General features: G+C 71.8%; 51 protein-coding genes (2 of these 51 cut by a window edge). 29 read left to right on the forward strand and 22 right to left on the reverse strand.

Annotation, left to right across the window (positions count from 1 at the left end; translation table 11 throughout):
• From D0Y53_RS02695 to D0Y53_RS02750, 11 genes are all read left to right on the forward strand, one after another.
• Positions 1-240: the end of a pilus assembly protein PilP gene (locus D0Y53_RS02695; protein ID WP_117201657.1), read on the forward strand. It extends 315 nt beyond the left edge of the window; only the last 240 of its 555 coding nucleotides appear in the window; its start codon lies off the left edge, out of view; its stop codon occupies positions 238-240.
• A gap of 15 nt (positions 241-255) precedes the next feature.
• Positions 256-2,283 carry a type IV pilus secretin PilQ gene (locus tag D0Y53_RS02700; RefSeq protein ID WP_117201658.1) on the forward strand — a complete coding sequence of 676 codons (2,028 nt, stop codon included), beginning with the start codon at positions 256-258 and terminating at the stop codon, positions 2,281-2,283.
• A 159-nt stretch (positions 2,284-2,442) separates the two neighbouring features.
• Positions 2,443-3,435 (forward strand): AAA family ATPase, encoded by a 993-nt coding sequence (locus tag D0Y53_RS02705; RefSeq protein ID WP_117201659.1) that lies wholly within the window; start codon positions 2,443-2,445, stop codon positions 3,433-3,435.
• A 194-nt stretch (positions 3,436-3,629) separates the two neighbouring features.
• Positions 3,630-4,577 (forward strand): DUF58 domain-containing protein, encoded by a 948-nt coding sequence (locus D0Y53_RS02710; RefSeq protein WP_386724574.1) that lies wholly within the window; start codon positions 3,630-3,632, stop codon positions 4,575-4,577.
• Positions 4,578-4,582: 5 nt separating this feature from the next.
• Positions 4,583-5,044: a DUF4381 family protein gene (locus tag D0Y53_RS02715; RefSeq protein ID WP_117201661.1), complete on the forward strand. Its 462-nt coding sequence runs from the start codon at positions 4,583-4,585 to the stop codon at positions 5,042-5,044.
• Complete coding sequence (locus D0Y53_RS02720; RefSeq protein WP_117201797.1) at positions 5,041-6,063, forward strand: vWA domain-containing protein; 1,023 nt, start codon at positions 5,041-5,043, stop codon at positions 6,061-6,063. Before D0Y53_RS02715 ends, D0Y53_RS02720 begins: the two co-directional genes overlap by 4 nt.
• Positions 6,060-7,847, forward strand: a complete 1,788-nt coding sequence (locus D0Y53_RS02725) for a vWA domain-containing protein (protein WP_117201662.1) — start codon at positions 6,060-6,062, stop codon at positions 7,845-7,847. Before D0Y53_RS02720 ends, D0Y53_RS02725 begins: the two co-directional genes overlap by 4 nt.
• Positions 7,847-9,538, forward strand: a complete 1,692-nt coding sequence (locus tag D0Y53_RS02730; RefSeq protein ID WP_117201663.1) for a BatD family protein — start codon at positions 7,847-7,849, stop codon at positions 9,536-9,538. Before D0Y53_RS02725 ends, D0Y53_RS02730 begins: the two co-directional genes overlap by 1 nt.
• Before the next feature lie 160 nt (positions 9,539-9,698).
• Positions 9,699-11,018 carry a dicarboxylate/amino acid:cation symporter gene (locus tag D0Y53_RS02735; RefSeq protein WP_233511613.1) on the forward strand — a complete coding sequence of 440 codons (1,320 nt, stop codon included), beginning with the start codon at positions 9,699-9,701 and terminating at the stop codon, positions 11,016-11,018.
• 724 nt (positions 11,019-11,742) lie between these two features.
• On the forward strand, positions 11,743-13,749 hold the full coding sequence (gene tkt, locus D0Y53_RS02745; RefSeq protein ID WP_117201665.1) for a transketolase: 2,007 nt from the start codon (positions 11,743-11,745) through the stop codon (positions 13,747-13,749).
• Positions 13,750-13,759: 10 nt separating this feature from the next.
• Positions 13,760-14,335, forward strand: coding sequence for a DNA-3-methyladenine glycosylase (locus D0Y53_RS02750; protein WP_117201666.1), 576 nt, complete (start codon positions 13,760-13,762; stop codon positions 14,333-14,335).
• Positions 14,336-14,374: 39 nt separating this feature from the next.
• Here D0Y53_RS02750 and D0Y53_RS02755 read toward each other — a convergent pair whose 3' ends face one another.
• The 4 genes from D0Y53_RS02755 to D0Y53_RS02770 form a co-directional block, all read right to left on the reverse strand.
• On the reverse strand, positions 14,375-15,124 hold the full coding sequence (locus D0Y53_RS02755; RefSeq protein ID WP_199491988.1) for a sulfite exporter TauE/SafE family protein: 750 nt from the start codon (positions 15,122-15,124) through the stop codon (positions 14,375-14,377).
• A 76-nt stretch (positions 15,125-15,200) separates the two neighbouring features.
• The gene (locus D0Y53_RS02760) at positions 15,201-16,076 is read right to left on the reverse strand and encodes an MBL fold metallo-hydrolase (RefSeq protein ID WP_117201667.1); all 876 of its coding nucleotides are present in this window, start codon (positions 16,074-16,076) and stop codon (positions 15,201-15,203) included.
• Positions 16,073-16,438 carry an ArsR/SmtB family transcription factor gene (locus D0Y53_RS02765; RefSeq protein ID WP_117201668.1) on the reverse strand — a complete coding sequence of 122 codons (366 nt, stop codon included), beginning with the start codon at positions 16,436-16,438 and terminating at the stop codon, positions 16,073-16,075. The genes D0Y53_RS02760 and D0Y53_RS02765 overlap by 4 nt, the downstream gene beginning before the upstream one ends.
• 6 nt (positions 16,439-16,444) lie before the next feature.
• Positions 16,445-16,831, reverse strand: a complete 387-nt coding sequence (locus D0Y53_RS02770; RefSeq protein WP_117201800.1) for a rhodanese-like domain-containing protein — start codon at positions 16,829-16,831, stop codon at positions 16,445-16,447.
• A gap of 118 nt (positions 16,832-16,949) precedes the next feature.
• Between D0Y53_RS02770 and D0Y53_RS02775 the strand changes: the two genes are divergently transcribed.
• Genes D0Y53_RS02775 through D0Y53_RS02815 form a run of 9 tightly spaced genes read left to right on the forward strand, consistent with a single transcriptional unit; the run spans position 16,950 to position 25,808 of the window.
• Positions 16,950-18,233 carry an NAD(P)/FAD-dependent oxidoreductase gene (locus D0Y53_RS02775; RefSeq protein ID WP_117201669.1) on the forward strand — a complete coding sequence of 428 codons (1,284 nt, stop codon included), beginning with the start codon at positions 16,950-16,952 and terminating at the stop codon, positions 18,231-18,233.
• Positions 18,234-18,270: 37 nt separating this feature from the next.
• Positions 18,271-18,498 carry a YgaP family membrane protein gene (locus tag D0Y53_RS02780; protein WP_233511614.1) on the forward strand — a complete coding sequence of 76 codons (228 nt, stop codon included), beginning with the start codon at positions 18,271-18,273 and terminating at the stop codon, positions 18,496-18,498.
• A gap of 31 nt (positions 18,499-18,529) precedes the next feature.
• Entirely contained in the window at positions 18,530-19,603 is a 1,074-nt protein-coding gene (locus tag D0Y53_RS02785) for an efflux RND transporter periplasmic adaptor subunit (RefSeq protein WP_158550556.1), read from the forward strand.
• On the forward strand, positions 19,596-22,838 hold the full coding sequence (locus D0Y53_RS02790) for an efflux RND transporter permease subunit (RefSeq protein WP_117201672.1): 3,243 nt from the start codon (positions 19,596-19,598) through the stop codon (positions 22,836-22,838). The genes D0Y53_RS02785 and D0Y53_RS02790 overlap by 8 nt, the downstream gene beginning before the upstream one ends.
• Positions 22,835-23,347 carry an OsmC family protein gene (locus D0Y53_RS02795; RefSeq protein ID WP_117201673.1) on the forward strand — a complete coding sequence of 171 codons (513 nt, stop codon included), beginning with the start codon at positions 22,835-22,837 and terminating at the stop codon, positions 23,345-23,347. The genes D0Y53_RS02790 and D0Y53_RS02795 overlap by 4 nt, the downstream gene beginning before the upstream one ends.
• Positions 23,344-23,778, forward strand: coding sequence for a thioredoxin TrxC (trxC, locus tag D0Y53_RS02800; protein WP_117201674.1), 435 nt, complete (start codon positions 23,344-23,346; stop codon positions 23,776-23,778). Before D0Y53_RS02795 ends, trxC begins: the two co-directional genes overlap by 4 nt.
• A gap of 16 nt (positions 23,779-23,794) precedes the next feature.
• On the forward strand, positions 23,795-24,154 hold the full coding sequence (locus tag D0Y53_RS02805; protein ID WP_117201675.1) for a carboxymuconolactone decarboxylase family protein: 360 nt from the start codon (positions 23,795-23,797) through the stop codon (positions 24,152-24,154).
• The gene (locus D0Y53_RS02810; RefSeq protein WP_117201676.1) at positions 24,151-24,669 is read left to right on the forward strand and encodes a protein tyrosine phosphatase family protein; all 519 of its coding nucleotides are present in this window, start codon (positions 24,151-24,153) and stop codon (positions 24,667-24,669) included. Before D0Y53_RS02805 ends, D0Y53_RS02810 begins: the two co-directional genes overlap by 4 nt.
• Positions 24,670-24,677: 8 nt before the next feature.
• The gene (locus D0Y53_RS02815; protein ID WP_117201677.1) at positions 24,678-25,808 is read left to right on the forward strand and encodes an NAD(P)/FAD-dependent oxidoreductase; all 1,131 of its coding nucleotides are present in this window, start codon (positions 24,678-24,680) and stop codon (positions 25,806-25,808) included.
• A gap of 10 nt (positions 25,809-25,818) precedes the next feature.
• Here D0Y53_RS02815 and D0Y53_RS02820 read toward each other — a convergent pair whose 3' ends face one another.
• The 6 genes from D0Y53_RS02820 to D0Y53_RS02840 all read right to left on the reverse strand — a co-directional run bounded on the left by D0Y53_RS02820 (position 25,819) and on the right by D0Y53_RS02840 (position 30,072).
• Positions 25,819-26,070 (reverse strand): cyd operon YbgE family protein, encoded by a 252-nt coding sequence (locus tag D0Y53_RS02820; RefSeq protein ID WP_117201678.1) that lies wholly within the window; start codon positions 26,068-26,070, stop codon positions 25,819-25,821.
• A gap of 3 nt (positions 26,071-26,073) precedes the next feature.
• Positions 26,074-26,199 carry a cytochrome bd-I oxidase subunit CydX gene (gene cydX, locus D0Y53_RS02825; RefSeq protein ID WP_117201679.1) on the reverse strand — a complete coding sequence of 42 codons (126 nt, stop codon included), beginning with the start codon at positions 26,197-26,199 and terminating at the stop codon, positions 26,074-26,076.
• Positions 26,199-27,332 (reverse strand): cytochrome d ubiquinol oxidase subunit II, encoded by a 1,134-nt coding sequence (gene cydB, locus D0Y53_RS02830; RefSeq protein WP_117201680.1) that lies wholly within the window; start codon positions 27,330-27,332, stop codon positions 26,199-26,201. Before cydB ends, cydX begins: the two co-directional genes overlap by 1 nt.
• Complete coding sequence (locus D0Y53_RS02835; protein WP_117201681.1) at positions 27,325-28,923, reverse strand: cytochrome ubiquinol oxidase subunit I; 1,599 nt, start codon at positions 28,921-28,923, stop codon at positions 27,325-27,327. The genes cydB and D0Y53_RS02835 overlap by 8 nt, the downstream gene beginning before the upstream one ends.
• A 5-nt stretch (positions 28,924-28,928) precedes the next feature.
• Entirely contained in the window at positions 28,929-29,129 is a 201-nt protein-coding gene (cydP, locus tag D0Y53_RS12500; RefSeq protein ID WP_147318983.1) for a cytochrome oxidase putative small subunit CydP, read from the reverse strand.
• A 100-nt stretch (positions 29,130-29,229) separates the two neighbouring features.
• The gene (locus tag D0Y53_RS02840) at positions 29,230-30,072 is read right to left on the reverse strand and encodes a S1/P1 nuclease (RefSeq protein ID WP_117201682.1); all 843 of its coding nucleotides are present in this window, start codon (positions 30,070-30,072) and stop codon (positions 29,230-29,232) included.
• Between the two features lie 93 nt (positions 30,073-30,165).
• On the opposite strand from D0Y53_RS02840, the gene gap reads away from it, so the two are divergent.
• Positions 30,166-31,170 carry a type I glyceraldehyde-3-phosphate dehydrogenase gene (gene gap / locus D0Y53_RS02845; RefSeq protein WP_117201683.1) on the forward strand — a complete coding sequence of 335 codons (1,005 nt, stop codon included), beginning with the start codon at positions 30,166-30,168 and terminating at the stop codon, positions 31,168-31,170.
• A 194-nt stretch (positions 31,171-31,364) separates the two neighbouring features.
• On the opposite strand, the gene fdxA is transcribed toward gap, so the two are convergent.
• Positions 31,365-31,688, reverse strand: a complete 324-nt coding sequence (fdxA, locus tag D0Y53_RS02850) for a ferredoxin FdxA (protein ID WP_117201684.1) — start codon at positions 31,686-31,688, stop codon at positions 31,365-31,367.
• Between the two features lie 122 nt (positions 31,689-31,810).
• Between fdxA and D0Y53_RS02855 the strand changes: the two genes are divergently transcribed.
• Entirely contained in the window at positions 31,811-32,212 is a 402-nt protein-coding gene (locus tag D0Y53_RS02855) for a group III truncated hemoglobin (RefSeq protein WP_117201685.1), read from the forward strand.
• Between the two features lie 13 nt (positions 32,213-32,225).
• Here the strand turns inward: D0Y53_RS02855 and D0Y53_RS02860 are convergent, their stop codons facing one another.
• A complete protein-coding gene (locus D0Y53_RS02860; protein WP_117201801.1) occupies positions 32,226-32,666 on the reverse strand; it encodes a hypothetical protein in 441 nt (146 codons plus the stop codon).
• Positions 32,667-32,855: 189 nt separating this feature from the next.
• Between D0Y53_RS02860 and D0Y53_RS02865 the strand changes: the two genes are divergently transcribed.
• From D0Y53_RS02865 to D0Y53_RS02875, 3 genes are all read left to right on the forward strand, one after another.
• The gene (locus tag D0Y53_RS02865) at positions 32,856-34,043 is read left to right on the forward strand and encodes a phosphoglycerate kinase (RefSeq protein ID WP_117201686.1); all 1,188 of its coding nucleotides are present in this window, start codon (positions 32,856-32,858) and stop codon (positions 34,041-34,043) included.
• Between the two features lie 46 nt (positions 34,044-34,089).
• Positions 34,090-35,556: a pyruvate kinase gene (gene pyk, locus D0Y53_RS02870; RefSeq protein ID WP_117201687.1), complete on the forward strand. Its 1,467-nt coding sequence runs from the start codon at positions 34,090-34,092 to the stop codon at positions 35,554-35,556.
• A gap of 166 nt (positions 35,557-35,722) precedes the next feature.
• The gene (locus D0Y53_RS02875; protein WP_117201688.1) at positions 35,723-36,733 is read left to right on the forward strand and encodes a class I fructose-bisphosphate aldolase; all 1,011 of its coding nucleotides are present in this window, start codon (positions 35,723-35,725) and stop codon (positions 36,731-36,733) included.
• A gap of 85 nt (positions 36,734-36,818) precedes the next feature.
• Here the strand turns inward: D0Y53_RS02875 and cysK are convergent, their stop codons facing one another.
• Positions 36,819-37,775, reverse strand: coding sequence for a cysteine synthase A (gene cysK, locus D0Y53_RS02880; protein ID WP_117201689.1), 957 nt, complete (start codon positions 37,773-37,775; stop codon positions 36,819-36,821).
• Positions 37,776-38,012: 237 nt separating this feature from the next.
• Here cysK and D0Y53_RS02885 point away from each other — a divergent pair, with 237 nt between their 5' ends.
• The 3 genes from D0Y53_RS02885 (at position 38,013) to D0Y53_RS02895 (ending at position 42,862) form a co-directional block, all read left to right on the forward strand.
• A complete protein-coding gene (locus D0Y53_RS02885; RefSeq protein ID WP_117201690.1) occupies positions 38,013-38,546 on the forward strand; it encodes a hypothetical protein in 534 nt (177 codons plus the stop codon).
• Positions 38,547-38,671: 125 nt separating this feature from the next.
• Complete coding sequence (locus D0Y53_RS02890) at positions 38,672-39,733, forward strand: efflux RND transporter periplasmic adaptor subunit (RefSeq protein ID WP_117201691.1); 1,062 nt, start codon at positions 38,672-38,674, stop codon at positions 39,731-39,733.
• A gap of 3 nt (positions 39,734-39,736) precedes the next feature.
• Positions 39,737-42,862 carry an efflux RND transporter permease subunit gene (locus tag D0Y53_RS02895; protein ID WP_117201692.1) on the forward strand — a complete coding sequence of 1,042 codons (3,126 nt, stop codon included), beginning with the start codon at positions 39,737-39,739 and terminating at the stop codon, positions 42,860-42,862.
• A 172-nt stretch (positions 42,863-43,034) separates the two neighbouring features.
• Here the strand turns inward: D0Y53_RS02895 and D0Y53_RS02900 are convergent, their stop codons facing one another.
• From D0Y53_RS02900 to D0Y53_RS02930, 7 genes are all read right to left on the reverse strand, one after another.
• The gene (locus D0Y53_RS02900; protein WP_158550557.1) at positions 43,035-43,712 is read right to left on the reverse strand and encodes a sensor histidine kinase; all 678 of its coding nucleotides are present in this window, start codon (positions 43,710-43,712) and stop codon (positions 43,035-43,037) included.
• Between the two features lie 119 nt (positions 43,713-43,831).
• Positions 43,832-44,995, reverse strand: coding sequence for a methyl-accepting chemotaxis protein (locus D0Y53_RS02905; RefSeq protein ID WP_117201694.1), 1,164 nt, complete (start codon positions 44,993-44,995; stop codon positions 43,832-43,834).
• Between the two features lie 53 nt (positions 44,996-45,048).
• A complete protein-coding gene (locus D0Y53_RS02910; protein ID WP_117201695.1) occupies positions 45,049-46,098 on the reverse strand; it encodes a protein-glutamate methylesterase/protein-glutamine glutaminase in 1,050 nt (349 codons plus the stop codon).
• 20 nt (positions 46,099-46,118) lie between these two features.
• Complete coding sequence (gene cheD, locus D0Y53_RS02915) at positions 46,119-46,718, reverse strand: chemoreceptor glutamine deamidase CheD (RefSeq protein ID WP_117201696.1); 600 nt, start codon at positions 46,716-46,718, stop codon at positions 46,119-46,121.
• Complete coding sequence (locus tag D0Y53_RS02920; protein ID WP_117201697.1) at positions 46,715-47,581, reverse strand: CheR family methyltransferase; 867 nt, start codon at positions 47,579-47,581, stop codon at positions 46,715-46,717. The genes cheD and D0Y53_RS02920 overlap by 4 nt, the downstream gene beginning before the upstream one ends.
• The gene (locus D0Y53_RS02925; protein ID WP_117201698.1) at positions 47,574-49,772 is read right to left on the reverse strand and encodes a putative bifunctional diguanylate cyclase/phosphodiesterase; all 2,199 of its coding nucleotides are present in this window, start codon (positions 49,770-49,772) and stop codon (positions 47,574-47,576) included. Before D0Y53_RS02925 ends, D0Y53_RS02920 begins: the two co-directional genes overlap by 8 nt.
• Positions 49,773-49,831: 59 nt before the next feature.
• Positions 49,832-52,504, reverse strand: a complete 2,673-nt coding sequence (locus D0Y53_RS02930; protein WP_325048060.1) for a methyl-accepting chemotaxis protein — start codon at positions 52,502-52,504, stop codon at positions 49,832-49,834.
• Between the two features lie 178 nt (positions 52,505-52,682).
• Here D0Y53_RS02930 and D0Y53_RS12810 point away from each other — a divergent pair, with 178 nt between their 5' ends.
• Positions 52,683-52,991, forward strand: a complete 309-nt coding sequence (locus D0Y53_RS12810) for an energy transducer TonB (RefSeq protein ID WP_158550558.1) — start codon at positions 52,683-52,685, stop codon at positions 52,989-52,991.
• A 226-nt stretch (positions 52,992-53,217) separates the two neighbouring features.
• On the opposite strand, the gene D0Y53_RS02940 is transcribed toward D0Y53_RS12810, so the two are convergent.
• On the reverse strand, positions 53,218-53,724 hold the full coding sequence (locus tag D0Y53_RS02940; protein ID WP_117201700.1) for a chemotaxis protein CheW: 507 nt from the start codon (positions 53,722-53,724) through the stop codon (positions 53,218-53,220).
• Between the two features lie 70 nt (positions 53,725-53,794).
• Positions 53,795-55,667: the 3' portion of a chemotaxis protein CheA gene (locus D0Y53_RS02945; RefSeq protein WP_117201701.1), read on the reverse strand. It continues 80 nt past the right edge of the window; 1,873 of the gene's 1,953 nt are visible here — the last part of the coding sequence; the start codon falls outside the window, past its right edge; its stop codon occupies positions 53,795-53,797.

The following is a 55,667-nucleotide window of genomic DNA, read 5'->3' on the forward strand; positions in this document are numbered from 1 at the left end:
CAGTTCCCGCTCGACAGCCTCGACATGGTCGGCACCATCGGCAGCGGCGCCGGCCTGGTCGCGCTGGTGATGGCGCCGGACAAGGTGACCTATCGGGTGCGGCCCGGCGTGTACCTGGGACAAAACGACGGCCGCGTGACTGCGGTATTCGACGACCGGATCGAACTGGTCGAACTGGTGCCCGATGGCGCGGGCGGCTGGCTGGAACGGCCGGCGTCGATCGCGCTCGAAGATCAATGATTGGGGGATAGGACGATGACCGTACTCAAAGCCACAAGCCTGCGGCCTGCCCGGCGCCCCCTGCCTTTGCGGGCGAGCGCATTCGGTCTCGCGGCGGGGCTGCTGGCCGCCTTCAGCGGCGTGCAGGCCACGCCGCAGCCATCCGCCGCCCCGGCGCTGGCCGCGGTCGCGCAGAGCGCGGCACCGGTCGCGGTCGATCCGGCCAGGCAGGTGCCCGGCGCGCTGAGCGTGTCCAACATCGACTTCAAGCGCGGCGACGGCGGTTCCGGCAAGCTGATCCTGCGCTTCAGCGGCGACGGCGCCACCCCGGACCTGCGCAACCAGGGCTCCTCCGTGGTCGTGGACGTCGGCAACGCCACGCTCCCGGCCGCGCTGCAGAAGCCGCTCAACGTCACCGACTTCGCCACCCCGGTGCAGCGGATCGACGCCAACCGTGCCGGCGACGGCACTCGGCTGGTGCTGAGCACCAGCGGCCCGTTCGAGTCGCTGGCCTACCAGACCGGACGCGACTACATCGTCGAGATCGTGCCGCGCGCGGCCGCGCCGGCGCGGGCGGTGGGCGCCACCACGGCGATGGGCGCGACCGCATCCAGCAGCACGGCGCGCGCCTACAGCGGCCGCCCGGTGACCTTCAACTTCCAGGACGTGCCGGTACGCACCGTGCTGCAGCTGGTCGCCGAGGAGTCCAACCTCAACATCGTCGCCTCAGACTCGGTGACCGGCAACGTCACCCTGCGCCTGATCAACGTGCCGTGGGACCAGGCGCTGGACATCGTGCTGCAGGCCAAGGGCCTGGACAAGCGCCGCAGCGGCAACGTGGTATGGGTCGCGCCGCAGTCCGAGATCGCCAAGTACGAACAGGACAAGGAAGACGCGCGGATCGCGATCGAGAACCGCGTCGAGATGATCACCGAATACATCCCGATCAGCTACGGCAACGCCGAGGACCTGGCCAAGCTGCTGACCGACGAGGCCAAGAGCGGCGGCGGTGGCGGCACCGGCGGCGCGGCGGCCCAGAGTCGCGGCTTCCTGTCGCCGCGCGGCAGCATCAGCTTCGACCGTCGCACCAACACCTTGCTGGTGATCGACATCCCGCAGCGCGTGGAGGCGGTCAAGCAACTGGTGAACGAACTCGACAAGCCGGTCGACCAGGTGGTGATCGAGGCCCGCATCGTGATCGCCAACGAGTCGTTCGCGCGCGAACTGGGCGCACGCTTCGGCATCACCGGCAACAAGGACAACACCTACTTCGGCGGCAAGCTGGAGCAGAACTCGGTCAACCGCAACGCCGATGTCGCCGCGCAGATCGCCAACGACACGGCGATGGCGGCCTATCAAACGGCCTTGAACACCTGGAATGCCGGTGGTCAGGTCGGACCTGCTCCGGTGGCGCCGGTGCTGCAGCCCTCCTCCATCACCCGCAGCTTGATCACCAGCCTGCCCAGCACGCTTGCCGGCGGGACCGGCTCGCTGGCGCTGTCGATCCTCAACGCTGGCTACCTCCTCGACATCGAGCTGTCGGCGCTGCAGCAGGAAGGCCGCGGCGAGGTGATCTCCAACCCGCGCATCGTCACCAGCAACCAGAAGGAAGCGGTGATCACCCAGGGCGAGGAGATCGGCTACCTGACCCTGACCGGCGCCGGTACCGCCGGCGGCACCCAGGTGCCGCAGGTGCAGTTCAAGGACGCGGTGCTGGAGCTCAAGGTCACCCCGACCATCACCAACGACGGCCGCGTGTTCCTGAACATGGCGGTGAAGAAGGACGAGGTCGCCGGCTTCGTCGACACCGGCGTCGGCCAGGTGCCGCGGATCGCCAAGCGCTCGGTCAACACCGCGGTGCTGATGGAGGACGGGCAGACCGTGGTCATCGGCGGCGTGTACGAGTTCAAGGACCAGCAGAGCATGTCCAAGGTGCCGTTCCTGGCGGACATCCCGGTGATCGGCAACCTGTTCAAGAAGCGCGGCCGCGAAAAGAGCAAGGCCGAGCTGCTGATCATGGTGACGCCGAAGGTGCTGCGGGTCGCGCAACGCCCGGCGCCCTGACGCCGCCGGCGATGCCACGCGAAGGGGCCGAACGGCCCCTTCGTCGTGTCCGGGCATCGCTGGCGCCGGGCTGAATGCGGGCGCTCGCGCCTGAACCAAGCCGGCCTGCGTCGGTCAAACTGCACCCTGGCGCGTTTCGCGTCGCCGACCGCATTGCGAATGGACAGCCGCAGCGACGATACCTCCCGCCTTCACGACGCGTTTTGCGCGTTGCGCACGGCCCTGACGGCCGAGATCGTCGGCCAGGCCGGGCTGATCGAGCGCCTGCTGATCGCCCTGCTCGCCGACGGCCACCTGCTGGTCGAGGGCGCGCCGGGGCTGGCCAAGACCAGCGCGATCCGCGCGCTCGCCGCGCGCCTGGAGGCGGACTTCGCCCGCGTCCAGTTCACCCCCGACCTGTTGCCGGCCGACCTCACCGGCACCGAGGTCTGGCGCCCGCAGGACGGCCGCTTCGAATTCCAGCCCGGACCGATCTTCCATCCGGTGCTGCTGGCCGACGAGATCAACCGCGCCCCGGCCAAGGTGCAGTCGGCGCTGCTGGAGGCGATGGGCGAACGCCAGGTCACCGTCGGCCGCCACACCTATCCGCTGCCGCCGCTGTTCCTGGTGATGGCGACGCAGAATCCGATCGAGCAGGAAGGCACCTTCCCGCTGCCCGAGGCGCAGCTCGACCGCTTCCTGATGTACGTGCGCATCGGCTATCCCGAAGCCGCGGCCGAGGCCGAAATCCTGCGGCTGGCGCGCGAACGTGCGCGCGCGGCGGTGCGGCCCGCCGCCGCCGCGCCGCCGCGGATGCCGCTGGCCGACGTGTTCGCGGCGCGCGCGGCGGTGCTGGAGCTGCATGTCGCGCCGCAGCTGGAGCGTTACCTGATCGAGCTGGTGCTGGCCTCGCGCGATCCGGCGCGCTACGACGCGGCGCTGGCGCGCCGCATCGCCTGGGGCGCGAGCCCACGCGGCTCGATCGCGCTGGAGCGCTGCGCCCGCGCCCACGCCTGGCTGGCCGGACGCGATTACGTGACGCCGGAGGACGTCCGCGCGGTCGCGCCCGACGTGCTGCGTCATCGCGTCCTGCCCAGCTACGAGGCCACCGCCGAAGGCTGGGATGGCGAGAAGCTGGTCGCCGAGCTGCTCGACAGGGTGCCATTGCCTTGAACCAAAGCGGGTGCGGAAGCGAAATCTTGTCGGCGGTCGCCAGTGCTTGCTCTCCTTCTCCCCGCGCGTGGCGGGGAGAAGGTGCCGAAGGCGGATGAGGGGCGCTTTGGGCGGAGAAACCCCGGCATTGAAGGTAAAGACATTGCACAGTGCGACCTTTTGACCATGCGGCCCTTTGACAGTCCGAGCCTGGGCTGCCCGACGGGCGCCGCTCCTGCAGGAATTACGAACCGATCCCGATGCCTCACTCAGCTGCCAATGGCCTCATCCCCACGCTCGCCGAACTGCTGGCGCTGCGGGCGGCGGCGCAGGGCCGGCGGCCGCCGCGACGCGGTCGCCACGGCGTCGGCGGCCAGGCGTTGTCGCCGCTGCGCGGGCGCGGCATGGAATATGCCGAGTCGCGCGAATACGCCATCGGCGACGACGCCCGCCACATCGACTGGCGCCTGACCGCGCGCAGCGGCAAGCCGCATACCAAGCTGTTCCAGGCCGAGCGCGAGCGCTTGACGCTGCTCGTGGCCGATACCGCGCCGGCGCTGTATTTCGGCACCCGCGTGCGTTTCAAGTCGGTGCAGGCCGCGCGCGCCGGCGCGGTTGCGGCCTGGGCTGCAGTGCGCGACGGCGACCGCATCGCCGCCCTGCGCGGCAGCATGCGGGAAGCGCCGGTCGCGCCCGCTGCCGGCCCGCGCGGCGCATTGCGCGTGCTCGACGCGCTGGTGCGCTGGTATCGCGCGCCGCCGGGCGACGATGCCGGGCTGGCGCAGGCGCTGGAGCATGCGCGACGGCTGCTGCGGCCGGGCTCGCGACTGGTCGTGCTCGCCGATCCCGCCAGCGTCGCCGCCGTGCCGGCGCAGCGCTGGCCGGCGCTGGCGCTGCACAACGAGGTGATCGTGTTGCTGCTCAGCGATCCGCTGGAACGCGACCCCCCGCAGGCCAGCCTGCCGTTCCGGGCCGGCGGCCATCGCGTCGAACTGGATCTGGCGACCGCCGCGCAACGCCAGCGCTGGCGCGACACCTTCGTCGCACCGCTGGACGCAGCCCTGGCGCAATTGCCGGTGCGCGGCGTGCGCGTGCAGGCGCTCTCCAGCGAAGCGCCGAGCGACGCCTGGCTGCCGCTGCTGGGCCCGGCGCGGGCGGCGTGACGCCGATGTTGCGGTCCGATCCGACGCTGGTCCTGCGCGACATCCACCAGCCCCCCGCGCCGCCGTGGTGGCCGCCTGCGCCGGGCTGGTGGATCGTCGCGGCGCTGTTGCTGCTCGCTGTCGCGACCCTGGCCGGGTGGGCGTGGCGCCGGCAGCGCCGTCGGCGCGCGCTGCAACGCCTGTTCGACGACGCCGTGCGCGCCGCGGCGACGCCGGCGGCGCAGCTCGCCGCGATCTCCGAACTGCTGCGTCGCGCCGCGCGTCGCCGCGATCCGCAAGCGGACAGGCTGCAGGGCGAGGCCTGGCTGCGCTTCCTCGACGGCGACGGCAGACAGCCCCGGTTCGGCGACAAGGACGCGCGCTTGCTGCTCGACGGCGGTTTCCGTCCTGCGGTCGACGCCGCTGCGGTGGCCGCACTGCTGCCGCGAGCGCGCGCGTGCTTCCTGCAATGGATGGCGGCGCGATGAACGCGTGGCTGCCGCCGGACTTCGCCGGCTTCGCTTGGCCGTGGCTGCTGCTGGCGTTGCCGCTGCCGTGGCTGCTGCGCCGGCTGCTGCCGCCCGCGCGCAGCACTGCGGCGGCGTTGCAGGTGCCCTATGGCAGCCGCCTGGACGCCATTGTCGGCCGCACCGGGCCCGCGCGGAGCGCCGGGGTCGGCGTGCTGGCGTGGCTGGCCTGGGCGCTGCTGTGCGTGGCCGCGGCGCGACCGCAGCAGCTCGGGCCGCCGATGGCGCCGCCGCAGGCCGGCCGCGACCTGTTGCTGGCGGTGGACCTGTCGGGCAGCATGAGCGACGAGGACATGGCGCTGGGCGGCCGCCGGGTCGACCGCCTGACCGCGGCCAAGGCGGTGCTGGCGGACTTCCTCGATCGCCGCGAAGGCGACCGCGTCGGCCTGATCGTGTTCGGGCAGAAGGCCTATGCGCTGACGCCGATGACGCGGGACCTGGACTCGGTGCGCCAGCAGCTCGATGCCAGCGTGGTCGGCCTGGCCGGGCGCGAAACCGCGATCGGCGACGCCATCGGCCTGGCGGTCAAGCGCCTGGCCGCACCATCGGCGCAGCAACCCGTGCCGCGGGAACATGTCCTGATCCTGCTGACCGACGGCGTCAACACCGCCGGTGTGCTGGATCCGCTCAAGGCCGCCGAACTCGCCCGCGACAACCACGTGCGCATCCACACCATCGCCTTCGGCGGCAGCGGCGGCGGCCTGTCGGTGTTCGGCCTGCCGATCCGGCTGCCCGGCGGCGGCGAGGACATCGACGAGGCCACGCTCGGGCGCATCGCCCAGCTCACCGGCGGCAAGCAATTCCGCGCCCGCGACACCGAGCAGCTTGCCGGCATCTATGCCGAGATCGATCGTCTGGAGCCGGTACGGCAAGCCGGCCGGCCGCTGCGTCCGCGGATCGAGCGCTATCCGTGGCCGCTGGCCGCCGCGCTGGCGCTCGGCCTGCTCGCGTTCGCCGTTCCACGGCGGGGGCGCGCATGAGCATGGATTTCCTCGCCGCATCGGCGGCCAGCCTCTCCGCGCTGCACTTCCTGCGCCCGCAATGGCTGTGGGCCTTGCTGGCGCTGCCGCTGCTGGCGTGGTGGTGGCGACGGCGGCGCCGGCAGCGGAGCGTGTGGCGCAGGGCGGTCGACCCGCATCTGCTGGCGCATCTGCTCGACCGTCCGGGCGCGCGCGCGGACGGCGGCGGGTGGCTGCTGCTGGCCGGCGCCGCGCTGGCGCTGTGCGCGCTGGCGGGCCCGTCCTGGCAGCGTGTCGAGCAGCCGCTGTGGCAGTCCCGGGCGCCGCTGGTGCTGGCGCTGGACCTGTCGGGCGCGGTCCTCGCCGACGACCTGCCGCCGTCGCGGCTGGCGCAGGCGCGGGCCAAGCTGGCGCGCCTGCTGCGCGCGCGCGGGGATGGCCAGGTCGGGCTGCTGGTCTTCGCCGACGATGCGTATACCGTCGCGCCGCTGACCGACGACACCGGTAACGTCGCGCTGTTCCTCGGCGCGCTGGCGCCGGACATCATGCCCACGTACGGCCAGCCCCTCGACGGCAGCCGCGCCGATCGCGCCATCGAACGCGCGGAGCAGTTGCTGCGCCAGGCCGGGTTCGACCGTGGCGACATCCTGCTGCTGACCGACCACGCCGACGCAGACGCGCGCGCAGCGGCGGCCGCGGCGGCGCGCGCCGGCTATCGGGTGTCCGCGCTCGGACTCGGCACCGGCGCCGGCGCCGCCTATCGCGAGGGCGATGGCCGCATCGCGCAGGCCCGGCTGAATGCCGACGCCTTGCGCGCGCTCGCGACCGCAGGCGGCGGCGCCTATGCCGCGCTCGCCGCCGACGACCGCGATCTCGCCGCGCTGCGCGTGCTGGATCCGCAATCGGCCGGCGCCCTCGCCGCGCACGGCGGGACCGCCTCCTTGTGGCGCGACCAGGGGTACTGGTTGTTGTTGCCGCTGCTGTTGCTGGCCTCGTTCGCCTTCCGTCGTGGCGGCGCGCTGGCGGCGCTGCTGTTGTGCGTATGGTGGCCGCTGCAACCTGCGCATGCAGCCGGCAACGACTGGTGGCGGCGCCCCGACCAGCAGGTCCACCAGCGCCTCGAACAAGGCGCGCAGGCGTACCGCAGACAGGATTTCGCCGCCGCCGCAAAGCATTGGGAGGGTCTGCCCGGCGCCGACGCCGCCTACAACCGCGGCAACGCGCTGGCCCGGCAGGGTCGTTACGACGCGGCCCTCGCCGCCTACGACGCGGCCTTGCGACTGCAGCCGGACATGGCCGATGCAATCGCCAACCGGAAAGCCGTGGAGGCGGCGAGGAAGCGCCAGCCGCCGCCGGGAGCACAGTCGGGCGACAAGCCCGGCAAGGACCAGCCCGCGCAAGCGGACGGGCAACGGCCGTCGCAGGACGGACAGCGGCCGGGCAGCGGCAAGGCGGACGCGACCGCGCCGGGCGCAAGGCAGCCGCCGGCGCCGGCACCGCAATCCTCCCCGGGAGATAGCCGCACCGAGACCCGACCCGACAAGCCGGTGGACGCCCAAGCGCAGCGTGCCGCCGACGCTGCGCAACGCGCGCGCATGCAGCAGGCGTTGCGCGACGCCGGGCAGGCGAGGGGTGCGCAACAGGCGCAGGCGCAACGAGCCTCCGGGCGCGACGAAACCCCCGCGCAGCGCGAACGCCGGCTTGCCAACGAAGCCTGGCTGCGGCGTGTGCCGGACGATCCCGGCGGCCTGCTGCGCGCGCGCTTCCGGCTCGAGTACGAACGCCGCCGGCAAGGAGGCGACTGATGCCGCGTCGGTTCTCCGCATTCGTCATGGTGCTGCTGTTGTCGGCGTTGTCGTGGCCGGCACCGACGCAGACACGATCGCAGGCGCAGGCGCCGCCGTTGCGCGCCTGGCTCGACCGCGATCGCATCGCCCTGGGCGAGACCGCGACCCTGAACATCGAGGTCGAACAGGCCGATGCCGACGCACCCGACTGGTCGCCGTTGCTGGGCGAATTCCGGCTCAGCGGCCATACCAGCAGCCGCAGTTTCGAGTACGTCAACGGCGTCGGCCGCGCGCGGACGCTGTTCGCGGTGGCGCTGCAGCCCCGGCGCGAAGGCGCGATCGGCATTCCCGGCCTGCGCGTGGGCAGCCGGCGCACACCGCCGCTGACGCTGACGGTGACGCCGCCGGCGGCGACGCCGGCGCGCGCCGGCAGCGCGGTCTTCATCGAGGCCGAGGCCGACGCGCAGCAGCCCTACGTGCAGCAGGCGGTCGGTTACACGGTGCGGCTGTATTACGCGACACCGCTGATCTCCGGCCAGCTCGACCAGGCCGCGCCCGACGGCGCCTCGCTGCGGCGCATCGGCGAGGACGTGCAGTACGCGCGCGAGATCGCCGGCCGCCGCTACACCGTGGTCGAGCGCCACTACCTGCTGATCCCCGAACGCAGCGGTCCGCTGGCCGTTCCCGGGGCGCAGTTCCGCGGCCGTGGTGCCGGCGGTTTCTTCGATGACCTGTTCGGCGACGGCCAGAGCGAGCTGCAGGCGGGCGGGCCGCCGCGGATGCTCACGGTGCGCGCGATCCCCGCGAGCGCGCCGCAGCCGTGGCTGCCGCTGCACGCGCTCGCGCTGCGCTGGCAGGACGCGCCGCGACAGGCCCGCGCCGGCGCGGCTTTGGCGGTGACGGTCGAGGCCACGGTCGACGGCGCCACCGCCGCGCAACTGCCCGAACTGCAGCTGCCCGCGATCCCCGGCGCGCAGGTGTTCGCCGATCCGCCGCAGGCCGACGAGGTCTTCGCAGGCGGTCGCCCGCAGGTCACGCTCACGCGTCGTTTCGAGATCGTGCCGGCGCAGGCGGGCACCTTGCGCATTGCCGGGCCGGAACTGTCGTGGTGGGACGTGCGCGCAGGCCGCGCGCGGACCGCGACGCTGCCGGAATTGAGCGTGCAGGTGGCGCCCGCCATCGCCGCATCCGGCAACGCGTCGGTGGCCGCCGCGCCGGTACCCGCGGGCGCGGCCGGCGCGGATCGCGACTGGGTGCGGGTACCGGGCGTGCAAGGCCGGGTGCGGCCGTGGGCGCTCGCGACGGTGGCGTTCGCCCTGCTGTGGCTGATCACCTTGATGTGGGGACTGCACCGGCAACCGCACCCGGCGGCGGTGGCCGCCGCGGATGCGGACGCGGTGCCCCCGTCCGCGCCCGCCGCGCCGGCGCACCTGCGCCGCGCGCTCGATGGCGGCGACCTCGGCGAGATCGCCGCGGCGCTGTGCGCCCTGGCGCAGCCGCCGGTAGCGGACCTGGACGCGGTGCAGGCGCGGCTGGACGACGCGCGCCAGCGCGATGCGGTCGATGCGCTGCAACGCGCGCGCTGGGGCGGCGGCGACGCCGCGGCCGCGCGCACGGCGCTGCGCGCGGCGTTCCGGCCGGGCCCGCGCTGGCGCCGGCCGGCGGCGCGCTCGGTCGAGGCGTTGCCGCCGCTGTATCCGCCACGCTGACCGATCCCCGGGCTGTGCAGCCGGCCGGCGCTCGCGCGCTGCACCGCCACGGCCGCCACGGACAGGCGCCGCGCCGTGACGGCGTATTTGCGCATTGCGCGCCGGGGCGCGCCTGGAGCCTGGTGTAAGCTCGCCGCTGCCCGAGGGAGTGACGCGGACGATGGGACAGCCCGACAACGAGAAGCCCGCCACGGCGCGCGCGCGCATGCCGCTGCACTGGAAGATGGCGATCGGCTTCGTCGCCGGCCTGCTGCTGGGGCTGATCGCGCATTCCACCGCCGGCGCCGAGGCGCCCTGGGTGCAGGCGCTGACCACCTGGGTCACGCAGCCGGTCGGCACCTTGTTCCTGCGCCTGATCTTCATGCTGGTGATCCCGCTGCTGTTCTCGGCGCTGGTGGTGGGCGTGGCCGAGATGGGCGACATCCGCGCGCTCGGCCGGATCGGCTGGAAGACGCTGGCCTATACCGTGGTCGTGTCCGCGATCGCGGTGGTGCTGGGCCTGCTGCTGGTCAACTGGCTCGAGCCAGGCGCCGGCGTCGATCCGGCGCTCGCGCAGCAGCTGCTCGCCTCCGGCGCCGAGCGTGCGCAGGCGATCGTCAGCGGCAGCGGCAACCAGCCCAGGGGCCTGGACATGCTGTTGTCGATCGTGCCCGACAACGTCGTCGGCGCCGCCGCCAACAACGCCATCCTCGGGGTGATGTTCTTCGCGCTGATGCTGGGCGTGGGCCTGGTGCTGACCCGCAGCCCCGGCACCGAAGTCCTGCTGCGCGGCATCGAAGGCCTGTTCGAGGTGTCGATGACGCTGATCGGACTGGTCATCCGGCTGGCGCCGTACGCGGTGTTCTGTTTCATGTTCAATCTCGCCGCGTTGTTCGGCTGGGACCTGCTGGCGCGGCTGGGCGCCTATGTCGGGGTGGTGGTGCTGGCGTTGTCGATCCACATGTTCGTGGTGTATTCGCTGGCGCTGAAGTTCGTCGGCGGCTGGTCGCCGTGGAAATTCTTCGTCGGCGTGCAGGAAGCGATGGTGATGGCGTTCTCCACCGCCTCCTCCAACGCCACCCTGCCGACCGCGCTCCAGGTCGCCGACGAGGACCTGCGCTTGCCGCGCAAGGTGTCGCGCTTCGTGCTGACCGTCGGCGCCACCGCCAACCAGAACGGCACCGCGCTGTTCGAGGGCGTGACGGTGCTGTTCCTGGCGCAGTTCTTCGGGGTCGACCTGTCGCTGGCGCAGCAGGTCACGGTGATGTTCGTGTGCATCCTCGGCGGCATCGGCACCGCCGGCGTGCCGGCCGGTTCGCTGCCGGTGGTGGCGCTGATCTGCGGCATGGTCGGGGTACCGCCGGAAGGGATCGGCCTGATCCTGGGCGTGGACCGTTTCCTCGACATGTGCCGGACCACGCTTAACGTCACCGGCGACCTGGTCGCGGCGACCGTGGTGTCGCGCGGCGAAACCGACACGCCCGGTCTCGCCGAGGGCTGAAACGGCACACTGCCGTGGTGACGGGGGGCTGCGGAGAGCCGGTGGCCGCGCCTTTGCAGGACACGCCGTGGATAGATCCCCGCCACGCTCCGCGCCGGCCGCGATCTCGCTCGTGATTCGCCTGTCCTCGAAAGCTTCGCAGGCATCGCGCTGCGTGTGAGGGTAGGAACTTGTTCGTCCTTCTCCCGAGTGCGGGAACCTCTGCGGGGAAACCGGCGGCCTGACCTGTATGAGGCATGCGGTGAACTCATGCTTCAGGTGCGGAAGCCTCCGTGGAGGAAGCCGGTGGCCCGGCCTGTGCGGGACACGCCGTGAATACGTCCCTGTAGGCTCCTCGGCGGCATCCATGCCGCCGACGGTCCCGCACAGGCCGGGCCACCGGCTTCTGCGCAGTGAGTCGGCGCTTGTAGAGAAAACCAGCCAGAAGCGATGAACTCCAAGCTCGCGAAGTCGCCGGCCGGCGGGCTGGGGGTGCGGAGAGTGGGCCATGGATGGCCCACGACCCGACTTAAAGACAGGAGGTCGTCAGGAGGGCGCAGCACCCCCAGCCCGTCGGGCGGCGACTCCTACCGAAGCCGATCTCCCGAGCGCCGGTCCTCGAGGCTTGAGAAAAAACCGGATTTCCCGGCGGCACCGTTGCGGCTGCCGCGGCGCAGGCAGGGGCGACGGGCGCATGTGGGACAATGGGCGGCCCGCAGCCCGCCGGGCGCCGCCCATTCGAGCCATGTCGACCCCGACCCGTCGCGATCTCGCCAATGCCCTCCGTTTCCTCGCCATCGACGCGGTCGAGGCCGCCAAGTCCGGGCACCCGGGCATGCCGATGGGCATGGCCGACATCGCCGAGGTGCTGTGGAACGACTACCTGCAGCACAACCCCGGCAACCCGAAGTGGTTCAACCGCGACCGCTTCGTGCTCTCCAACGGCCACGGCTCGATGCTGCAGTACGCGCTGCTGCACCTGTCGGGCTACGAACTGCCGCTGGAGGAGCTGAAGCGGTTCCGCCAACTGGGCAGCAAGACCCCGGGCCACCCGGAGAACCACCTCACGCCCGGCGTGGAGACCACCACCGGCCCGCTCGGCCAGGGCTTCGCCAACGCGGTCGGCATGGCGCTGGCCGAGAAGCTGCTGGCGCAGCGCTTCAACCGCCCCGAATTCGAAATCGTCGACCACCGTACCTGGGTGTTCCTGGGCGACGGCTGCCTGATGGAAGGCATCTCCCACGAAGCTGCCTCGCTCGCCGGCACCTGGGGCCTGCACAAGCTGATCGCATTCTGGGACGACAACAGGATCTCCATCGACGGCGACACCGGCGGCTGGTTCACCGACGACACCCCGGCGCGCTTCGAGGCCTACGGCTGGAGCGTGATCCGCGAGGTCGACGGCCAGGACAGCGAATCGATCAAGGCCGCGATCGAGGCCGCGCTGCGCGCGCAGGACCGGCCGACCCTGATCTGCTGCCGCACCACGATCGGCTTCGGCTCGCCGCACAAGGCCGGCAAGGAGTCCAGCCACGGCGCGCCGCTGGGCCAGGACGAGGTCGCCGCCACCCGCGCGGCGCTGGGCTGGCCGTATCCGCCGTTCGAGATCCCGCAGCCGATCCGCGACGCCTGGCGCGCCGGCAGCGCCGGGCAGGTGCGCGAGCACCAGTGGGGGCAGCTGTTCGACGCCTACGCCGCGCGCTATCCGGCGCAGGCCGAGGAGCTGGTGCGGCGCTCGCACGGCGAGTTGCCGGCGGGCTTCGGCGCCGACGCCGACGCCTTCATCGCCCGGCTGCAGGCCGACGGCCCGGTCATCGCCTCGCGCAAGGCCTCGCAACTGGCGATCGAGGCGTACGCGCCGCTGCTGCCGGAGCTGGTCGGCGGCTCCGCGGACCTGGCGCACTCCAACCTCACCCTGTGGAAGGGCAGCAAGTCGATCGTCGGCGACTGCACGCCCGAGGAGAGCCGCGAGGCCAACTACGTCCACTACGGCGTACGCGAGTTCGCGATGACCGCGATCTCCAACGGCCTCGCCCTGCACGGTTGCTTCGTGCCCTACGACGCCACCTTCCTGGTGTTCAGCGACTACGCCCGCAACGCGGTGCGCATGAGCGCGCTGACCGGCGCCCGCGCGATCCACGTCTACACCCACGACTCGATCGGCCTGGGCGAGGACGGCCCGACCCACCAGCCGGTCGAGCACCTGGCGGCGCTGCGCTACATCCCGGGCAACGACGTCTGGCGCCCGTGCGACGCGGTCGAGTCGGCGGTGGCATGGAAGGCCGCGATCGAGCGCGCCGACGGCCCCAGCTGCCTGGTGTTCTCGCGCCAGAACCTGCCGCACCAGGCGCGCACGCCGCAGCAACTGGCCGCCATCGCCCGCGGTGGCTACATCCTCAAGGACAGCGTCGGCGCGCCGGAGCTGATCCTGATCGCGACCGGCTCGGAAGTCGGGCTGGCGATGCAGGCCGCGCAACAGCTGGGCGACGGCGTGCGCGTGGTGTCGATGCCTTCCACCGAGGTGTTCGAGCGCCAGGATGCGGCCTGGCGCGAGTCGGTGCTGCCGCAGGCCTGCCGCAAGCGCGTGGCGATCGAGGCCGGCGTCACCGGCTTCTGGTACCGGTACACGGGCCTGGACGGCGCCGTGATCGGCATCGACAGCTTCGGCGCCAGCGCCCCGGCCGAAGCGCTGTTCCCGCATTTCGGCTTCACCGTCGAACACGTGCTGGACGCCGCCCGCGCGCTGGCGTGAGCGTGCCCGGATGAAACGGCTGCCGCGGGCGTTCTACCGGCGCGACCCGCGCGCGGTTGCACCGGAGCTGTTGAACAAGGTGCTGGCGGCCGCCGACGGCCGCCGCGCGCGGATCGTCGAAGTCGAAGCCTACTGCGGGCCGATCGACCCGGCCGCGCACACCTACCGCGGCCAGACCGCGCGCAATGCCAGCATGTTCGGCGAGGCCGGGCACTTCTATGTCTACTTCACCTACGGCATGCACTGGTGCGCCAATTGCGTGTGCGGCGAGGTCGGCGAGGGCGTCGGCGTGCTGTTGCGCGCGGCCGAGCCGCTGGCCGGGCTGGAGTTGATGCGCGCGGCGCGGCCGCGCGCGCGCAATGACCGCGAACTGTGCGCCGGGCCGGCGCGGCTGACCCGGGCGTTCGGCATCGACCGTCGCCAGGATGGCATCGACCTGGTCGCGGCCCGCTCCGACTTCGGCGTGTACGACGACGGCATGCCGCCGCCGGCGCAGCCGCTGGTCGGCCCGCGGGTGGGCATCCGCCACGCGATCGGAGAGCCGTGGCGCTGGCGCGTACCCGGCAATCGTCACGTCTCCCGGTAACGCCTCGCGGCGCGCCCAGGAGAACGCATCAGACCTTGCCTAGGCGAACAGCAACTTCGCCGCCGCGATCAGCAGCACCACGCCCAGGGCGCGGCGCAGGCCGCGCACCGGCAGCCAGTGAAGACCGAGCTGGCTGCCGAGCAGCGCGCCCAGCGCCACCACGCCCAGCCACAGCGGCAGCATCGGCGGCAGCGAGCCCGTCGCGTGCAGCAGGCCGGCCAGGCCGGTCAGCGAATTGATCCACACGAACGCGACCGAGGTGCCGCTGGCCTCGCGCGTGGGCATCCAGCGCGCGAACAGCAGCAGCGGCGTGAGGAAGATCGCGCCGCCGGTGCCGGTGAGTCCCGACAGCACGCCGATGCCCGCGCCGACCGCCAGGCCCGGCAGCCACGGCACGCGGCGCCCGGCGGTCTCGTGGTCTTCCTGCTCGGCGCGCGCGGCATGGCGGAACACGCCCAACGCCGCCGCCAGCAGCACGATGCCCAGCAGCAACGAAAAACTTTCGCGCGGCAGGTCGACCTGCGCGGCGAAGAACGCCGCCGGCGCCGAGGCCAGCACGAACGGCAGCACGTTGCGCCAGCGCACGTGGCCGCCGCGCCACCAGCGCAGCAGGCCGATGCCGCCGACCAGCAGGTTCAGCGCCAGCGCGGTCGGGCGCACCTGCTCCGGGGCGAAGTCGAGCAGCGCCATCGCCGCGATGTAGCCGCTGGCACCGGCATGCCCGACCGAGGCGTACAGGGTGGCGACCGCGAAGAACAGCGCGGCCAGCAGCAGGTCGGGGGCGGTCACGGGCGGCGATCACCGGGAGTGGCGCGGTCCGCCATTGTGGCGGCACACGCGCACCGCTGCACGTGCGGGCGCGCGTCTACAGACCGTCGGCGGAGGGCTCGACCTGCAGCGGGATGCGCAGGTACTGGCGGCCGTCGGCATCGGCGGGCGGCAGGCGGCCGCCGCGGATGTTGACCTGCAGCGCCGGATACAGCAGCGCCGGGACCGGCAGGCCGGCATCGCGCGCGGCACGGGCGGCGACGAACTCCGCCAGTGGCGTGTCCGCGCGCAGCATGCGGTTGTCGCGCCTGGATTCGGCCACCTCGACGCTGGCGCGGCGCTCGCGGCCCGCGGGTGGATAGTCGTGGCACAGCCACAGCACGGTGTCGCCGGGCAACGCGTACAGGCGCCGGATCGAGGCATGCAGCTGCTCGGCGCTGCCGCCGGGGAAATCGCAGCGCGCGGTGCCCACGTCCGGGGCGAACAGGGTGTCGCCGACGAACACATTGCCGTCGATGCGGTAGGCAAGGCCGTCGGCGGTGTGGCCGGGCATGGCCAGCACCTCGATGTGCAGATCGCCGGCCTCGATCACTTCGCCGTCGATCAGCAGCGCGTCGAACGCATGGGCCAGGTCGGGGTCGTCCGTGGCCAGACCGTACACGCCGGCGAAATGCGCCTGCACCTGACGGATGCCCGCGCCGATCAGGATCGGGGCCGAGGTTCGCGCGCGCAGGAAGGCGGCCGCGCTGAGGTGGTCGGCGTGGGCGTGGGTTTCCAGGATCCGGTGCACGTGCAGGGCGTGCGTGGTGACGAAGTCCAGCAGCGCGCGGGCACTGGCAGTGGAGACGCGGCCGGAGGCGGGCTCGTAGTCCAGCACCGGGTCGATCAGCACCGCGTCGCGGCCGCGGCTGACGACGTAGCTCCAGGTGCCGGTACCGGCGTGGAAGAAGGGCTGGATCTCCAGGGCGTTCATCCGCTTGCCTCGCACTGCGGCAGGTCGCCGGTGCAGTAGATGCCGTGCAGCGTGTCGATGATGCGCCGGGCCGGGCCCGGGGTCAGCGAATAGTAGATGGTCTGGGCCTCGCGCCGCGGCTGCACCAGCCCGTCCTGGCGCAGCAGCGCCAGGTGCTGCGACAGCGCCGACTGGCTCAGGTCCAGCCTGGCGTTGAGATCGCCGACCGAGTGCTCCCCGTCCACCAGCAGGCACAGCAGCAGCAGCCGCTTCTCGTTGCCCAGCGCCTTGAGCAGACGCGCCGCTGCGCCGGCATGGGCGCGCATCGCTTCGGGGTCGATGGCCACGGGCGGAGTGGCGGCGGACTTGCGACGGGTCGGCATGGCGGCTCAGCGCTGGGTGACGGGCAGGCCGGCGGCGATCCAGCCGTCGATTCCGCCGGCGAGCGAGCAGGCCTGGGTGAAACCCATCTGCTGCAGGCTCAGGGCCGCCAGCGCCGCACGCCCGCCGGTACGGCAGTAGAGCACGATTGCCTGCGTCTTGTGCGCCAGCGCGGGGTCGCTGACGTTGGCCACCGCCGGATGCGCCTCGACCTGGAACTCGAGCACCCCGCGCGGGATGTTGACCGCGCCGGCCAGATGGCCGGTCTGGAATTCGGCCGGTTCCCTGACATCGATCAAGACGCTGGGCTGCGGTTGTGCATGCAATGCCTGCGGCGCGATTTCGCGGATGCGGGCGCGGGCCTGGGCGACGAGGTCGGCGGCGGTCACGGGCATGGCGGGTTCCTGCGGGTGCGAGGCGGCCAATATATCAGTTGACACTAATATAAGAAATAGCTAATGTAAGTGGGCCTGCCGGGTGGCGTACCCGGGGCGAGTCGAGCGGAGGCTGGAGATGGCCAGGATCGTGGTGATCGGCGCGGGGCTCGGCGGCATGTCCGCCGCCTACGAGCTGCGCGAGACGCTGGGCAAGGAGCACCGGATCGCGGTGGTCGGGCAGGGCGAGCATTTCGGCTTCACCCCGTCCAACCCGTGGCTGGCGGTGGGCTGGCGCAAGCCCGAAGACATCACCCTGGAGGCCGGCCCGGCGCTGGCCCGCAAGGACATCGCCTTCGACGGTTCCGGGGCGCTGCGGATCGATGCCGCCGCACGCCAGGTGCATACCGGCGCCGGCGCGGTGCTGGACTACGACTATCTGCTGATCTGCAGCGGGCCAAAGCTGGCGTTCGAGGAAGTCCCGGGCTCGGGTCCGGAGGGCGGGCATACCCAATCGGTGTGCACCACCACGCACGCGCAACGCGCCTGGCGCGCCTACGAGGAATTCCTGCACGATCCCGGTCCGGTCGTGATCGGCGCGGTGCAGGGCGCCAGCTGCTTCGGCCCGGCCTACGAGTTCGCGATGATCCTGGATGCCGATTTGCGCAAGCGCAAGCTGCGCGACAAGGTGCCGATGACCTTCGTCACCAGCGAGCCCTACATCGGCCACATGGGCCTGGGCGGGGTCGGCGACTCCAAGGGCCTGATGGAGTCGGAGCTGCGCCAGCGCCACATCAAGTGGATCGTCAACGCCAAGGTGCAGGAAGTGCGTCCGGGCGAGCTCGCCGCCGTCGAGCACGACGCCCAGGGCCAGCCGCTCAAGGAGCACATGATCGCGTTCAAGTACGCGATGCTGCTGCCGGCGTTCAAGGGCGTGGACGCGGTCGCGGCGGTCGAGGGGCTGTGCAACCCGCGCGGCTTCGTCATCGTCGACCCGCACCAGCGCAGCCCCCGATACCCGCAGATCTTCGCCGCCGGCGTGTGCGTGGCGATCCCGCCGGTGGAAGCCACGCCGGTGCCCACCGGGGCGCCCAAGACCGGGTTCATGATCGAGTCGATGGTCACCACCATCGTCCGCAACATCCAGGCCGAATTGCAGGGCAAGCCCGCCGAGTTCGAGGGCACCTGGAACGCGGTGTGCCTGGCCGACATGGGCGACACCGGTGCCGCCTTCGTCGCCCTGCCGCAGATCCCGCCGCGCAACGTCACCTGGACCAAGATCGGCAAATGGGTGCACGTGGCCAAGCTCGGCTTCGAGAAGTACTTCCTCTACAAGATGCGCCACGGCACCAGCGAACCGATCTACGAGAAATACATCCTCGGCCTGCTCGGCATCGAGCGGCTCAAGAGCGCGGCCAAGTGAGCCTTCCCGTCGTCCTCATCCTTGCAGGAGCCACAGCATGAAAACCCCGATGTCCCTGGACCGCGCCATCATGGCCTTCGCCGGCGTGATGATCCTGATCAGCGTCGTCCTCACCCAGTTCGTGTCGCCGTGGTGGTGGATTCTGACCGCCTTCATCGGCCTGAACCTGTTCCAGTCGGCGTTCACCGGTTTCTGCCCGGCGGGGATGGTGATGCGCCGGCTGGGCATCGGCAAGGGTGCGGACGGCATGAGCTGCAGCCGCTGACGAACTCCCAGGATTTCCCCGGATGACGCGCATGCGTACGACCCTCGCGGCCGCACTGCTGGCCGCCCTTGCCGCCTGCGGCGGCGAACCGGCGACCCCGGCGTTGCCGCCATTGCCGCAACTGCAGACCCTGACCGTGCAGGCGACCGCCGGCCCCGGCCGCGCCTGGGACGGCGTGGTCGAGGCGGTGCGGCAGGCGGACCTGTCGGCGCAGACCGCCGGACGCGTGACCGCGGTCGTGGTGGACGTCGACGACCGCGTCGGCGCCGGCCAGGTGCTGCTGCGGCTGACCGCCGTGGAACAGCAGGCCGGCGCCGACACCGCGCGCGCACAGTTGCGCGCCGCCGAGGCGGCAGCGGCGGAAGCGGCGGCGAATTACCGGCGCTACGCGGCGCTGGCGGAAGGCCGTTACGTGTCGAAGTCGCAGCTCGACCAGGTGCGCGCGGCCCGCGACAGCGCCGTGGCCGCACGCGACGCCGCGCGCGCGCAGCTGGCGCAGGCCGGCCAGCAGACGGCCTACACGGTGGTGCGCGCGCCGTTTGCCGGCGTCGTCAGCGCGCGCCGGGTGGAACCGGGCGAGAGCATCGCCCCGGGCCAGCCGCTGCTGTCGGTCTATGCGCCCGGCGCCCTGCGGATCGAAGTGCAGGTGCCGCAGTCCGACGCGGACGCGGTCCGCAAGACTGGCCGCGCGCGGATCGTGCTGGCCGATGGCCGCAGCGTGGACGCCGCCCAGGTTGTGGTGTTCCCGACCGCCGACCCGGCCACGCACAGCGTCGGCGTGCGCGTGACGCTGCCCGACGTGGCGCCGGCGCCGGCGCCGGGCAGCACCGCCAAGGTCGTGTTCCCGCCGACCGCGGGGGAAGCCCCGCCGGCGGTCGACATCCCGGTGTCGGCGCTGGTCCAGCGCGGCGAGGTCAGTGGCGTCTACGTGCTGGCCGGCGACCGCCTGAGCCTGCGCCAGCTGCGGCTGGGCCAGCGCAGCGGCGACCGCGTCGAAGTGCTGGCCGGACTCCGGCGCGGCGAGACCATCGCCGCCGATCCGGTCGCCGCGGTGCAGGCGCTGGTGGCGCAGCGCCGGGCCGCCGCCGGGGCGGGCGATGACTGACGCCCCGCGCCTGGGCCTGCCGGGCCGCCTCGCCGCCGCCTTCCAGGCCAATCCGCTGACCCCGATCCTGGCGATCCTGGGCCTGCTGCTGGGGCTGGTCGCGGTGCTGATCACCCCGCGCGAGGAAGAGCCGCAGATCGACGTCACCATGGCCAACGTGATCGTGCCGTTCGCAGGCGCCAGCGCGCGCGACGTCGAGCAGCTGGTCGCCACGCCGCTGGAGCAGAAGCTGGCGGAAATCGAGGGCGTCAAGCACGTCTACTCGATCAGCCGCCCGGGGCTGGCGGTGCTGACGGTGGAGTACACCGTCGGCGTGGAGCGGCAGCCGGCGATCGTGCGCCTGTACAACCAAGTCTATTCCAACCAGGACTGGCTGCCGCCGGGCGTCGGCGTCGGCCAGCCGCTGGTCAAGCCCAAGGGCATCGACGACGTGCCGGTGATGGCGGTGACGTTGTGGACCGACGATCCGCACCGCGGCGCCGCCGATCTGGCCGAGGTCGCGCATACGCTGGAAACCGAGTTCAAGCGCGTGCCCGGTTCCCGCGACGTGTACACCATCGGCGCGCCCGACCGGGTGGTGGCGGTCACGCCGGATCCGGCAAAACTGGCCGCCTACGGCCTCACCGTGTCCGATCTGGCCCAGGCGCTGCAGGCCGCCAACGCCGTGCGTCAGGTCGGCGAACGCGTCGGCGGCGACGCTGCGGTGCCGGTGACCGCCGGCAGCTTCCTCGCCAGTGCCCAGGACGTCGCGGAGCTGGTCATCGGCTTGTCCGGCGGCAAGCCGCTGCACCTGTCCGACGTCGCCAGCATCCGCGCCGGCGGCGACCTCGCCACGAGCTACGCCTGGCACGGCGCGCCGCCCGGCCGCGTCGGCCCGGCGTCCGGGCTCGCGCCGGCGGTGACCATTGCCATCGCCAAGAAGCCCGGCAGCAACGCCGCCGACATCACCGGCGCGATCGCCACGCGCCTTGCACAGCTGCAGGGCGAACTGATCCCCGACGGCGTGCACGCCACCGTCACCCGCGACTACGGCCAGACCGCCACCGACAAGGCGCTGAAGCTGATCCAGAAGCTGGTGTTCGCCACCGCCTCGGTGGTGCTGCTGGTGCTGTTCGCGCTGGGCTGGCGCGAGGCGATCGTGGTCGGCAGTGCGGTGGTGCTGACCCTGGCGGTGACGCTGTTCGCGTCCTGGGCGATGGGCTTCACCCTCAACCGGGTGTCGCTGTTCGCGCTGATCTTCTCCATCGGCATCCTGGTGGACGACGCCATCGTGGTGGTGGAGAACATCCACCGGCGCATGGCGCTCGGCGGCAAGACCCTGCGCGAGGCGATCCCGCCGGCGGTGCAGGAAGTCGGCGGCCCGACCATCCTGGCCACCTTCACCGTGATCGCGGCGCTGATGCCGATGGCGTTCGTGTCCGGGCTGATGGGTCCGTACATGCGGCCGATCCCGATCAACGCTTCGGTCGGCATGCTGCTGTCGCTGGCGATCGCGCTGATCGTCACACCGTGGCTGTCGCTCAAGCTGCTGGCGCGGCACCAGCCCGGCCACGGCGACGGCGGCCACGATGCCGGCGCCGCCGAGGGCCACCGCGAGACCCGCCTGCACCGCCTGTTCTCGCGGCTGATGCGGCCATTCCTGGAGCCTGCGCGCGGCGGTCGCCGGCGGTTGTGGCTGTTCGGCGGCATGGCCGCGCTGGTGCTGCTGGCCGCGTCGCTGGCGGTGTTCCAGCTGGTGGTGATGAAGATGCTGCCGTTCGACAACAAGTCGGAGCTGCAGGTGGTGGTGGACCTGCCCGAGGGCCGCACCCTGGAGGACACCAACGCGCTGCTCACCGAGCTGGCCGCGGCCGTGGACACGGTGCCCGAAGTGCTCGACTACCAGGGCTACGCCGGCACCGCGGCGCCGATCAACTTCAACGGCCTGGTGCGGCAGTATTTCCTGCGCAGCGGCAGCAACGTCGGCGACCTGCAGGTGAACCTGGTCGACAAGCACCTGCGCGAGCGCCAGAGCCACGACATCGCGCGCGCGCTGCGGCCACGGCTGGATGCAATCGGGCGCCGCCATGACGCGTCGGTGAAGGTGGTCGAAGTGCCGCCGGGCCCGCCGGTGCTGGCGCCGCTGGTGGCCGAGCTCTACGGCCCGGACTACGCCAGCAGCCGCAGACTGGGCAAGGCGCTGGAGCAGCGCTTCCTCGCCACCGAAGGCATCGTCGACGTCGATACCAGCGTGGAAAGCGATGCGCCGCGCGAGGTCGTGGTCGTCGACCGCGTGCGCGCCGCGCGCCTGGGCGTGCCGCAGGCCGCGGTCGCCGATGCGCTGGCCGCGGCCGTCTCGGGCCTGGACGCCACCTACCTGCACGACGGCACCTCCAAATACCCGCGGCCGGTGCGGCTGCGGCTGCCCGCGGGCGACCAGGCCACGATGCAGCGCCTGCTCGCGCTGAAGGTGCGGGGCGGACAGGGCCAGCTGGTGCCGCTGTCGGAACTGGTCGACGTGCGCAAGGCGCCGTGGGACGGCGCGATCCACCACAAGGACCTGCTGCCGGTGGTGTACGTCACCGGCGACGAAGCCGGGCGCCTGGACAGCCCGCTGTACGGCATGTTCGACCTGGTGGGACAGGTTGCCGACCACGCGATCGGCGGACAGAAGCTCGGGCAGAGCTTCATCGCCCAGCCGCAAGACACCAGCGGTTTCGCGGTCAAGTGGGACGGCGAATGGCAGATCACCTACGAGACCTTCCGCGACATGGGCATTGCCTACGCCGCCGGCATGATCCTGATCTACCTGCTGGTGGTGGCGCAGTTCCGCAGCTACCTGGTGCCGCTGGTGATCATGGCGCCGATTCCGCTGACCGTCATCGGCGTGATGCCGGGGCACGCGCTGCTGGGCGCGCAGTTCACGGCCACCAGCATGATCGGCATGATCGCGCTGGCCGGGATCATCGTGCGCAATTCCATCCTGCTGGTGGACTTCATCAACCAGGAGACCGCGCGCGGCGTGCCGCTGGCCGAAGCGGTGATCGATGCCTGCGCGGTGCGCGCCAAACCCATCGTGCTGACCGGGTTGGCGGCGATGCTGGGGGCGTTCTTCATCCTCGACGACCCGATCTTCAACGGCCTGGCGGTCTCGCTGATCTTCGGCATCCTCGTCAGCACGGCCCTCACCCTGGTCGTGATTCCATTGCTGTACTACGCGCTGCTGCGCCGCAAGCCGCACAAGGAGCCCGCATGAACGCCACCGTTCGACCGAGCGTCGCCGCCGGCGACGCAGGCGAGAGCATCCGTCTGAGCCTGGAACAGGACGGCGATTTCGCCTTCCGCATCCGCTTCGACGACACCGCGCTGGAGCCGTTGCTGAGCGACGAGCCGGCGCCGCTGGGCCACGATCGCGGCCCCAACCCCTCGCGCCTGCTGCTGGCGAGCATCGCCAACTGCCTGTCGGCGAGCCTGCTGTTCGCATTGCGCAAGCACCGCAATGCGCCCGATCCGCTGCGCGCCACCATCACCGCCGCCACCGTCCGCAATGCCGACGGCCGCTGGCGCATCCCGCGCGCGGCGGTGCAGATCGTGCTGCCCGGCGGCGGCGAGGACTACCGCAACCTGGAACGCGTGCTGGCGCAGTTCGAGCAGTTCTGCGTGGTCACCCAGAGCGTGCGCGAGGGGATCGACGTCGCGGTCACGGTCAGCGACGGCCAGGGCCGGGTGCTGCACGCGACGGGCGGCGCGTCGGCGGGCGCATGAACGCGCCGCTGCTGGTCGCCTGCCCGCACTGCCACACCCTCAACCGGGTGCCCGGCGAACGCCTGGCGGCCGCGCCGGCGTGCGGGCAGTGCCACCGGCCGCTGTTCGACGCCCATCCCGTGGCCCTGGGCGTGGACCATTTCGAGACGCATTGCAGCCGCAGCGAGCTGCCGCTGCTGGTGGATTTCTGGGCGCCGTGGTGCGGGCCGTGCCGGGTGATGGCGCCGCAGTTCGAGGCCGCCGCCGCGCAGCTGGAGCCGCAGGTACGCCTGGCCAAGGTCGATACCCAGAGCGAACCGACGCTGGCGCAGCGCTACGGCGTGCGCAGCATTCCGACGCTGGCCCTGTTCCACCGCGGGCGCGAGCTGGCGCGGCAGGCCGGGGCCATGGCCGCCGCCGACATCGTGCGCTGGACCCGCCAGCATCTGTGAATCCGGAGACTCGACCGTGAGCCAATCCTTTCCCGACCTGATCGACGATCTCAACGCCGCCATCGCCAAGCTGCGCGAGGGCGCCCCCGAGCCGATGCGCGGGTTTTCGCATCTGGCGCGCGAGGCGCTCAAGCCCGGCACGCTGGACGCGAAGACCAAGGAGCTGATCGCCATGGGCATCGCCATCGCGGTGCGCTGCGACGGCTGCATCGGTTTCCACGCCAAGGCGGCGATCAAGGCCGGCGCCCGCCGCGAGGAACTCCTGGAAACCTTGTCGATGGCGATCTACATGGGCGCCGGTCCGTCGATGATCTACGCGGCCGAAGCGCTACGCGCCTTCGATGAGCTTTCCCCGGTACAGGAGGCGATCGCATGAAGCCGCTCGCGCTGGGTGTTTCCCTGCTGCTGGCCGCAGCGCTCGCGGCCGGCTGCGCGCATGCGCCCGATGCCGCCGCCGCACCCGAAGTCGCGCTGCTGCAGCCGCTGCCGGGCTTGTTCACCGCCGGCCAGCCGGCGGCGAGCGACTGGCCGGCGATCAAGGCCCGCGGCGTGCGCACGGTGATCAACCTGCGCGCGCCGGGCGAGTTGCACGATCGCGACGAAGCCGCCGAAGTGCGCACCGCCGGCCTGCGTTACCTCGAAATCCCGGTCGCCGGCGCCGACGGCATCAACGCAGCCAACGCCCGCGCCCTGCACGCGGCGCTGGCGCCCGCGCACGGCGGCGGCGTGCTGGTGCACTGCGCCAGCGGCAACCGCGCCGGCGCGTTGCTGGCGCTGGAACAGAAGGATTTCGACGGCGTCGCTCCCGAGCGGGCGCTGGAGATCGGCATATCCGCCGGCGTCACCGGGCTCGAAGGCAGGCTCCGGCAGGCGCTGGGCATCGGCGAGTAGGAGGCGAGATGGCCGCACGCATCACTGTCGTCGGCGCCGGTTTCGCCGGTTTGACCGCACTGCGCACCCTGCGCCGGCAGGCGCCGGACGCCATGCTGACGCTGGTGGCGCCACGCGCGGAGCTGCACTACCTGCCCGGCACCATCTGGATCCCGTCCGGCAAGCGCAGCCGCGCCGACCTGGTGGTGCCGCTGGATGGCTTCCTGCGCCGCGAACGCATCGCCTTCCAGCGCGCCCGCGCCACCGGCCTGTCGGCGGACGCGCGCGTGCTGCGCACCGAGGCCGGCGACGTCGCCAACGACGGTCTGGTCATCGCCAGCGGCGCGCGCTTCCTGCGCAAGCTGCCCGGCATCGAGCACGCGATCATTCCCTGCGAGGGCGTGGAGGCCGGCGAGGCGATCCGCGACCGGCTGGCCGCGCTCGACGCCGGCACCCTGTGCTTCGGCTTCGGCAGCAATCCGAACGAGCCGATCGCGATGCGCGGCGGCCCGGTGTTCGAGTTCGTGTTCGGCATCGATACGCTGCTGCGCCGGCAGCGGCGCCGCGACCGGTTCCGGCTGGTGTTCTTCAGCCCCTCGCAAAAACCCGGCCAGCGGCTGGGCGAAAAAGCGGTGGGGATGATCCTCGCCGAAATGCGCAAGCGCGGCATCGACACCGTGCTCGGCGAGAAACCGCAGCGCTTCGAGGCCGGCGCGGTGCAGCTGGAGCGCAGCCGCATCGACAGCGACCTGACCTTGTTCATGCCCGGCCTGACCGGGCAGGCGTGGCTGGACGATACCGCGCTGCCGCGCTCGCCCGGCGGCTTCGTGCAGGGCGACGCGCAGTGCCGCGTGCCCGGCGTCGCCTGCACCTACGTGGCCGGCGACGGCGGCAGTTTCCCGGGCCCCGACTGGCTGCCCAAGCAGGCGCACCAGGCCGACCTGCAGGCCGCCGTCGCCGCGCGCAACTTGTTGCGCGAGCTGCGCGGCGAACCGGTGCGCGAGGCCTTCCGCAGCGAACTGGTGTGCATCATCGATTCGCTGGATCGCGGCCTGCTGGTGACCCGCAAGGACTTGGGCGGCCGCGCGCTGCCGCCGCTGCGTTTCGCGCACTGGGCCAAGGTCGCGTTCGAGAAACGCTACCTGCGCCGCTATCGCTGAACCGGCGCGTTCAGTGCGCCCAGAACACGGTCGCGGCGACCGCCGCCGCCGGCCACAACAGCCACGGCGAGAACAGGCGCCCGGCCCAGCGTGCGCGGAAACGGAATCCGCTGCCGTGCACGAACAAGGCGCACACGGCCAGCAACACCAGCGTCATCAGGCCGTGCTCGGACGCGGTGAGTTCCCGTCCGCGCGCAGCGGGCAGGAACAGCAGGGCCAGCGCCAGCCCGCCGCCCAGCAGCAGCGAGCCCAGCCGCGCCACGGCTCAGGGCTGCTCGAACGGCGCCGTCTGCCCGCGCGCCTGGTCGCTGTGCACCTCGTACCACATGGCATTGAGGATCGCGAACGCGGAGGCGAACGCGATGCCGAGGATCCACGCGAAGTACCACATCAGTAGCCACCTCCGTTGCGGGCTCGCTCTTCGACATGTGCGCGGGTGACCCGGCCGCGCATGATGCGGAACGCCCAGGTGCTGTAGGCCAGCACCAGCGGCAGGAACACCGCGGTGGCGAGCAGCATGATCCCCAGCGTGCGCTGGCTGGAGGAGGCGTCCCAGAGCGTCAGCCCGTGCCCCGGCTGGGTGGCCGAAGGCAGCAGGAAGGGAAACAGCGCGATGCCGGCGGTGAGGATGATCGCCGCCACCGCCACGCCGCTGGCGACGAAACCCAGCACGCGATGACGCCCCAGGGCCACGGCAAGCATGGCCAGCGCCGCCAGCGCCGGGACCAGCCACAGCAGCGGATGCGCCCGCTGGTTGGACAGCCAGGCGCCGGCCTCGACCGCGACCTGCTTGCCGAGCGGATTCGACGGGCCGTCGGCCGCGACCGCGCCGACGATCGCGTGGCCGGGCAGCACCGCCAGCCAGGCGCCCGCGGCCACGAACGCCGCCAGCGCGACCAGCGCCGCGACGCGGGCCACGCCGTGCGCGCGATCGCCGACCGCGCCCTCGATCTTCATCGCCCCGAACGTCGCCCCGTGCATGACCAGCATCGCCAGGCCGACCACGCCGGCCAGCAGCGCGAACGGGTGGAACAGGCCGAAGAAGCGCCCGTCGTACACCGGCAGCAGGGTGTCGGTGAAATGGAACGGCACGCCCAGGAACAGGTTGCCGAACGCCACGCCGAACACCAGCGACGGCACCGCGCCGGCCACTGTCAGCGCCCAGTCCCACAGGTTGCGCCAGGCCGGATGCGCCACCTTGTTGCGGAAGTTGAAGCCCACCGGGCGCAGGATCAGCGCCAGCAGCACCAGCAGCATCGCGAAATAGAAGCCGGAAAACGAGGCTGCATACAGCACCGGCCAGGCCGCGAAGATCGCGCCGCCGCCGAGGATGAACCACACCTGGTGGCCTTCCCAGTGCGGTTCGATGGCCTCCAGCGCCATCCGCCGTTCGGTGTCGTCGCGGGTGATGAAGCGGTAGATCGCGCCCAGGCCCAGGTCGTAGCCGTCGGTGAGGGCGAAGCCGATCAGCAGCACGCCGAGCAGCAGCCACCAGATCTCGCGCAGGGTGCCGTAGTCAAGCATGGCCGCTCTCCTTCGCAGCGGCGGACGGGGCGTGCGGGGCGGGCGCCGGCCGCGCGTCCGGCAGCGGCCACAGCCCGAGTCCTTCCGGCCCGGCCTTGACCATCCGCCGCATCAGGAATACGTCGAACACCGCCAGCGTGGTGTACAGCACCACGAAGCCGACCAGACTGCCCATGACCTGCGCGCTACTGGTCGAGGACACGCCGAGGAAGGTCGGCAGCACGCCGTCGATCGCCCACGGCTGGCGGCCGTATTCGGCCACGATCCAGCCCAGCTCCGCCGCGATCCACGGCAGCGGCAGGCTCCACAGCGCGATGCGCAGGAAGCGCGGATGCTCCAGCTTGCGCTTGCTGGCGAGCAAGAACGCCCAGGCGAACAGGGCGATGAAGAAGAAGCCCAGCGCCACCATGATCCGGAACGAGAAGAACAGCACCGGCACGTTCGGGACGGTGTCCCAGGCCGCACGTTCGATCACCGCTTCGTCGGCCCTGGCCGGGTCGTCGACGTACTTCAGCGTCAGCAGGCCGAAACCCAGGTCGTCGCGCTTGGCCAGGAAGGCCTGCTGCTTCTCGGGATTGGCGCGATCCGCGCGCACCGCCGCCAGCGCCGCGTGCGCCGCGATGCCGTTGCGGATGCGCTGTTTGTTGTGCTCGACCAGGTCGTGGATGCCCGGCACCTGCTCGTCCAGCGAGCGGGTGGCGATCAGGCCCAGCGCCCACGGGATGCGGATCGCGGCCCTGGTCCCGCGCTCTTGCATGCTCGGCAGGCCGAACAGCGTGAACGATGCCGGGGCCGGGGCGGTGTGCCATTCGGCCTCGATCGCCGCGACCTTCATGTGCTGGTTCTCGGAGGCGGTGTAGCCGCTCTCGTCGCCCAGCACCACCACCGACAGCGCCGAGGCGAGGCCGAAGCTCGCCGCCACGGTGAGCGAGCGCTTGGCGAACTGCAGGTTGCGGCCCTTGAGCAGGTAGTACGCGCTGATCGACAGCACGAACATCGCGCCGGTCACGTAGCCCGCGCTGACCGTGTGCACGAACTTGGATTGCGCCACCGGGTTGAGCAGCACCGCGGCGAAGTCGGTGACCTCCATCCGCATGGTCTGGAAGTTGAACTCCGCGCCCACCGGGTACTGCATCCAGCCGTTGGCGATCAGGATCCACAGGGCGGAGAAATTGGCGCCCAGCGCCATCAGCCAGGTCACCACCATATGCTGCAACTTGCTCATCCGGTCCCAACCGAAGAAGAACAGGCCGACAAAGGTGCTTTCCAGAAAGAACGCCATCAGGCCCTCGATCGCCAGCGGCGCGCCGAAGATGTCGCCGACGTAGTGCGAGTAGTAGGCCCAGTTGGTGCCGAACTGGAACTCCATGGTGATGCCGGTGGCCACGCCCATGGCGAAGTTGATGCCGAACAGGACGCCCCAGAACTTCACCATCTGCTTCCAGATGGCGCGGCCGGTCATCACGTAGACGCTTTCCATGATCGCCAGCAGCAGCGCCAGGCCCAGGGTCAGCGGCACGAACAGGAAGTGGTAGAGCGCGGTGATCGCGAACTGGAGCCGCGACAGGTCGACGACGGACAGGTCGGGCATGGGGATCACCTCGCTGACGACTCGATGCGGTGCCCGACCGCGTCGGCGTCGACGGCGGGGCGGTGCGCGGGGCCGAAGAACAGGGCGTAGAGCAGGGCCAGCAGGCCGAGCTTGGCGGCGATCACCCAGAGCAGGTGCCGGCGCAGGACGGCGAACGCGCCAACCTGCCGCGGACCATCCGCTGGATCATGGACCGAGGGTGCCATCGCCGCACCTAGTCCCGGGGGGACAGGTGGGCAGGGTAATCACGGCCATCCGCGATCGCAACCGGCGCCGGGTCCGGCCCGGCGCCGGCCTGCGGGCGGCTTAGCCGAGGGTGTCGTCGAGGAGCCGGGCCAGGCGCCACGCGGCCTGGCGGATGCGCTGTTCAGCCAGCGGGCGCTGGGCGTCCAGGTAGCGGTGATCGAGCTTGTGGCCCGACGGATACAGGCCGCGCGCGTCGATCAGACGGCAAGACTCGCCGGCCCAGGCCTGCGGCTGGCTGAGCGGGGTCGCCGCAGGCGGCCACGGCAGCGCGTCCAGACGATCGGCGTAGCGCCGCAGCGACAGCCGCTCGCTGCCCAGCAGGTAGTAGTCCCACACCGAATGCAGGTTGGTGCCCATCACCCCGTCGACGTAACGCTTGCGCGCGTAGGCCTCGGGTTCCAGGTCAGTGCGCAGGCTGATCTGGTAGTCGTTGCCGCCCTTGTCGTCGTGGTTGCTGGCGTGCATCGGCTGGTGCGCGTCGCCGACGAAATGGACGATGAACTTGAGCGCGTCGCGGCGCGCGGTCAGCGGCTGGCGGCGGTCGGCCAGGATCGCGCGCTGGCGCTCGATCGCGCCGGTCACGCAGTCGCCGTCGGGGCAGTCGCGGGCGGCGACGAAATGGCAGCTGTGGTCGGCCGCGTTGACGTAGTGCCAACGCGCGGTGGCCCGAAATCGCTCCGGGTCGAGGTCGCGCAGGCGGTCGGCCCAGTCGGCGACGCCGGCCAGGGTCGGATCGGCTTCGCCGGCCAGCAGCAAATGGACCTGGGCCGCGGCGGCCGGATCCAGGTGGCGCTGGGCCAGTTCGCCGACCAGGCGATGGCCGAGTGCGCTCCAGGCCAGCGCGGCCGGACTGGCGACGACGGCGAGGGCGACGGTCAGGGCGAGAAGGGCGGATCTGCGCATGGGGATCGGGGTCGGTGGCCGCGGGGGAGGCGATGCTAAAATACCCGGATTCCCGGTTTTTTGTCCCCATTTGCCCTTCAGGAGCCCGGCGTCATGGCGATCAAGGTTGGTATCAACGGTTTCGGCCGCATCGGCCGCAACGTGCTGCGCTCGGCGCTGCAGAATTTCGGCAACGACATCGAGGTCGTGGCCATCAACGACCTGCTGGAGCCGGCCTACCTCGCCTACATGCTGCAGTACGACTCGGTCCACGGCCGCTTCCACGGCGAGGTCAAGGTCGAGGGCAACCAGCTCGTGGTCGACGGCAAGCGCATCCGCCTCACCGCCGAGCGCGACCCGGCCAACCTGAAGTGGGGCGAAGCGGATGTCGACGTCGTGATCGAGTCCACCGGCCTGTTCCTGACCAAGGACGCGGCGCAGAAGCACCTGGACGCCGGCGCGAAGAAGGTGATCCTGTCGGCGCCATCCAAGGACGACACGCCGATGTTCGTCTATGGCGTCAACGACAAGAAGTACGCCGGCGAGAAAATCGTCTCCAACGCCTCGTGCACCACCAACTGCCTGGCGCCGGTGGCCAAGGTGCTCAACGACAAGTGGGGCATCAAGCGCGGCCTGATGACCACCGTGCACGCCGCCACCGCCAGCCAGAAGGTCGTCGACGGCCCGAGCAACAAGGACTGGCGCGGCGGCCGCGGCATCCTGGAGAACATCATTCCCTCCTCCACCGGCGCGGCCAAGGCGGTCGGGGTGGTGATTCCGGAACTCAACAAGAAGCTCACCGGCATGAGCTTCCGCGTGCCCACTTCGGACGTGTCCGTGGTCGACCTCACCGTCGAGCTGGAGAAGCCGGCGACCTACGCCGAGATCTGCGCCGAGATGAAGGCGCAGTCGCAAGGCGCGCTGAAGGGCATCCTCGGCTACACCGAGGACAAGGTGGTCGCCACCGACTTCCGCGGCGATGCGCGGACCTCGATCTTCGATGCCGACGCCGGCATCGCGCTGGATCCCACCTTCGTCAAGCTGGTCGCCTGGTACGACAACGAGTGGGGCTATTCCAACAAGTGCCTGGAGATGGTCAAGGTGGTCGCGGCGAAGTAGACCGGCTTCCCCTGCGCGAGGCACCACGAAAAAACCCCGCCTGGCGGGGTTTTTTCATGCGTGCCGCTGCCGCGCGAGCGTCGGATGCGCGTGGGCAGCGGCGATGCGCGCGAATGCGACACCACCGCGTCGGCGAGCCTCGGTGCGGGGCATGCGGCCGGCCGGGCATGGGTGCCGGCGACGGTGCCGCGGATTCAGCGCTCCAGCAGCGGCAGCTTGTCCGGCACGCCGTCCCAGGCTTCGGCGTCGGGCAGGGCCGGGATCTTCTTGTCGATCACCGGCCACAGCGGCGCCAGCTCGGCGTTGATCGCCAGGAATTTCTCCTGGCCGGCCGGCACGTCGTCCTCGGGGAAGATCGCGTTGACCGGGCACTCGGCCACGCACAGGGTGCAGTCGATGCAGCTCTCCGCGTCGATCACCAGGAAATTCGGACCCTGGTGGAAGCAGTCGACCGGGCACACCTCCACGCAGTCGGTGTACTTGCAGTTGATGCAGTTTTCGGTGACGACGTGGGTCATTGGGATTGAAGACTCGTTGCGTGCGGATTGTGCGCGCGCGCCGCCACGCACGCCGTGACCTGGATCAAGGCGATTTTGCCGGGTTGGCGCCACAATCGCCGGCCCCGCCCGTTCCCTTCGCCATGTCCGAGCCCACCGCTCCCGACGCCGACGCCATCGCCCGTCTGGTCGACCGCTTCTACGACCGCGTGCAGGTCGAACCGCTGATCGGCCCGGTGTTCCAGGCCGTGGTCCACGACTGGGACGCGCACAAGCGGCTGCTGACCTCGTTCTGGTGCTCGGTGGCGCTGCATGCCGGCAGCTACCGCGGCAACCCGATGGCGGCGCACCGGCCGCTGCCGATCGACAACCGCCATTTCGAGCGCTGGCTGGCGCTGTGGCAGGACACCGCGCAAACGCTGCTGCCGCCGACGCAGGCGGCGCTGATGGTCGATTTCGCGCGCCGGATCGGCAGCAGTCTGCGCTATGGCCTGAACCTGGATACGGTCAGACCGCTGCCCTTGCGCAAACGCCAGATGGGTTGACGCCCGGCGTCGGTCAGGCCAGGAACATGGTCTTGGCCAGGACCACGATCCCGACCATCAGCCCCAGCACGATGCGGTGGGTATGGCGGAAGCGGCAGGCGTCCATGCGCCCGCGCAAGCCCGCGGTCACGGCGCTGACGAACACGCCCAGCACCGCCAGCGCCAGCCCGACCTTGAGCAGCAGCAGCCAGCCGAAGGTGCTGTTGCCGACGCAGGCCAGGCCGTCGCAGCGCAAGTCGAACAGCAGCCCGCCGCTGGCGAACAGCAGCAGCACCACTACCGGCATGAAACGCCGCACCCGCGCCATCACCGCCGCCTCCAGCCGCGCCATGGTGCCGGTGTCGAAGACCTTGTGGAAGGATTCCAGCACCAGCACCTCGAAGCACACCGCGCCGACGAAGACGATGGCGCAGGCCAGGTGCAGCAGCACGATCAACGGGTACCAGTGGGCCATGGGCGGAAGGTCGCGCGGACGGGCGGTCGCGCCAGTATTGCGCGCCGTTTCCGCGGACCGGTTGATCTGGATCAAGGCAATGCGAATGATTCCCGCTCCCATCGGCATGTTGCCGCCCGCCCGCTGCTGCCCGGACAATGGGCGGCCTTTTCCTTGTCCCGCGCCCGTGCGCGCCGTCCCGAGCCCGCCATGCCCATCCTGCGAATGACCGACCTCGACCTGTCCGCGCAACGCGTGCTGATCCGCGAGGACCTCAACGTGCCGATCGAGCATGTCGACGGCCAGCCGCCCCGGATCACCTCCGAGCAGCGCCTGCTGGCGGCGCTGCCGACCCTGCGCCTGGCGCTGGAGCGCGGTGCGGCGGTGATGGTGATGTCGCACCTGGGGCGGCCGACGGAGGGCCGCTGGAGCGCGGCCGATTCGCTGGCCCCGGTCGCCGCGCGGCTGTCGCAGCTGCTGGGCCGCGAGGTGCCGCTGCTGCGCGACTACCTGGACGGCGTCGCGGTGCAGCCGGGGCAGCTGGTGCTGCTGGAAAACTGCCGCATGAACGTCGGCGAGAAGGCCGACGACGAGGCGCTGGCGAAGCGCTACGCGGCGCTGTGCGACGTGTTCGTGATGGATGCCTTCGGTACCGCGCACCGGGCCCAGGCTTCGACCCACGGCGTGATCCGCCATGCACGCCGCGCCTGCGGCGGTCCGCTGTTGATGGCCGAACTCGACGCGCTGGGCAAGGCCCTGGAACAGCCGGCGCGGCCGCTGCTGGCGATCGTCGCCGGCTCCAAGGTCAGCACCAAGCTGGCATTGCTGTCCTCGCTGGTCGCCCGGGTCGACCAGCTGATCGTCGGCGGCGGCATCGCCAACACTTTCCTCGCCGCGCAGGGCCACAACGTCGGCAAGTCGCTGGTGGAGACGGACCTGATCGATACAGCGCGCCGGATCATGGCCGACGCGAAGGCGCGCGGGGCCGAGATCCCGATGCCGACCGACGTGGTGGTCGCGCCGCGTTTCGCCGCCGACGCGCCGGCGACGGTCAAGGCGGTGACGGCGGTCGGCGACGACGACATGATCCTGGACATCGGCCCGGCGACCGCGGCGCGGTACGCGCAGTTGGTCGCCGCCGCCGGCACCGTGGTCTGGAACGGTCCGGTCGGGGTGTTCGAGTTCGACGCCTTCGGCCACGGCACCGAAACCCTGGCCCGCGCGATCGCGGCCTCGGATGCGTTCTCCATCGCTGGCGGCGGCGACACCCTGGCGGCGGTCGACAAATACGGCATCGCCGAGGCCGTGTCCTATATCTCCACCGGCGGCGGCGCGTTCCTGGAGTTCCTGGAGGGCAAGCAGCTGCCGGCGGTCGCGGCCCTGCTGGCGCGCGGCTGACGCGGAGATGGCGATCGCATGCGGCTGTGCTAGCGTGCCGCGTGACATGAGCGACCATCGCCGCCGCACCAGGATCCTCGCTACGCTCGGCCCGGCCACCGACCCGCCGGGCATGCTCGACGCGCTGCTGCGCGCGGGTGCGGACGTGGTGCGGCTGAACTTCTCGCACGGCGACCCGGCGGTGCAGCGCGCCCGCGCGCAGGCAGTGCGCGAGGCCGCGCAGCGGGTCGGCGTGGAGGTCGGCATCCTCGCCGACCTGCCCGGGCCGAAATTGCGCATCGGCAGCTTCGTCGACGGCCGCGTGCCGTTGCGGGCCGGCCAGCGCTTCGACCTGGTCGCGCGCGACGACGCGCCGCCCGGCGACGCGAACCAGGTCGGCATCAGTTACCTCGGCCTGCCGGGCGATGTCCGCAGCGGCGACGTGCTGCTGCTCGACGACGGCCTGGTGCAGTTGCAGGTGCAGCGGATCGAAGGCGAGCGCATCGTCACCACCGTGCTCAACGACGGCGCGCTGTCGGACCGCAAGGGCCTGAACCGGCTCGGCGGCGGCCTGTCGCTGGGCGCGCTGACCGACCGCGACCGCGAGCTGATCGGCGTGGCCGCGCAGCTCGGCGCCGACTTCATCGCGGTGTCGTTCTGCCGCAGCGCCGCCGACATGGAGGAGGCGCGCGCCATCGCCCGCGGCCACGGCAGCGACGCGGCGTTGTGCGCCAAGATCGAGCGCGCCGAGGCGATCGAGAACCTGGCCGAGATCATCGACGCCTCCGACGCGGTGATGGTCGCGCGCGGCGATCTCGGGGTGGAGATCGGCGACGCCGAGCTGCCCGGCCTGCAGAAGAAGATCATCCGCGAGTCGCTGGCGCGCAGCCGGGTGGTGATCACCGCCACGCAGATGCTGCAGTCGATGGTCGACAGCCCGATCCCGACCCGCGCCGAGGTGCTGGACGTCGCCAACGCGGTGATCGACGGCACCGACGCGGTGATGCTGTCGCAGGAGTCGGCCGCCGGCAACTACCCGCTCAAGGCGGTCGAGGCGATGGTGCGGATCTGCATCGGCGCCGAGAAGCAGTTCGAGATGGACACCGATTTCGAGACGGCGCAGCGCGATCTGCAGCGCCCGGACCAGGCGATCGCGATGGCGGCGATGTTCCTGTCCGAGCACATCGGCGTGCGCGCGATCGTGGCGATGACCGAATCCGGCGGCACCGCCCGCTACCTGTCGCGGTTCCGCTCCAACGTGCCGATCTTCGGCCTCTCGCGGCATCCCGGCGCACGCCGGCGGATGGCGCTGATGCGCGACGTGGTGCCGGTGGCCTTCGACAGCCGCGGCCTGGAGACCCGCGAGGCCGCACGCGAGGCGGTGAAAGCACTGTTCGATGCCGGCCTGCTGGCCGCGGGCGACCACATCGTCTTCACCAGCGGCGACCACATGGAGCAGCACGGCGCCACCAACACGCTCCGGCTGCTGCAGGTCGGGCCGGGCGGGCTGGCGCAGGGGCTGGGGGATATTTGACCCTTGCGGGCAGCTCTGTCGTTAGGTCAGGGGTGTCCGGATAAACCGCAAACCTGAGGCCGTCGCGCAAGGCCGTAGATTTGCCTTAAGTTCCTGTTTCGCAATGGTCTTTCACTGCCTTCATTGGCTATAATCGCCCGTTGCCGCCACCTCCCAGGACCCTTCCATGAGCATCGAACAGCTTGCCGAAACCGCCCGGGCGATGGTCGCCGCGGGCAAGGGCATCATCGCCATCGACGAATCCACCGGCACCATCGCCAAGCGCTTCGCCGCCGTGGGCGTGGAGAACACCGAGGAAAATCGCCGCGCCTACCGCGAGATGCTGCTGACCACGCCCGGCCTGGGCGAGCACATTTCCGGTGCGATCCTGTTCGACGAGACCCTGCGCCAGTCGACCAAGGACGGCGTGCCGTTCGCCAGGGTGATGCAGGACAACGGCATCATCCCCGGGATCAAGGTCGACAAGGGCACGCACGCGCTGGCCGGCTTCCCGGGCGAGGTGGTCACCGAGGGCCTGGACGGGCTGCGCGAGCGCCTGAAGGAGTACTACGGCCTCGGCGCGCGTTTCGCCAAGTGGCGCGCGGTGATCAACATCGGCGAGGACATCCCCTCGGGCACCTGCATCGAGGCCAACGCGCACGCGCTGGCGCGCTATGCGGCGCTGTGCCAGGAACAGGGCCTGGTGCCGATGGTGGAACCGGAAGTGCTGATGGACGGCGACCACGACATCGAGACCTGCTACGAGGTCACCGAAGTCACCCTGCGCGCGCTGTTCGACGCGCTGTACAACCAGAACGTGATGCTGGAAGGCACGATCCTGAAGGCGTCGATGGTCGTGTCGGGCAAGGATTGCGCCGAGCAGGCTTCGGTGGACGAGGTCGCCGAATCCACCCTGATGTGCCTGAAGACGGCGGTGCCGGCGATCCTGCCGGGCATCGTGTTCCTGTCCGGTGGCCAGAGCGACGCCGATGCGACCGCGCATCTGGACGCGATCAACCGCATGGGCCCCAATCCGTGGCCGCTGAGCTTCAGCTACGGCCGTGCGATGCAGTCCGCGGCGCTGAAGATCTGGGCGCAGGATCCGGCCAACAACGTCGCCAAGGCGCAGGCGATGGTCCACGCGCGCGCCCGCGACAACGGTCTGGCGGCGCTGGGGCGCTGGTCGCAGGCCGCCTGAGCCGCACGGCAAGGGGTTCCGGGAGCCGGCGCGAGCCGGCTCCCGCGCGCTTGCGCGCCGGCTCTGTCCGGACGGCTCGCCCGGGCTACAGACCCGCGAGCCAGGTGTCGTCCGAGCCCTCGATCACGTCCTCGAACAGGAACGTGGACAAGTAGCGCTCGCCGGTATCGGGCAGCATCGCCAGGATCACGTCGCCGTCGCGCGCGGCTTTCGCCACTTCCAGCGCCGCGGCGACGGTGGCGCCCGCAGACAGGCCGGCGAAGATGCCTTCCTCGCGCGCCAGCCGGCGCGCGGTGTCGCGGGCGAGGGTGTCGTCGATCTTGACGATGTCGCCGACCAGCGCGCGGTCGAGCACCGCCGGGATGAAGTCCGGCGTCCAGCCCTGGATCTTGTGCGGGGTGAACGGCTCGCCGCTGAGCAGTGCGGCGCCGGCCGGCTCGCAGGTGGTGACCTTGACCTGCGGCCGCGCCGCCCGCAGCACCTCGGCCACGCCGGTGAGGGTGCCGCCGGTGCCCCAGCCGCTGACGAAATGGTCCAGCCGGCGCCCGGCGAAGTCGCGCAGGATTTCCGCCGCCGTGGTTTCGCGGTGGTAGGCCGGGTTGGCCGGATTCTCGAACTGGCGGGCGAGGAACCAGCTATGCTCGCGGGCCAGTTGCTCGGCCTTGCGCACCATGCCGGTACCGCGCTCGGCCGCGGGCGTGAGGATCACCCGGGCGCCGTAGGCGCGCATCAGCTTGCGACGCTCGACCGAGAAGCTGTCGCTCATCACCGCCACGAAGCCGTAACCGCGTGCCGCGCAGACCATGGCCAGGGCGATGCCGGTGTTGCCGGAGGTCGCCTCGATCACGGTGTCGCCCGGCCGCAGCAGGCCGCGCGCCTCGGCGTCGAGAATGATCGCCAGCGCCAGGCGATCCTTGACCGAACCGCCCGGATTGAATGCCTCGACCTTGGCATAGAGCGCGATGCCGGGCGGGGCGAGCCGCTGCAGGCGTACGACCGGCGTGCGACCGATGGTGTCGAGGATGCTGTCGTGGATGGCCATGGGGGGCTGCCTGGACGCGGGAGGGCCGAGTGTACTGCCGGCCGGGTGGCGCGCTGGTGGGGCCTGAATGCGCGCCGCTGCAGGACGTAGCCCAACGCAAGGTGAAGGGAGTGTGACGCAATCCAGGACGTGGCCGCCGCAAGCGTCGAGAATCGAACTCCAGAATCGGTGTGCCGGGGTCGGCGTCGGGAATCGGCGCCGAAAACCGGTGCCACGCGCCACGGTCCGCTTGCCGCCATGCAACCTCGCATCACCTCCGCCAACATCGAGCGCCTGCGCGCCGCGGTCGATACTGCCACCCGCCTGCATCGCCTCGGCCTGCTGCTGTTCTTCGCCGCCTGCGTGCTGGTGACCTGGCCCGCTGCGCAGCTGCCGGCGTGGCTGCCGCAGGCCGGCCTGGCCGCGACCTTGCTCGCCTTCGCCTGCAAGGCGCTGGCGACGCGCCGCGAAATCCGCCTGCTGCGGCGGCTGGGGCGGATCATGGCGCTGCCGTACCGGCGCGCAGCCGCCGGCAACGACCACGGCGCCTGGAGCGCGATCCGCAGCTACGTGGCCGCCTCGATCGTGCTCACGGTGGCCGCGGCGCTGGCCCCGAGCATGCTCGCCGCGCTCGGCGAGACCCTGCTGTCCAACCTGGTGGCGATGCTGTGCGTGGCGGCGCTGGTGCTGCAGTCCTTCGACAATCCGCAGCGCATGCACAGCCGCATCCTGCAGATCTGCCGCAGCCGCCTGGATCCGCACGCCGACGCGGACGACGTGCTCGCGGCGTGAGCCGCGCCGGCGCGTGCAACGCCCGGGCAGGCGTCCGGTTGACCGTCCCGGCGTGGCCCCGATGGCAGGGGCGAGGGGTGCCGGAGGCCGCTAGACTGGGGCGTTTCCCGCTCCTGCCCGGCACGATGCCCAGACTGTCCGCCGCCTGCGCCCTGCTCAGCCTTGCCCTCGCCGCCTGCGGCGCGGCGCCCACGCCGCCCGCCGATGCCGGCGCGCCCGTACCCGTCACCATCGCCACGGTGCGGCTGCAGCCGTTCCAGGACAGCCTGCAGGCCCCCGGGACCGCGCAGGCGCGCGAGTCGGTGACGATCACCGCCAAGGTCAGCGAGACGGTGCAGCGGGTGCATTTCGACAGCGGCGACCGGATTGCCGCCGGCGCGCCGCTGGTGACGCTCAGCGGCCAGCAGCAACGCGCCGCGCTGGCCGAGGCCCAGGCCGCCGCCAGCGAGGCCGAACGACTGCTGCAGCGCCAGCAGGAGCTGGCCGCGCAGCAATTGATCGCGCACTCGGCCCTGGATGCGCAGCGCGCCACCCGCGACGCGGCCAATGCGCGGGTCGCGCAGATTCGCGCACAACTGGCCGACCGGGTGGTGCGCGCGCCGTTCGCCGGGATGCTGGGCCTGCGCCAGGTCAGTCCCGGAGCGCTGGTCACGCCGGGCACCGCGATCGCCACCCTCGACGATCTGGACCGCATGTACGTGGACTTCCCGGTGCCGGAGACGCGATTGGGCGACATCGCCCGCGGGCAGCGGGTCGAAGGCCGGATCGCCGCCATGCCGGGGCGCAGCTTCGCAGGCAGCGTGGAGACCGTGGACACGCGCATCGACCCCGGGACCCGGGCGGCCACCGTGCGCGCGGCGTTCGCCAACCCCGACCATGCGCTGCGTCCGGGGATGCTGGTGCAGGTGCGCGTCCTGCTGCCCGTGCGCGAGGCGCTGCTGGTGCCGGAAATCGCCATCGTCCAGGTCGGGCAGACCTCGTTCGTGTGGCGGGTGCGGACGGACGGCCGGGTCGAGCAGGCGCAGGTCGCGATCGGCAGCCGCAGCGCCGGCAAGGCCGAGATCACCCGCGGACTGCATGCCGGCGAGCGGATCGTGGTCGACGGTACCGGCAAGCTGCGTGCGGGCGACCGCGTGGCCGCTGCCGGGACCGCGCCGGTTGCGGCCGCGGTTGCCGGCAAGGATTGAGCGATGACGCTGTCCGACATCTCGATCCAGCGGCCGGTGTTCGCCACCGTGATGAGCCTGCTGCTGATCGTGCTCGGCATCATGGCGTACTCGCGGCTGACCCTGCGCGAGTTGCCGGCGATCGACCCGCCGATCGTGTCGGTGGACGTGAGCTATCCCGGCGCCTCGGCGGCGGTGGTCGAGACCCGCATCACCCAGGTGCTGGAGGACGCGCTGGCCGGCATCGAGGGCATCGAGACGCTGCAGTCGCGCAGCGTCAACGGGCGCTCGTCGGTGACCCTGGAGTTCACCCTCAACCGCGACATCGAGGCCGCCGCCAACGACGTGCGCGACGCCATCAGCGGCGTCGCCGACCGCCTGCCGGACGAGGCCGACCCGCCGGAGGTGGAGAAGGCCGACAGCGACTCGGACACCATCATCTGGCTCAACATGAGCTCGACCACGATGGACACGCTGCAGCTGTCGGACTACGCCGACCGCTACGTCGTGGACCGCCTGTCGAGCATGGACGGCGTGGCCCAGGTGCGCATCGGCGGCCGCCAGCGCTACGCGATGCGGATCTGGCTGGATCGCGACGCGATGGCCGCGCGCGGCATCACCGCCGGCGACATCGAGGACGCGCTGCGCGCCGAGAACGTCGAGCTGCCCGCCGGGCGGATCGAATCGCAGGACCGCGACTTCACCCTTCGGGTGGAGCGCGGCTACCAGTCGCCGCCCGACTTTGCCGCCATCCCGCTGCGCAAGGGCGCGGACGGCTACGTCGTGCGCCTGGGCGACGTGGCCAAGGTCGAGCTCGCCTCCGCCGAACGACGCGCCTACTACCACAGCAACGGCACCCCCAACATCGGCCTCGGCATCATCAAGACCTCGACCGCGAACGCGCTGGACGTCGCGCACGCGGCGCGGGCGATGGCGACCGAGATCCAGAAGTCGCTGCCGGAAGGCACCGACATCTTCGTCGCCTTCGACGACACCGTGTTCATCGAGGCCTCGATCGAACGCGTGCAGGCGACGCTGCTAGAGGCCATCGCGCTGGTGCTGCTGGTGATCTGGCTGTTCCTCGGCAGCTTCCGCGCGGCGATGATCCCGGCGCTCACCGTCCCGGTGTGCCTGCTCGCGGCGTTCATCCCGCTGTACCTGTTCGGCTACTCGATCAACCTGCTGACCCTGCTGGCGCTGGTGCTGTCGATCGGCCTGGTGGTGGACGACGCGATCGTGGTGCTGGAGAACATCCAGCGCCGCGTCGACCTGGGCGAGCCGCGGCTGCTGGCGGCGGTGCGCGGCACCCGCCAGGTGGCGTTCGCGGTGATCGCCACGACCACGGTACTGGTGGCGGTGTTCCTGCCGGTCGGTTTCATGGAGGGCAATACCGGGCGGTTGTTCCGCGAGCTGTCGGTGGCGCTCGCCGGCGCGGTCGCGCTGTCGGCCTTCGTCGCGCTGACCCTGACGCCAATGATGTCGTCCAAGCTGCTGCGCCCGCACAAGGACGAGAAGGCGAGCCGCCTGCACCGCTGGGTCAACGGCCGGCTGGATTGGCTGGCGACGCGTTACCGCGGCGCGCTGCAGCGGACGATCGGCAAGGTCTGGCTGGTCGGCGCGCTGATGCTCGCCGCCGGCGTGGCCAGCGTGGCGCTGTTCAAGCTGGTGCCGTCGGAGCTGGCGCCGGCCGAGGACCGCGGCGTGTTCTTCGTCTCGATCATGGGGCCGGAAGGCGCCGGTTACGACTACACCGTGGGCCAGGTCAAGCAGGTCGAGCGGATCTTCGCCCAGCGCGTGGGCGAGGGCGGGCCGATCCTGCGCTACAACAGCCGCGTGCCCGGCGGCTGGGGCGCCAGCGAGGAGATGCATACCGGCAGCGTCACCGTCTTCCTCAAGGACTGGACGGAGCGCACGCAGAGCACGGCCGAGGTGGCCGAGTCGCTGCGCCGCGACCTCGGCCGGCTGCCCGGCGTGCGCGCGCAGCCGCGCGTGGGCGGCGGCCTGGTCGGCAGCCGCGGGCAGCCGATCCAGATCGTGCTCGGCGGCCCGGAGTACGGCGAGATCGCGCGCTGGCGCGACATCGTCATGCGGAAGATGGAAGGCAATCCGGGTTTCTTCTCGGTGGATTCCGACTACAAGGAGACCCGCCCGCAGATGCGGGTGCGGATCGACCGCCAGCGCGCGTCCGACCTCGGCGTCAGCGTGTCCGAGATCGGACGCACGCTGGAGACGATGATGGGCAGCCGCCAGGTCACCACCTTCGTGCAGGAGGGCGAGGAGTACGACGTGCTGGTCCAGGCCGGCCGCGCCGGCCGCGCCGACCCGGCCGGGCTCGAGGCGATCCAGGTGCGCGCGCGCAACGGCGAGCTGGTGCCGCTCTCGAACCTGGTCACCCTCAGCGAACTCGCCGAGCCCGGCACGCTCAACCGCTTCAACCGCCTGCGCGCAATCACCATCAGCGCGGGCCTGGCGCCCGGCTACACGATGGGCGAGGCGCTGGCCTTCCTCGACGGCGTGGTCCGCACCGAGCTGCCCGACTACGCGCAGACGGACTGGAAGGGCGAGTCGCGCGAGTACCAAAAGGCCGGCAGCGCGGTGCTGCTGACCTTCGCGCTGGCGCTGCTGGTGGTGTACCTGGTGCTGGCGGCGCAGTTCGAGAGCTTCGTCCATCCGTTCGTGATCATGCTGACGGTGCCGCTGGGGGTGCTCGGCGCGCTGCTCGGGCTGTGGCTCACCGGCGGCACGCTCAACCTGTTCTCGCAAATCGGCATCGTGATGCTGGTCGGCCTCGCCGCGAAGAACGGCATCCTGATCGTCGAGTTCGCCAACCAGCTGCGCGACGCCGGCCGCAGCGTGCGCGAGGCGATCGTCGAGTCGGCCGGCGTGCGCCTGCGGCCGATCCTGATGACCTCGATCGCGACCATGGTCGGCGCGGTGCCGCTGGTCGCCGCCGGCGGCCCGGGCTCGGCCAGCCGCGCGACGATCGGCGTGGTGGTGATCTTCGGCGTCGGCTTCTCGACCCTGCTGTCGCTGTTCGTGGTGCCGGCGTTCTACGCGCTGCTGGCGCCGTACACGCGCTCGCCGAAGGCGATCGCGCACCAGGTGCGCACGCTGGACGAACAGGTGCGGCCGGTCGAAGACGAGGCGTGAACGGGCGCCCGCCGTGGAAGCCGCGCGCCGTCGGCGGCGCGCCCGCCTGCCACGTCCGCGCGGGCGAAGTCGGCGCGCCGGGTCCGCGGCGACGACGCCGGCAACCCGCACGACCGCGGTACCATCCGCGTGCGGCCGCGTTGCCGGCGGCGTGGCGGCAGCGACCGGCGGCCTAGCGACCGGAGAGCGGCATCCGCGCGCGCACGCGCGTGCCTGCGCCGGGCGCCGCGTCGATGGCGACGTGGCCGCCGACCTGCGCCGCGCGCTCGCGCATGGCGAGCAGGCCGGAACCGGGGGAAGCCTCCGGGGCGAAGCCCGCGCCGTCGTCGGCGACTTCGAGCAGCAGCTCCGCGCCCGCGCTGGAGAGCGAGACCACGACTTCGCTCGCGCCCGCGTGCCGCAGCGCGTTGCGCATCGCCTCCTCGGCGATGCGCGCGCAGGCGAGTTCGACCGCCGGCGCGGCGCGGTGGGGCAGCGGCGTCAACGCCAATGCCAGCCGCGGGCCGTCGCGGAACAGGCGCTCGGCCTGCCAGCGCAGCGCGGCTTCCAGCCCCAGCGCCTCCAGCGGCGGCGGCCGCAGGCGCGCGGAGAGCTCGCGCAGCGCGGCGACGGTCTGCTCGGCGGTGGCGATGATGTCCGCCGCCAGCTCGGCGCGGGCATCCGGCTCGTCTTCCTCCTGCAGCGCCATCGCGCCGAGCTTGATCGCCGCGAGCTGCTGGCCGATGTCGTCGTGCAGCGCGCGGGCGAGCGCGTGGAATTCGGCTTCCTGCACCGCGATCAGGCGGGCGACGAGGGCGCGCAACGCGTCCGCGGCGGGGGTGGCGGGATCCTGGCCTGCGGCAGTCGGCATGGCGGCAGTGTGCCGCAGTCGGCACGGCGGCGGCCAGTGCGGTCGCCGCATGCGCAGGCCGCTCCACGCCGTGGAGCGGCCTCGGGGATCCGTCGCCGGTACCGGCGGGCGGGAACGGATCAGAACAGTTCCACGCTGCCCGCATCCAGCGACTGCTGCATCACCGGTTTGTGCGGCGGCCGTTCCCACTCGCCGCGCAGTTCGCCGATCCGCTTGACCAGGCGGTAGATCGCCTGCTGGCGCTCGGCATCGTGCGGGCCGCTGCGGTGCAGCAGCTCGTTGAGCGCGGTTGCTTCGTGGTTGATCGCCGACAGCCGCTCCAGGTGCACGGTAGCGGCGGTCAGCGCCTGGGTGGCGATGTCCTCGAACTGCAGCGAGCGCACCGCCTCGGCAACCGAGCCGTCGATGCTGCTGCCGCAGGCCGCGATCTGGCGCATGCCTTGGCCGAGGCCGCGGTTGATGTCCTCGACCCGCTCCAGCATCGAGGCCGCCTCGACGCGCGCGTCGCGGGCGCGATCGAGGTCGCGCGAGGCCATCGTGCTGACCGTCTCGCGGACCCGCGCGATCGCGTCCTTGGAGCTGTGCGCGAGGCGCCGGATCTGGTCGTTGAACGCGGTCGAGCGCTCGGACAGGTTGCGCACCTCGTCGGCGACCACCGCGAAGCCGCGGCCCGCCTCGCCGGCGCGCGCCGCCTCGATCGCGGCGTTGAGCGCGAGCAGGTTGGTCTGGTCGGCGATCGACTTGACGTCCTCCAGCAGGGCGAAGATGCCGTCCAGGTGTTCGGCCATCGCGTCGATGTGGGTGACGGTCGTGGCGCTCTGGCCGCTGACCGCCTCCAGCGCGTCCACCAGCTGCTCCATCTGCTGGCTGGCGTGCTGGGCGAAGCGCGACACGTCCATGCCGCGCTCGTCGCCGTTGTGGTCGAGCATGCGCGCGACCACCTCGGACTGCTCGCGCGACTTGCGGTTCAGGGTGTCGAAGCTGCCGCCGAGCTTGGCGACCGCCTCGCGGACCAGTTCGCGGGTGCGCTCGATTTCCGTGCGCGAGCCCTGCACCTCGGAGCCGACGAAGTTGCGCAGTTCGTCGAGCAGGCGGGTCTGCTCGCGCAGCGCGTGACGGCTGACCGGATGCAGCGCGTGCCAGGCGAAGGCGAGCCAGGCCAGCGTCATCGCCACCAGCGCGCCCCAGTGCACGCCCGCGGGCCAGCCGAGGGCCTGGGCGAAGACGAACAGCGCGGTCAGGGCGAGGGGGGCGGCGAGGTGCAGCAGCGTGCGGCGGTCCATGGCGTCTCTTGCGCGGGGCTTGTCCCCGGTAACGGCGCGATGTGGGGGCTTCTTTAGCGGTCGACGGTGCCGCCGAGCAGACGCTGCGCGATCTGCGACAAGGGCAGCACTTCGCAGGCGGCATCCAGTGCGACGGCGGCGCCCGGCATGCCCCAGATCAGGCTGCTCGCCTCGTCCTGGGCGAGGGTCAGCGCGCCGGCCTCGCGCAGCGCCAGCAGGCCGCGTGCGCCGTCGTCGCCCATGCCGGTGAGCAGGGCGGCGGCGGCCTGCGCGCCGGCGCTGCGCGCGACCGACTCGAACAGCACGTCCACGCTGGGCCGGTGCCGGCGCTGCGGCGGATCGTCGCCCAGCCGGCCCCACCATTGGCCGCCGCTGCGCACCACCCGCAGGTGGCGGCCGCCCGGCGCGACGTAGGCGTGGCCCGGCTGCAGCGCGCGGTCGCTCTCCAGGTGCACGACCTGCATCGCGCTGTGGCGGTCGAGGCGTTCGGCGAAGGCGGCGCTGAAGCTGGCCGGGATGTGCTGCACGATCGCGGTCGGCGGCGCGTCGGCGGGCATCGCCGCAAGCACCGCGCGGATCGCCTCGGTGCCGCCGGCGGAGGCGCCGATCGCGATCAGCTTGCGGTCCGCGCGCGCGCCGCCGGCAGGCAGCGGCGCGCAGCGCAGCGCAGCGTCCGCCGGCTGCACGTGCGCGCGTGCCGCGGCACGGATCTTCGCGCGCAGGGCGGCGGCATAGGCGCCGAGGTCGCGCACCCCCAGCGGCTGCGGCTTGGCCATCATGTCCACCGCGCCCAGCGCGAGCGCCTCCAGGCCGGCCGGCGCGCCCTGCGCGGTCAGGGTCGACACCATCACCACCGGCATCGGCCGCAGCCGCATCAGGTTGCGCAGGAAAGTCAGCCCGTCCATGCCGGGCATCGCGATGTCGAGCGTGATCACGTCCGGCGCCAGGCGCTTGATCGCCTCGCGCGCGGTATAGGCGTCGGCCGCGGTGCCGACGACCTCGATCCCCGGGCCGTCGCCGAGCAGCTCCGCCAGCAACTGCCGCATCAGCATCGAGTCGTCGACGACGAGGACCTTGACGGGGGCGGCGGCGGGATCGTTCATGCGGGCGCGGGCGGCAGGACTCAGAACAGCTCGACGCTGCCGGCGGAGGGCGTGCGCGACAGGCGTTCGCGGTAGGCGCGCTCGATGTCCACCAGTTCGTGCCGGCGGGTCGCCGGCAGCCGGCGCACCAGCGCGCGTCCGGTCTGCGGGAAGAACGCGATCTTGCGCGGGTGGATGTCGCCGAGATCCTGCGCCAGCAGCGGGATGCGCTCGGCGGCGAGGTAGTCGACCACGAAGCGGGCGTTGCGCGAGCCGATCGGGTCCTGCATGCCGCGCAGCACGTTGCCGCCGCCGAACGCCTTGGCCTGCAGCCGCGCACGCCGCGCACCGCGCTTGAGCAGGTCGTTGATCAGCAGTTCCATCGCGTGCGCGCCGTAGCGCGCGCTGCCGTCGGCGAAGCGGCTCGCGCCGCCGGTGTCGGGCAGCATGAAGTGGTTCATGCCGCCGACCCCGAGCAGCGGGTCGTACACGCAGGCGGCGACGCAGGAGCCGAGCAGGGTGACCAGCGCGAGCGGCTCGTCGCTGACCGCGTAGTCGGCGGGCAGCAGTTTGATCGCCTCGGTCTTGAGCGCAGCGTCGTAGTAGCGCCCCGGTGCGACGCTGGCGGCGAGCGCACTCATGCCCGCTCCGTCGCGTGGTAGGTGGTGCGGCCGCAGGAGGCGACCAGGTCGGCCGCGTGGGTGAAGCTCTCCGAATGCCCGGCGAACAGCGGCGCGCCCGGCGCCAGCAGCGGCACGATCCGCGCCAGCACCGCGCGCTGGGTCGGCTTGTCGAAGTAGATCATCACGTTGCGGCAGAACACTGCGGCGAAGCCGCCGCGCAGCCCGTAGTCGTCGTCCAGCAGGTTGAGCGGGCGGAACTCGACCAGCGCGCGCAGCTCCGGCTTGACCCTGCAGAGCCCCTCGTTGGGCCCGCTCCCCTTCAGGAAGAAGCGGCGCCGGCGCTCCGGCGAGACCGACGCGATGCGCTCCAGCGGATAGACGCCGGCGGCCGCGGTCTCCAGCACCTGGGTGTCGATGTCGGTTGCGAGCACGCGCACCGGCGGCGTCGCGCTGCCGAAGGCCTCGCAGGCGGTCATTGCGATCGAATAGGGTTCCTCGCCGGTGGAGGCGGCGCAGCACCAGATCGTCGCCGGCGGGCGCGCGTTTTCGCGCAGCAGCGCGGCGAGGGTGTCGAAGTGGTGCGGCTCGCGGAAGAACGCGGTGAGATTGGTGGTGAGCGCGTTGACGAAGGCCTGCGCTTCGGCCTCGTCGTCCTCGACCAGGTCGAGGTAGGCGTGGAAGTCGGTCAGGCCCAGCATGCGCAGGCGGCGCGCCAGCCGGCTGTAGACCATGTCGCGCTTGTGCTCGCCGAGGTGGATGCCGGCGCGCGCGCGGATCAGGGCGACGATCCGCCGGAAATCGCGGTCGTGCAGGGTGAAGGCGCGCTGGCCCCGCGCCTTGCCGGGCGATTCCGTGCGCGCGCCGGCGGTGGCCTCAGGCATGGCCGGCGACCGACATCTGCTGCAGCGAGGCGCTGCGCAGGCGCGCGGCCAGCCAGCGCGCGAACTCGCGCGGCGGCAGCGCCGGCGAGTACAGGTAGCCCTGCGCCTCCTGGCAGCCGAGGCCGTGCAGCAACTCGGCCTGCTCCCGCGTCTCCACGCCTTCGGCGATCACCCGCAGGTCGAAGTTGCGCGCGATCAGCAGGATCGAGCGCACGATCGCCGCGTCGCCGCGGTTGGCCAGGATGTCGCGCACGAAGGAGCGGTCGATCTTGACCCGGTCCACCGGCAGCCGGCGCAGGATCGACAGCGAGGCGTAGCCGGTGCCGAAGTCGTCGTAGGCGACGCGGATGCCGCGCGCGCGCAGCGCCGCCAGCGCGTCGGCCGCGCTGCCGTCGTCGTCGCCGAGCGCGATCTTCTCGGTCAGCTCCAGTTCCAGGTGCGCGGCGGTCAGGCCGCTGCGGGTGAGCGCATGTTCGACCTCGTTCGGCAGCCGCTCGTGGTCGAGCTGGACCGGGAACAAATTGACGCCGACCGCCAGCCGGCGGCCGTCGACGATCGGCCAGGTCGCCGCGTCCTGGCAGGCACGTTCGAGGATCCAGCGGCCGACCGCCGGCCCGACCGAACTTTGCGCGAGCGCGTCGATGAACTTGTCCGGCGCCAGCAGGCCGCGCTGCGGATGACGCCAGCGCAGCAGCGCCTCGGCGCCGGTCGGCATGCCGGTGGAGAGACAGACTTGCGGCTGGTAGTGCAGCTCGAACTCCTCGTCGCGGCAGGCGCGGCGCAGTTCGAGGTCGAGCTGGCGCCGGTCCAGCGCCTCGGTGCGCATGCCGGGTTCGAAGTAGCACAGCTGGCGGCCGCCGTTGCGCTTGGCGCGCTGCATCGCCAGGTCGGCGCGGGCGATCAGTTCGTCGCTGCCGGCGGTGGCGTCGGCCATCGCCGCGCCGACGCTGGCCTCGATGTGGACCATGTGCTGGTCGACCTGGCAGGGGCGCGCGAGCTCGAGCAGCACCGCACGCAGCTGGGCGTCGATCGCCTCGCCGTCGGTCTGCGGATACAGCAGGGCGAATTCGTCGCCGCCGAAGCGCGCGAGCTGTGCGCCCGCGGGCAGCCCGGCCTGCAGGCGCGCGGCGACCACCTGCAGCACGGCATCGCCGATGGTGTGGCCGAGGGTGTCGTTGATGGTGCGGAAGCTGTCCAGGCCGACCAGCGCCACCCCGAGCGGGTGGGCGCCCCCGGCGAGCAGTGCCGACAGTGCCGACAGGAACGCGGTGCGGCGCGACAGGCCGGTCAGTTCGTCCTTCGACGCCATGCGCGCCTGACGCGCGCGCAGCATGCGCTGGCCGGTGACGTCGTGCAGCAGCAGTGCCATGCCGCGCTGTTCGTCGGCGTGCCAGGGCAGGCGCGTCGCCTCCAGCGTGCGCACGCCGCCATCGCGGGTGGCGATGCGCAGGTCCCGCGTCTCCGGCATGCCCGCCCCGACGCCGGGGTGCAGTGGCGCGCGCAGCCAGTCGGGCAGGCCGTCGGCGTCGCGCTGCAGGTCGTCGGGAAACAGCGACGCGAGCGCCGCGCCGGCGGCGATCGTGCCGTCGAACAGTTCCGCCGCCGCCGCGTTCGCGTGGCAGACCACGCCATCGGCATCGGCGACGATCACCGCGCGGTAATCGTCGTGCGCCAGCCGCTCGGCGATGCGCTGGCTGCGCTGCAGCAGGCGCTGTTCGACCAGTCGCGCGGCGATCCGCGCCAGTTGCCGGATGCCGGCGAGGGTGCCGTCGTCCACTTCCGTGCGCGCTTGCCGGTCGGCGACGTTCAGCACGCCGAGCGTGCGTCCCCGGGCGTCGAGCAGGGCGGCGCCGAGGTAGAAGCGGATGCCGTCCTCGCGCAGCACCAGCGCGTCGTTGCGGAAGCGCGCGTCGGCGCGGGCGTCGCCGACCTGCAGCAGCGGCGTGCGCGGGCCCAGCGCGCGGCAGATCGCGTGCTCGCGCGGAATCGCGGCGACCCCTTCCAGCCCGCGCTGTGCGGCGATGCGGAAATGCGCGCCATCCGCGATCGCGATGCTGGCGAAGGGCGTGTCCAGCAGGCGCGCCGCCATGCCGACCAGGTCGTCCAGCTCGTCCGCCGCCTGCGCCGCGTCCGGCGCGGTACCGGGTGGCGATGGCGCGTGGTCGGAGTCGGGCATCGTGGCGTGCGCCATGGGAAACGTCCGTGAGGGGAGCAGGCGGCGCCGTTGCGCCGCCGCGGTGCGGCGGGGGATCAGAATTCCTGCCAGGCGTTGTCCTCGGTGCCGGCCATGACCGGTTGCGGGCGGCGCACGCGGCTGGCGGCGCGGCCCGGCGCGGGCGGCGCGGCCGGGCGGCGCGTGCGCGGCACCGGCATGTCCACCACTGCGGCCTGCGGGCGTTCGACCTGCGCCAGGCGGGCGGCGTCGACGTGGAACACGGCGACCGTCTCCACCAGTTGCTCGGCCTGCTGCTCGAGGCTGCGCGCGGAAGCGGACGCCTCCTCGACCAGCGCCGCATTTTGCTGGGTGCCCTCGTCCATCGACGCGATCGCCTGGTTGACCTGGTCGATGCCTGCGCTCTGCTCGGCGGAGGCGGCGGCGATCTCGGCGATGATGTCGGTCACGCGCTTCACGCTCTGGACGATGTCGCCCATCGTGCGGCCGGCGCGGTCCACCAGCGACGAACCTTCCTCGACCTTGCCGACCGAGTCGGTGATCAGCGCCTTGATCTCCTTGGCGGCGTTGGCCGAGCGCTGCGCCAGCGAACGCACTTCCGAGGCGACCACCGCGAAGCCGCGGCCCTGCTCGCCGGCGCGCGCGGCCTCGACCGCGGCATTGAGCGCGAGGATGTTGGTCTGGAAGGCGATGCCGTCGATCACGCCGATGATGTCGGCGATCTTCTTCGACGAGTGGCTGATCGCGCTCATGGTGTCGACCACCTGGCCGACCACCGCGCCGCCCTGTTCGGCGACGTCCGCCGCGCCGAGCGCGAGCTGGTTGGCCTGGCGCGCGTTGTCGGCGTTCTGGCGCACGGTGGAGGTGAGTTCCTCCATCGAGGACGCGGTTTCCTCCAGCGAGGCGGCCTGCTGCTCGGTGCGCTGCGACAGGTCGTTGTTGCCGGCGGCGATCTCGCCGGCGGCGGCGTTGATCGCATCGCTGCCGATGCGGATCCGGGCAACGATCTGGGTCAGCTGCTCGACGGTGCGGTTGGCGTCGGCGGCGAGGCGGCCGAACTGGCCGGGCAGGTCGGTCTCGATGCGGCGGTTGAGGTCGCCGTCGGCGATCGCCGAGAGCAGGGTACCGACCTCGGCGAGGCCGCCGTCGGCGGTCGCCATCAGTGCGTTGAGCGCCTCGACCAGCTCGCGGTAGACGAAGGCGAAGCGCTCGGCGTCGCCTCGGCGGCTGAAGTCGCCGGCCACCGCCGCGTCCACCAGCGCCTTGATCTCGGCGTTGATCGCCAGCATGCCGGCCTTGACCGCGTCCACCGCCTTGGTGATGCGCGCCTTCTCGCCGGGATAGCGCTCGATGTCCTGCGACAGGTCGCCCTGCGCGTAGGCGCTGACGATGTCGATCACGCGCATGTTCACGTCGATGTGCGAACCGACCAAGGTGTTGATCTCGTCGGCCATTACCCCGAACGCGCCATCGAAGGACTCGGTCTCCAGGCGCTCGCTGATCTGCCCGGCCTGGTGCGCCTCGAACAGCCGGCGCTGCGCCTGTTCGAAGCTGCGCAGGGTGCCGATCGCCGATTCCAGGCTGTCGGCGATGCCGCGCAGCTCGTCGCGGCTGCGCACGTCGACGGCCTGCGGGAACTGGCCGTGGGCGAGCAGTCCGGCGGCCTCTTCGATCTCGTGCAGCGAGCGCCGGGTGTTGCGGGTGAAGCCGAGGAACAGGTAGCCGGTCAGCAGCAATACGCTGAGGACGATCGCGAGGGTCAGCGTCTGGCGCCGCTCGAGCGTGGCGATCTGGATGGCCGCCGCCTTGTCCAGCGCGCGGTTGGCCGCGCCCAGCGCGGCGGCCACCGCCTGCCGGGTCTGCTCGACCTGGGCGCCCATCTTCGCCACCGGCAGGTTCGGCGTCTCCGCGTCCAGCACGTGGGTCTGCAGCGCGGCGTTCTGCCGGCGCACCGCGGCCAGCGCGGCGTCCAGCGGCTTGGCGAGCACCGCGGCGACGTCCGGCGCGGCGGCAGCGGCGTTCTTCTGCTCCAGCGCGAGCCGCGCGTGGACGTAGTCCTCCATGTTGCGCGCGACCGCGAGGCCGGTGCGGTCGTCCACCCAGATCGCGCCTTCGCCGAGCACGCGCACGCCGATCAGGCCCTGCTGCGCGGCGTATTCGCCGAGCGTGGGCACCCATTCGGCGGCCGCGCGCCCCATGTAGGACACGCCGGGGTCGGTCGCCAGCGACAGCCGGCTGGCTTCGGACAGATGGCTCATGGCCTCGCCGACGCGGCGGATCGCGGCGTCGTGGTCGGCGATCGCCTGCATGGCGTCGTCGTGGGCGGCGGCAGCCTTGGACCACGCGGCGCGGACCGCCGCCAGCGGCTTGTCCAGACCCTTGCCGGCCATCGTCTGCTTTTGCCAGGCGTCGAAGGCCTCGATCTGCCGGGCGACCTCGGCGCCGGCCGCCCGCACGGCGGCCGGATCGATCCGGTCCTTGGCCGAGCGCCGCACCACCAGCTGCGAGTGCCGCTGCATCGCCAGCATCGTCTGCTGCAGCTGCGCCAGGCCGGCGACGCCGGTGCGCTGCAGGCGCGCATCGGCGAGCTCGGCGTTGGCGCGTACCTCGATGATCCCGGCCAGCACGGCGCAGGTGACGAGAAAGGATGCGCCGATCACCATCGCCTTGTGGCCGAAACGCAGGCGCGCCATCAGGCGGGTGGAGGGCGCCAGCAGGCGGTCTAGGAGCGGGGAAGTGGAACGGAGCATGCGGGCCTCTGACGGCGAGGAACACCCGGATCGGGTCACTCCTGCAGCATCGGCCCGCAGCGGACGAACTTTAGTCGGGGACGGGATGCGGGCACTGCGTCACGCTTTCGCGCACGCGTGCTCAAGCTTTGCGCGGACGCGCCGATGCCGGGGATGTCTGCAAGCCCGGAGCTTTCCCATGCGCCATCTCTTCGCTGCCGCCGGCCTGATGCTGCTCGCGGTGTCCTTCGCCACCCCGGCTTCCGCCGACCTCAAGCCGATCAAGCGGGTCGAGCCGAAGTACCCTGTCGACGCGATACGTTCCGGTACCCAGGGCTTCGTCGAGCTCGAGTTCACGGTCGACGCCGACGGCAAGGTGATCAGCGTGTCGGTGGTCAACGCGCGCCCCTCGCGCACCTTCGAGAAGGCCGCGGTGGCCGCGGTCAAGCAGTGGCAGTTCGGCCCGGGCGGCGGCCGCGGCAAGGTCCGTCTGGACTTCAAGCTGTGAGCTGAGCGCTTCGCAGGGGGAACGGGAACGCACCTTCGGGTGCGTTTTCCTTTTGCGCGACGAATGAGCGGCCCTTGGTCCCCGCGCCGGGCGCGGCGGCCTCTCCCGCGGGCGGGGGCAGGCGCCGCCGACTGCGAATGCGCGGCTCCCCTCCTTCCCGCTTGGGGGAAAGACCGGGGTGGGGGAGAGTGTCCGGAGCCGCAAGGACGGCGTCCCCGCCGTGCGCTCAGGCCGCCTCGGTCTCCAGCGCGTCCAACGCCTCGGCGACCAGGCCCATCTCGGCGCTGGTCATCAGCCGCTCGATGTCGATCAGGATCAGCATGCGTTCGTCGACCAGGCCGATGCCGGTGAGGAACTTGCGGTCGATCGCGCTGCCGGCCAGGTCCGGCACCGCGCTCACCCGCGCAGCGTCGAGCTGGAGGACGTCGGACACCGCGTCCACCACCATCCCGACCACGCGCTGGCCGACATTGAGCACGATCATCACCGTGGTCGGGCCGTACTCGGCGTGCTCGAGGCCGAACTTCACCCGCATGTCCACCACCGGCACGATCAGGCCGCGCAGGTTGATCACGCCCTTGATGTAGTCGGGCGCCTCCGGCAGGCGGGTGACCGTGTCGTAGCCGCGGATCTCCTGCACCTTGAGGATGTCCACGCCGTATTCCTCGGCGCCGAGGGTGAAGGTGAGGTACTCGCAGGCGGGAGCGGTGTCGGTGGCGGCAGGTGTGCTCATGGGGACATTCGACGCGATGACAGCCACGGCAACGGCCGAGGCGCGGGATTCTTGAACCGGCGCACGGCGCTCATGCCGCCGCCGGCAGCCGCAGCGCGGCGCCCAGGTCGCCCGCGTCCACGATCAGCGCGACCCGGCCGTCGCCGAGGATGGTCGCGCCGGAGACGCCGGCCACGCGCCGGTAGTTCGCCTCGAGGTTCTTGACCACCACCTGCTGCTGGCCGAGCAGGGCGTCGACCTCCAGCGCCAGCCGCCGCTCGCCGCTTTCGACCACGACCGCGATGCCGGCGCCCTCGCGGGGGCGCGCGGGCAGGCCGTAGAACGCGGCCAGGTCCACCAGCGGCATGCATTCCTCGCGCAGGCGCAGCACGCGGCCGTTGCCGGCGATCGCGTGCACGTCGCCCGGCGCCGGTTGCAGCGACTCGACCACGGTGTTGAGCGGGACGATGAAGACCTCGCCGCCGACCGCGACCGACATGCCGTCGAGGATGGCCAGGGTCAGCGGTAGCTTGATCGCCACGGTGGTGCCGGTGCCCTTGCAGCTGCGGATCTCGACCTGGCCGCCGAGCGCCTGGATGTTCTTGCGCACCACGTCCATGCCGACGCCGCGGCCGGACAGTTCGGTGAGCTGCTCGGCGGTGGAGAAGCCGGGCGCGAACACCAGGTCCCAGACCTGCGCGTCGCTGGGGTTCTCCGGTACCGGGATGTTGCGTTCGGCGGCCTTGCGCAGGATCCGCTCGCGGTCCAGGCCGCGGCCGTCGTCGCTGATCTCGATCGCGATGTGGCCGCCCTGGTGCGCGGCCGACAGGCTCAGCGTGCCGGTCTCGTCCTTGCCGGCGGCGCGGCGCTCGGCCGGCGATTCGAAGCCGTGGTCGATGGCGTTGCGGACCAGGTGCACCAGCGGGTCCACGATCTTCTCGATCATGCCCTTGTCGAGCTCGGTGCCCTCGCCGGCGGTGCGCAGGCGCACTTTCTTGCCGAGCCGCGAGGACAGGTCGCGCACCATCCGCGGGAAGCGGCTGAAGGCGAACTCGACCGGCAGCATGCGCACGCCCATCACCGCCTCCTGCAGGTCGCGGGTGTTGCGCTCGAGCTGCTCGAGGCCGGCCAGCAAGGATTCGTGTGCGACCGGATCGAGGCCCGCCGAGCGCTGGCGCAGCATCGCCTGGGTGATGACCAGCTCGCCGGCCAGGTTGATCAGCGCGTCGATCTTGGTGACCGCGACGCGGATCGAACCGTCGGTGTCGGACGCGCGCTGGGAGAACTGCGCGACGTTGCCGGCGCCGGCGCCGCCGTCGGCGGCGGGCGCGGGCTGCGCCGCGACCGCCTCGATCGCGAGTTCGCACTCGTCCTCGACCCAGGCGAAGGCCTCGGCGATCGCGTTGCGCGGCACCGTGCCCGGCAACTCCAGGTCCCAGGCCAGGTAGGCGGCGTGCGGGTCGAGCTCGGCGAAGGGCGGCAGGCGCTCGTCGCGGCAGCGCGCCGTCACCGGACCGTGCTCGGCGAGTTCGCGCAGGATGCGCAGCGGGTCGTTGCCGCCGAGGAACAGCGACGGCGCGGGCGCGAAGCCGACGGTCCAGCGCTCCGGCGCCGCGTCCGCAGCCTTGGCCTCCGTCCCCGCGGCCGCGCCGACGCCGGCGCCGCCCGCGAGCATGCGCTCCAGCCCGCCGCGCGCGCGCGCCAGCGCGACCTCGTCGATCGCATCGCCGTGCTCGGCCGCGGCCAGCAGGCCGTGCAGCACGTCTACCGCCGCCAGCAGCGCGCCGATCGCCTCGCTGCCGAGCGTGCGCTTGCCGCCGCGGGCCTCGTCCAGCAGCGTCTCCAGCAGGTGGGTGAGGTCGGTGATGGAGGAGAAGCCGAAGGTCGCCGCGCCGCCCTTGATCGAATGCGCGGCGCGGAACACCACGTGGATGGTCTCGCCGTCGCCCTGCGCCGACTCCAGC

Source organism: Cognatiluteimonas weifangensis, from assembly GCF_003416885.1.
Classification (GTDB): Bacteria; Pseudomonadota; Gammaproteobacteria; order Xanthomonadales; family Xanthomonadaceae; genus Cognatiluteimonas; species Cognatiluteimonas weifangensis.

Bases quoted from the DNA above. Each gene is read 5' to 3' on its own strand.
- tkt (WP_117201665.1), top strand. From the start codon at position 11,743: ATGTCGACCCCGACCCGTCGCGATCTCGCCAATGCCCTCCGTTTCCTC.
- cydX (WP_117201679.1), bottom strand. From the start codon at position 26,199: ATGTGGTACTTCGCGTGGATCCTCGGCATCGCGTTCGCCTCCGCGTTC.
- D0Y53_RS02860 (WP_117201801.1), bottom strand. From the start codon at position 32,666: ATGGCCCACTGGTACCCGTTGATCGTGCTGCTGCACCTGGCCTGCGCC.
- D0Y53_RS02815 (WP_117201677.1), top strand. From the start codon at position 24,678: ATGGCCGCACGCATCACTGTCGTCGGCGCCGGTTTCGCCGGTTTGACC.
- D0Y53_RS02765 (WP_117201668.1), bottom strand. From the start codon at position 16,438: ATGCCGACCCGTCGCAAGTCCGCCGCCACTCCGCCCGTGGCCATCGAC.
- D0Y53_RS02785 (WP_158550556.1), top strand. From the start codon at position 18,530: ATGCGTACGACCCTCGCGGCCGCACTGCTGGCCGCCCTTGCCGCCTGC.
- D0Y53_RS02905 (WP_117201694.1), bottom strand. From the start codon at position 44,995: ATGGACCGCCGCACGCTGCTGCACCTCGCCGCCCCCCTCGCCCTGACC.
- D0Y53_RS02760 (WP_117201667.1), bottom strand. From the start codon at position 16,076: ATGAACGCCCTGGAGATCCAGCCCTTCTTCCACGCCGGTACCGGCACC.
- D0Y53_RS02910 (WP_117201695.1), bottom strand. From the start codon at position 46,098: ATGAACGATCCCGCCGCCGCCCCCGTCAAGGTCCTCGTCGTCGACGAC.
- fdxA (WP_117201684.1), bottom strand. From the start codon at position 31,688: ATGACCCACGTCGTCACCGAAAACTGCATCAACTGCAAGTACACCGAC.
- D0Y53_RS02940 (WP_117201700.1), bottom strand. From the start codon at position 53,724: ATGAGCACACCTGCCGCCACCGACACCGCTCCCGCCTGCGAGTACCTC.
- D0Y53_RS02775 (WP_117201669.1), top strand. From the start codon at position 16,950: ATGGCCAGGATCGTGGTGATCGGCGCGGGGCTCGGCGGCATGTCCGCC.
- D0Y53_RS12810 (WP_158550558.1), top strand. From the start codon at position 52,683: ATGCGCCATCTCTTCGCTGCCGCCGGCCTGATGCTGCTCGCGGTGTCC.
- D0Y53_RS02715 (WP_117201661.1), top strand. From the start codon at position 4,583: ATGTTGCGGTCCGATCCGACGCTGGTCCTGCGCGACATCCACCAGCCC.
- D0Y53_RS02725 (WP_117201662.1), top strand. From the start codon at position 6,060: ATGAGCATGGATTTCCTCGCCGCATCGGCGGCCAGCCTCTCCGCGCTG.
- D0Y53_RS02900 (WP_158550557.1), bottom strand. From the start codon at position 43,712: ATGCCGACTGCCGCAGGCCAGGATCCCGCCACCCCCGCCGCGGACGCG.
- gap (WP_117201683.1), top strand. From the start codon at position 30,166: ATGGCGATCAAGGTTGGTATCAACGGTTTCGGCCGCATCGGCCGCAAC.
- D0Y53_RS02920 (WP_117201697.1), bottom strand. From the start codon at position 47,581: ATGCCTGAGGCCACCGCCGGCGCGCGCACGGAATCGCCCGGCAAGGCG.
- D0Y53_RS02730 (WP_117201663.1), top strand. From the start codon at position 7,847: ATGCCGCGTCGGTTCTCCGCATTCGTCATGGTGCTGCTGTTGTCGGCG.
- D0Y53_RS02855 (WP_117201685.1), top strand. From the start codon at position 31,811: ATGTCCGAGCCCACCGCTCCCGACGCCGACGCCATCGCCCGTCTGGTC.
- D0Y53_RS02810 (WP_117201676.1), top strand. From the start codon at position 24,151: ATGAAGCCGCTCGCGCTGGGTGTTTCCCTGCTGCTGGCCGCAGCGCTC.
- D0Y53_RS02735 (WP_233511613.1), top strand. From the start codon at position 9,699: ATGGGACAGCCCGACAACGAGAAGCCCGCCACGGCGCGCGCGCGCATG.
- D0Y53_RS02770 (WP_117201800.1), bottom strand. From the start codon at position 16,831: ATGCCCGTGACCGCCGCCGACCTCGTCGCCCAGGCCCGCGCCCGCATC.
- D0Y53_RS02780 (WP_233511614.1), top strand. From the start codon at position 18,271: ATGAAAACCCCGATGTCCCTGGACCGCGCCATCATGGCCTTCGCCGGC.
- cheD (WP_117201696.1), bottom strand. From the start codon at position 46,718: ATGAGTGCGCTCGCCGCCAGCGTCGCACCGGGGCGCTACTACGACGCT.
- D0Y53_RS02895 (WP_117201692.1), top strand. From the start codon at position 39,737: ATGACGCTGTCCGACATCTCGATCCAGCGGCCGGTGTTCGCCACCGTG.
- D0Y53_RS02875 (WP_117201688.1), top strand. From the start codon at position 35,723: ATGAGCATCGAACAGCTTGCCGAAACCGCCCGGGCGATGGTCGCCGCG.
- D0Y53_RS02835 (WP_117201681.1), bottom strand. From the start codon at position 28,923: ATGCCCGACCTGTCCGTCGTCGACCTGTCGCGGCTCCAGTTCGCGATC.
- D0Y53_RS02865 (WP_117201686.1), top strand. From the start codon at position 32,856: ATGCCCATCCTGCGAATGACCGACCTCGACCTGTCCGCGCAACGCGTG.
- D0Y53_RS02890 (WP_117201691.1), top strand. From the start codon at position 38,672: ATGCCCAGACTGTCCGCCGCCTGCGCCCTGCTCAGCCTTGCCCTCGCC.
- D0Y53_RS02700 (WP_117201658.1), top strand. From the start codon at position 256: ATGACCGTACTCAAAGCCACAAGCCTGCGGCCTGCCCGGCGCCCCCTG.
- D0Y53_RS02750 (WP_117201666.1), top strand. From the start codon at position 13,760: ATGAAACGGCTGCCGCGGGCGTTCTACCGGCGCGACCCGCGCGCGGTT.
- D0Y53_RS02840 (WP_117201682.1), bottom strand. From the start codon at position 30,072: ATGCGCAGATCCGCCCTTCTCGCCCTGACCGTCGCCCTCGCCGTCGTC.
- D0Y53_RS02925 (WP_117201698.1), bottom strand. From the start codon at position 49,772: ATGGCGCACGCCACGATGCCCGACTCCGACCACGCGCCATCGCCACCC.
- cydB (WP_117201680.1), bottom strand. From the start codon at position 27,332: ATGCTTGACTACGGCACCCTGCGCGAGATCTGGTGGCTGCTGCTCGGC.
- D0Y53_RS02720 (WP_117201797.1), top strand. From the start codon at position 5,041: ATGAACGCGTGGCTGCCGCCGGACTTCGCCGGCTTCGCTTGGCCGTGG.
- cydP (WP_147318983.1), bottom strand. From the start codon at position 29,129: ATGGCACCCTCGGTCCATGATCCAGCGGATGGTCCGCGGCAGGTTGGC.
- D0Y53_RS02705 (WP_117201659.1), top strand. From the start codon at position 2,443: ATGGACAGCCGCAGCGACGATACCTCCCGCCTTCACGACGCGTTTTGC.
- D0Y53_RS02885 (WP_117201690.1), top strand. From the start codon at position 38,013: ATGCAACCTCGCATCACCTCCGCCAACATCGAGCGCCTGCGCGCCGCG.
- cysK (WP_117201689.1), bottom strand. From the start codon at position 37,775: ATGGCCATCCACGACAGCATCCTCGACACCATCGGTCGCACGCCGGTC.
- D0Y53_RS02790 (WP_117201672.1), top strand. From the start codon at position 19,596: ATGACTGACGCCCCGCGCCTGGGCCTGCCGGGCCGCCTCGCCGCCGCC.
- trxC (WP_117201674.1), top strand. From the start codon at position 23,344: ATGAACGCGCCGCTGCTGGTCGCCTGCCCGCACTGCCACACCCTCAAC.
- pyk (WP_117201687.1), top strand. From the start codon at position 34,090: ATGAGCGACCATCGCCGCCGCACCAGGATCCTCGCTACGCTCGGCCCG.
- D0Y53_RS02930 (WP_325048060.1), bottom strand. From the start codon at position 52,504: ATGCTCCGTTCCACTTCCCCGCTCCTAGACCGCCTGCTGGCGCCCTCC.
- D0Y53_RS02795 (WP_117201673.1), top strand. From the start codon at position 22,835: ATGAACGCCACCGTTCGACCGAGCGTCGCCGCCGGCGACGCAGGCGAG.